This is a genomic window from Labilibaculum sp. K2S (genome assembly GCF_030372765.1).
GTDB lineage: Bacteria > Bacteroidota > Bacteroidia > Bacteroidales > Marinifilaceae > Labilibaculum.
This window is the reverse complement of record NZ_JAUCMW010000019.1, coordinates 1-57,671: the sequence shown is the minus strand read 5'-3', so window position 1 is coordinate 57,671 and position 57,671 is coordinate 1. Positions and strand designations below refer to the sequence as shown.

The window sequence follows — 57,671 nt, the reverse complement described above, 5'->3', positions numbered from 1 at the left end:
ATACAATCGCGCACTAGCGGGGAATATTACAATCACTAATAAAAATATGTAAAGTTGTCTATTAATGGACCAAGCTCTTCTGAGTAATCACGGAATTGATATTCATCAATATTAAAAAAGTAGTACTGACTTTCATAATAGCTCCAACCTTTCAAACTCCTATTATAACTATATGTAATTATCAAATTCGATTCAGCATCAGCGGTCATTACAATCTTAATTGTATTTTTCTCAAAGGTGAGCTTTAGAAATGGACTCTGATCATTATACATCCTATGAACATCAACCAAGGCTGGATTATCTGGCACATAATCCAAACTATAATCCTTGAAATAAATAGGATATAAATTATCAAATGTTTTAACATGAGAATAAGTACTATCAATATTTTGAATATAAATACTAACGAAAATTGTATCCCCATCTTGCAACGGGTACCTATTCCAGTCACATATAAAATCCATTAATCCATCATCATTCAAGTCAACCTTATTATAAATCTCTGTTATATGGTAATTTCCTTGTTTAATACAAACTTCTTTAGGGAGTAATTTTTTAAAACTTCTCAACCACACTTTTTGATTACAATCGCAATTTTGTGCATTAACATGTAGAAAATGAGACAATAAAACAAACAGAATCACAATACTTTTATTCATTTCTTCTTGCATTTATATAATTTATCATTATTCATTAATTCATTGAATTTATCAGACCTTTCCTTTCTAGCTTTTTGGCCAGCGTTTACAATTTTAGTAACCTGATTTGCCGTTTTATCATCTAAACACTCTATAGGCTTAAAAGCATTTAAAAACCATGAAACAGCAGAGTATATTATTGATTCACCATCAGTTTTTAATAAATCTGGATTATTTTCCCAGTCAAAATTCTTTCCAAATTTACTATTACACTTTTCAGAGACCTTTCTATAATTCGATCTCCCTGTAACCTGTATTGCTCCTCTACCTCTGTATCTCCAGCCATCTCCATCATTTACATTACCGTTAGCATCTTTATAGACTAAATTGAATAACTTTTCACCGCATTTTCGAGAATCAATAATACGATATTTAACATACATTCCTAATGTGTCTTTTTTAAACGTTTTAGGGAACGTAATAATATAGTCATTACGCGTTTTGGTATATGAATCAACTCCTGTATATCTTTTATTTTTATCTTTTATATCCTTACAACTACTCTCCTTATGATAAAGATGAGAACAACCTGTAGCTCCAATATACTCAAGATGATGATTCTCATCCCAGAAGTTTTGATCAAATAAAGTTTTGTAACTCTCATTACTTTGTTTCCCAAAAGTTGCATAAATCCCAACAGCAGTCCCATTCACTATTTCATGTAAACGATACCAATAATCTTCTTCAAAATCTGTAAAACTCTTTGATTCAACGGCTACTTGAGAGAAAAAATGAGCCTGTCTTTTACATGTACTAAAGTCTCCTTTTTTTAAAGCGACATTAAGATAATCAACATAAGATTGAGTAATTGTTTTATTTCCAGGAAATATTAAATTTAGCTTATCTAAATCTAACTTCAATTCTCTCCCACAAATCTCGCAAGGAAATTCTACTCCTGTTATATTATCACCTTTCAGATATTGCATCAATTCAACCACCTGCTCTTTTTTGACTTTAAACCATAAAGCCAGTTTGTCCGATTTTTCATACTCTTTTATTGTTGGTATTTTTCGATCATATCTGTTATAATACACTTTTATAAACTCTCCTTCTTCTCCTTCTGGTGTCTCAATTATCTCTTCATGCAATTCTTTAGGTTTAATTGTTAAACTATCCCTTTTTATCGGATCTTGGTCACTTAATTGCCTCCCACTACCTACTTCAACTTCAAAATAATCCAAAATAAAATCTTTAGATAGAGACATATTCTTTACCTTTCCCTTAGAAAAGGAGTATATATTCAAATTGGAATGTGTTTTTTTATTTACATTATCATCTCTAATTAAATCCAATAAATTCTTTATATTTTCAGCTGTCATATTCATATCCATACTCGCATTCCCCTCTTCATCCTGCCCATACAACTCCACATCCCTTAGGTTGTGAATGTCGTCCCATTGGTATTTGCGCAACTGTTGGCCGTCGGCGTAGTCCATTAGGTTTTGGGTAGAGTTTTCGGGAACGGAAGGAAAGTCCTGAAAAGGGTGACTTAGGCGGAATTCGCCGTGAGCTAGCTCGTGAGAAATGGTTCGGCACAATGCCTTGCTGTTGTTGTAATGAATATTGGTAAACACAAAACCCCAAGGCCTCTTTTTAGGCATAAAACCCGCTTTGCTGGCAGTTTGGGCTTTATCAACCAAAAATACGTAGGTTTTATGTTGGTCGTAATCACCAGAACGTTTCAAGGCCTTAATCACCTTGTTCATTTCCTTGGTGTAATTGCTCAGCATTTTCGATTCGCCATCGTCTAAGCCCTGGTTCATGTCGTTGCTGTACTCAACTTGTACACCGGCATGCTGGCTCACTGTCCATCGCACATTGGCGGGGCTGTAAGTATCGTTCAAGTAGGTTTCGAGCTGTGCCCGTGGTATGCTTGTAGCGTTTCCATTAACCGGCACCAGAACCAGATTCTTTTCTATTTGATCGTAACTGATTACGTTCAGTGCGCCTAAGAGTACTTTCTTCGTGTTTTTGGTGCTGTCGTTTTTTACATTGTAATAGGCAGTAATTTGCTGCACATCTTCGTGAAAGCTGCCCCGCAGGTTCAAGCTAAAAGCATCACCCTGTTTTTGCGGCGCAATTTCGGCTCCCATTGCATTCATAAAATGAACGGTATCGGCCTTCATGCCATTGCTTAGCTGCATTTCTACTTTCACCACATCGTTGCCATTGCTGCCAATGCTTTTCCATGCTTTTAGGTAGTACTGTTTGGTGGTATCGCCCAACTGCAGGCTTTGGTAGTAAGGCAGATAAGCTTTTTTTTCCTCTTCCGTTAAGCCTTCTTCGTGGCTGTCGAAACCATAGTTTTGATTGTCGTGAGCCAAAAAGAAAATGCCGTTGGCGGTAATCTGAAAATCGCCGCTGTTTACCTGATCGAGAATTTGTGCCACCTTATCGGCACCCTCTTTTACTAATTGAGCTCCTTCCTGATTCCCTACAGCCAACTGATCGCGCCCTTTTTCGATGGTTCTTTTGGCTTTTTCCAATTCATTATTCAGGCTGTTATTGCCCATGTCTGTTTGCAGATTGCTGATTTCATCCACAATACTTTCGGCATCTGCAATGGCATCATCAACACTGTCCCAAATATCGTTGTTGAAAAAATCGTCGGCCTGGTCGCGTATGTCACTGCCCAGAGCGTAAATATCCGAGCCAACTACGCGTATTTCTCCGGCGGTTAGCTGGTAGCTTTCATTTACCTTAATATTATCGAAAACGGTTCGCAGTTCAATATTGCCCAACATGCCAATGCGCACCACACCGCTTCCGGTAAATGTACCTCTGCTGCCACTTGCCTGTTTCACGGTTACCTTAAAACCACCGGCATTAATTACATCTCCCGCAGTAAGCTGATTCAATGCCGGACTGCCGTCTATTTCAGGAATAGATGCACTTTGTCCGCATTCTACCTCGGCCTGTTCTTTCGAAAGGCTAAACTGACTGATTGGGGTAAACTCACTTTCGAGGGTTTCGCATTGCGCCTGTACTTTGTACTGGTAGGTAGCTCCCGGTTTTAGCTGCTTCAGCTCAAAATCGGGCTGATTCGACTGCTGGGAGTACCACTTGTCGCCTGCAACATCGCGAATTTGCACGGTAAACGAGCTGTGATTGCTTTGGGGTACAATACTCAGCTGCGCCGATCCGCCCAGGGCCGGATCTACATCAACAAGTAAAGGCGGCTTGCATTCTTCGCCAAACACGAAGCTTACCACGGGCGAATACCCTTCGTTTTTAAACATCTCTTTTTGCTGGTTGCTAAAGGCTCGTACCCGGCAGGCATATTGGCGTCCCGGCACCAGCATGGGGTATTGTGCATCGTAAACAAAAGATGTGTTGCGAAAGACGGTTTTCAGCAATGGTTCTTTGGAGCGAATTGCCTCTTCGGCCGACTGATTTACCGGCCAGATTTCCACCATTGTAAATTCGTACTCTACATCCGACAAGGCATTTTGTGAATTCATGTGCCTTGGCAGCCAATTGAAAAAGATAGAGGCCGGATCGGTAGCCTTCAGCAGTTTGTTATTGGCTGGAGCAGTAATTACCGGTGGTTCGTTTAAGAGCATCCACGCCATGCTGGTGGCTGTGTTCGATACTTTTTCCTGTCGGCGGGCTTCAAATATTTCTACCGTAAACTTGTAAACGCCTTCGGGCAATCGTCCGGTTTTCAGGAACTGCTTTTTGGTGATTCCCGAAAAATTCATGTGTTCGGGCACCAAATACTCTTCCAAACGATCGCCGTACAACAGCTCGGGTGTACCTGCCTGAAGCAGAACTGGATTTTTGGGAATAAAATCGTCTTTGGTAATCAGTTTAATTCCCTGTCCTTCGATGCTGATGCGTAATCGTACCGAAAGATCGGCGTGATTTAAATCTTTTAACGTAAGATTGACCAGTAACTTTTGATTGCCCCCTTGATAATAATCGGCCAAATGTACCGAATAGGGCGGAATAAGCTGAACATTGCACTGTACCGGATACTGCTGCGCATTACTTGTACCTGCCGTTAACAGCAGTGCAAATACTAATAAGAGAATGGAAACAATGTTCCGTGGTATTTGTTTATTCATCGTTCAATCAATAATTTCTGATCATTTTTTTTTATTCCTTTTTCCTTCTCCGCTCCACCTCATTTTCTCTACCCCTAAAGAGTGTCCAAAAAGTATCGTTCTATTGTCATTCTGATCCCGATGAATCGGGACGAAGAATCTTTCACTTTGAAAAACAGATGTTTCGACTTCGCTCAACATGACAATCCGATACAAAATATTCCTTTTTGGACTCTCCTTCTTCCCAAACCGCACCAATAAGCCCCTTTAGGGGTTTGGGGTAACAGCCATTACTTGCCACACGATGCAATCGTGCGGGAGCGGGATCCTCATTTTTAATTCATAATTAATAGCTCATAACTCCTAACAGTCTTACTTTCTTTACAAGTTTAAAAACACCACAAAACTCCTGTTCTTCAATCAGAGCAATCTATTCTACTAATTTTTCCTTTTCTGCTTCTGTCTCATTTCCGGTAAGCGAGTGCGACAAACGTGCATTCGCAACACTTTTCGAAATGTGATTGTTTAGCTGATCAATTAAAATATTGATGGCAGGATTTTCGCTTGCTGTTTGCTGCAATTCAATCATGCTAAACAGCGAACGGCACGCTTTCACCAATGGCTTTCGGGCATTAATTACTGAATGCGAACTGCTGTTGGATTGTACCACCTGTTCCTGTCCCAAAGCTTTGTATGCCTGCTGATCTGCCTCCATTTCGGCAAACCATTCATCGGCCTTAATGCTTGCAATGTGTGTTTTGTATGGCTCGGCTTTTAAATCCATAATTAAATTATCGAGCGCTGCCGATTCTTCGGCATTGGCCATACGATACAAATCGCCGCCATAGCGATGAATAACACGATTAATTTCTTGTGCAGCCATTTGTACGGCCTCCTGTTTGCGGTACATGCAAACCGAAACATATCCTTTAAAACCTAAAAAACGATCATCTCTTTCGTGATCGGCAGCATTTAATTTTGCCGTATAAGGATCTACTTTATCGTGCTGCAACACCGATTCGTAAATCTGAAACCGGGCTTTCACCATGTCTAAAAAGACTTTTAAGCCCAAATCCTCTGCCGGCGATTCCTCTATAATGCCAATACTATCCTTTATAAAGGTGAACAAGGCATTATGAGAAAATAAGTAATAAGAAACTTTATTCATATACTTCTATTTTAGCATTGTTACTATTGACTTACCGCTTCTGCCTTAAAGGAAACAGAACAATTCAGCCTGCCGTTTTTAAAAGCAATTGCAATAAGCATTATCCTACTGGAAGCAAATACATTCGAGCTTCTCTATTTTAGTTTTTCAGCAGTACCGAATCACTTCTTTTTTTGAAAAATGACCTCTTTCGGCAATCGAAACGATTTTTCAACTGGAAAATCATTTTACACGACGATCGAATCAAAAAATCAACTTAAAAAACGATTCAACACATTGGCTTCGGCTAATTTTCAGCTGAAAAATCAGCCTGACTACCAATGAAAATAATTTTTCACCTGAAAAATTACTTTGCAAGGCATTCAACTTGAAATTTTATGCCGGAAAATGGCCTTACCCATCAATCAAGATGATTTTTTAAGCCATAAAACGAGTCTGCACAATAAACAGGCAGGTTTTCCAAAATCGATCCACTCAAAACATTGTATTTACCTGCATTTCCGGTTTTCCAATTCCGAACAAGAGTATCTTGTGTGTGTGTTTTCAAACTTGTCAAAGAACTTTTACAGGCATTTTAACCTGTTGCTTATTTTTTACTATCTACTTCTTCTCAACCCCTAAATGGACTTCGCCGATTTCCTCTGTCCCTAAATGGACTTCGCCGATTTCCACTGTCCCTAAATGGACTTCGCCGATTTCCACTTCGTTCCAATTCCCTACCCCTAAATCCCCTAAAGGGGACTTTTTCCAATCTTGCACCTCGCTCCCGCACGATTGCATCGTGTGGATTCTACACTCCACTACCCCTCATCTTTTTTACCCCTAAAGAGTGTCCAAAAAGTATCGTTCTATTGTCATTCTGAGCTTGTCGAAGAATCTTTCACTTTGAAAAACAGATGTTTCGACTTCGCTCAACATAACAATCCGATACAAAATATTCCTTTTTGGACTCTCCTTCTTCCAAACTTGAACCCTTAAGCCCCTAGGGGTTTGGGGTTACAGCCATTACTTCCCACACGATACAATCGTGCGGAAGCGGGGTATATTCAAACAAATTCATAACTCATAATTCATATCTTCTTTAGTCCATTAAATAAGGCACCACCAATTTATTCGAATAGGTTACCTTATTAATCCCAGGCAACACATAACGAATAATCACGTCGTACTTTCCACCTGTTTGAAATGGGAAGTGACTGTTCAATAGATTACTCAAGTTCTCTTTTTGTGGTGTTAGCGATACCTTAGCTATCTTACTTCTAAATTCTTTAAAATCGCCGTAGGCTACGGCAGCAATATTGTAATTCAGGTTAAAATACTGTGTTCGCACCTGAGGATCTTCTCCTGTATAATTGGTTTCGGTAATTAAAGGGTTGGTAATGTCCTGAGAGATTCCCACGGCAAAAACCGGAGGCGTTCCCAAAACACTGGCTTTTCTCCACTCTAAGCTGTATTTTCCGGCCAAAGGATATTCGCCATACATCAATGGATTCAAGCCATTTTTAAACCAACGGTTGTTTTGTTGTGCCTCAAATTGTATCAATGGATCGTAATCATCACCTCCGTTCAGTTCATTCTTACCAAACACCTCGGGCGAATTAAACATTACGTTTGCCTGATAAACACCTGTATACACAGGCCATTCCCAACTTTGTCCGAATTGTATTTTCTTGTATTTCTCTTTAAAAGTATCGTAGTTACTGCTTCTAAAATAATTCTCGTACACCTGTTTCTCCTCTACAGTAGTAATACTTGAGCCTTCTTTGGCTTTTTTATTATTTACAGTCGCATCCTCATTTCCGCTTTTCTTTACTACAACATTAGCATCCATTTTACCGGCGCTAAATTTTGGAATGTTTACCAGTTCCTGTTTGTAAACAGAGTTGGTAGTTAATCCCTTTGGTATTTCAAAATTTACAGTTCGGTCGGTATAAGAAATATCGCCCAGCAGTGCGCTTCCATCTTTTCGGGTCATTCTCATTTTCTGATCCCATTTATCGTCCGGCTCAAATAAATAAGGTTGTCCCTTTCTGAGTTTAATGTATCCCAAAGCATATTCATCTTTAAAGAAATTGAATTGGTTCGATACCGGGTAAGAGTAGGCAATATTACGAGCGGGAATATAATCAGGAGCCACTCCGGTTGTAAAGCTACCCTTCTCTTCCTGAGTCTGACCTTTCATTTTTTTCCACACACCACCAATTTTCTCTTCAAAACTCACCTTTACCTTGTAATCAATTTTCGATTCAGGAGGCAATATGTCCAACGAATTAAAAATAGCCACATCCTTATTTTCATTCCATTCTATTTCCCCTTCTATTGATTTTCCATCAGCCGTTAAACTCATTTCATCCAGTTTAACACGGAAAGTTTTTTCAATCTCATCCAAATCGACCATTTCGAACGGCTTTTCAATCTCCAGATTAAAAACAGTTTGAAAAGCGGTAAAAACATCAACTTCAGCTCTTCCGTTTTGAGGCGTAACATCCGAAATCACTTCCAGTTCGTCCAATACACTTCCTCCCACCAATTCGCATTTATTGCCAATTTCCACTTCGAATTTACAACGGCCTTTTACCAAACCACCCAAAACACTATAGCGACCACCAACAATTCCTTTCATCCATAATGGATTTGGCAATTGCGCCTGAAGTAATGCTGCGGCACCTATGTGCAGAATGTGTATTCTTTTTCGTTTGTGAAATACTTTCACCTGAATACCAATCTCTCCATCGAGATAAGCGTAAGCCTGTCCGTTGGCATACCAGCCATCAATGCCCGGCGATTTACCACTCCCCTTGCACCGCACTTCGTTACCATAATTCTTTAACATGATATCGAAACCTGCACCGGCATTAAAATAGCCGTAGAAAATAAGGAAATTCAGATTTCCGGTACTGATGCTGACATTGGAGCCAAAAGCAAAGCCTTTTCCTGTTCCCAAAGCATTAAAATCTCTCATGTAATCCAAGTCATCTGCACCCAGAATATCTGCAACTTCATCCGGAGGAGGCGGACTGCCCAGTATTTTTGTTCCCACCATAAAGTAGCTGCCTGTTTTTAGTATGCGCATGAGTTTGATACCTACACGGTCTTCGGGTGTTCCCATGTAGAAATACCAATCTTTAGGATCGACATGCAATTCGGCCCAACCTGCTCTTCCATTCGATCCTACTCCCTGAATAACTCCTCCCGGCACATTCATGAACAAATCAAATGTTCCGTGCAAACTTTTATTGGGAAAATCGTAGCTGACTTTTGCTTTTGCAGCCACCACAGATTTTCCGGCAATTTCACTTTCAGAGCCAAACATTTGCGTTTGAACATCCGATTGTCCCTTTAATCCCGGAATATTAACTACATCTACCAAATTGTTTAATCCTTTGTCCAGGCTTTTAGACAACTTCATACAACTTGCCTGCATAGCATCAGCACCCGGAATATTTAAGGGAGATAAAAATTTCCCATTTCCTTCAAACGAAATGTAATTCAATCCTCCATTGCTATTGAACGACATCTCGAAAATTGTTTCAACTGTTACTGCGGCTTTATCTGGTGAAGCCAGATCGGCTCTCGCTTTTAAACCAAGGCCGGCTTTCTTGTTTGGCACATAAACAATTCCACTGGGAGTTGCCCCAATACTGCCTGCACCTAAAGCTGTTCCGCTATGCGACATCCTATTGTAAACACCACCTCCAAAAGAGTAAATACTTAAACCTGGAAATACAGGAACACCACTCGGCAAAGTAAACATACCATCGGCATACCAATATCGATATCCTTCAACACTGCCAAAAAGCGCTGAAGCCTGCAAAGCAATTCCGGGCGTAAATTTGGCATCAACCATTCCTTTAAAACCAGATCCGTACAGAGGATCATTCTTGTACCATTGTGCAAAACCTTTTAATTGATAACTGCCCTGATTTACTTCAATACCCAGCTTGCCTATATCCAATCCGGCATACTTAAATTTAATTCGTTCAGGATCTTTTTCGGCCAAAATAATAGCTTCTGCAATCCCACTAAAACTACTGCTAACATTAACGGTCATGTCCAAACCCAAACCGTATTCATTCGTTTTTCGTTTCGTTAATGTAATTCTGTTGAGTTGAATCGGTAAGAAACCTAACTTTTTAGGTGCATTCTCTCGTCCTAAACTAAAACGATCTGCATCCAGAAAGGGTTCCCGGGTAGTCACCATTAATCCTTCAAAAGAAATGTCTCCAACATGTAAGAGATTTGTTTTTGGCACCATTGAACCATGCAATACCGCTTTTGGATGAAAGCGGTGATCTTCAACATCAACCTCTAAATACGAAGAGGGAGCTAATTTCACTTCTGATTTAAACAGCGGAAAATCCATATCTTCCTTTACTGTTGCCTTCACATAATATTTATCATCAGGTTGAATTAAACCATAATAGCCCAAATGATCTGTATCACCTGCAATTGGTATTAAAATATCACCATTGAACCATGCCTTTTGTAACTTATTGTACTTTAAACCCACTCCCAATGTATCCAAAGAATATGCCCAGCCACTCATATCTCCTTCTTCCAAAGGAATTAAATTAGTCCCGCCAAATTCCCCTGTAAAGCCCATTTCATCGATAACAGCACTCTGTAAAAAAAGAGTGATATTATTCTCTTGATTTTTCTTTCGGTATTGACTTGGAATCTCAACATTTAAATCTTTTAAATAGAATCCCTGCCAAAGCGGACTATTCAATTCAGGCATTGAGGTAGATTGATAGCCTTTTGGGAAGACCATCCCTGAAGAATTTCGGGTATCACTAAAATCGAAAACAGCATTGCTAACCTTAAACTTAAAATCGGTAAGACCTTTCACCTGAAAAGGATCCAAGCTCACATCAACAATAAAATCAGAAAATGTAGTAATACTGGTTTCGAAAGCTGCAGAAACCTTAGTCGTATTAATGGTATCGGCAGGCAATAGTACATCGCGGCTAAACTCTACCATTCCCTGCAAACCCATTCCCCTGTATCCGTTGCAATCCCAATCAACAAAGGTTTTTTTATTCTCACCAACGAATACCAAGTTCATATTTTTATTCAAAGCAAATGACTGATTTCCAATCAGCATCAATCGGGCATCGCCGGTAAATCCGCCACGGTTAAAGCCAATCCGGCTTCCGGCAAATCCAAGTTGTCTTTTTGCAAGAGGTACATCAATTAATGCTGAAGCACAAAGTTCGCCTCCTTTAGGAGTTAGAAAGACGGAATCGATGCATATCGTAACTCCTCCCACTCCCATTGACTGATCTTTACCCAATGGCAAATCGAATGATTTTGATGAATTGATTAAGTCCTGGAGCTTACGTGATTCGGTTCTGATTTTTTTTGCGGTAGCAATCAATTTCTCCATTCGCTTAACATCCTTCGGATTAAGCAAAGATGCAGCCATCGAGGCTCCTTGCGATTGAACGGAATCCTCTTGAAAGAGTTTTATTTCATCAATATCATTTTCAACAGCAAAATGATTTGCAGAAAATCCAACTTTAAATACAGAAACAAGCAAAATCAGCAACATCAAATTTCGCAGCGATTGCCTCATCGTTGCCCTGTAAATTCCATCCCGAACTAATTTATTACCTATTGAATCGAACTTCATTTTCTGCTATTTGTTTAAAAACTGTAATTGTAACCCATACTAAGTGTGAACTCTGCATATTTTTTCTCTTCGTGCCTATTCATATAATTCATGCTAAGAGTAAAACTATGTTTCTTTACTGCATAAGAATTATTGCACCGAATCACATAAATCCGATTTGCAAAATCGCCGTTCTGATAAGATCTGTTCCAGGATCCGCTCACCGAACTTCTCAAATTCTTTTTAAACCTTTTGGACAAACTCAGTGTTGGCCCAAGAGTTAAAGCATCACCCGATTCCATATCGTTGTAATTCCCATTTATTGAAGAGGACAAAGAAACTCCACTGTTTTTCCAACTAATACTATGCGTTATTCCGGTGCTGTAGAATTTATTTCCAGGCTTTTTATTCTGCCCTTCCTGTTTTTCCGAAGCCATTTGCACATTCAGATTAACATTTAAATTTTGTCTGGCATCTGCATTTTTCACATCACCCAAAACCTGCGACAGAGTAAGAGACATATTCTGAGAAACCTGGGTAAAATCGAGGGTATCATAAACCTGTTGCTGATTCACTTCGTTTATATCTTCGAAATCGGATCGGATATTCGTGAAAGAACTATAGTTTGAGTAGGATAAATTCAGGTTCGTTTTGGCTCCCGTTTGTATTCCAACATTTACCGCTCCCACCACATTATTCATTCTTGATTTTTTTTCGTTTTTCAGATCATTCCTTTGCAAACCGGCATTTGCAGAAATATTTAAGTGTCCCTTTAAAAACTGTTTGGCAGTTGTCACTGATATATTCTCCATATCATTGGTAAAATAATAGGCTCCCAATGTTTGGTACTCCGGATCAACCCTTTCGTACAACATCGACACAGAAAAATCCTGACTTTGATAGGATACATCAGTTTTGATAGCGGTATAAACAGAACTGGATGAGTTGGCGTTCATAATGCCATTGGTAAGTACGAATACACCGGTATTCTTTTCGCCCCTGTTTTCAAGTCTTTTATCCTGCGTCAGCATACTATTGGTATATTCAACACCAACAAATATTTTACTGAACAGATTTTTACGAACATTCACTCCCAATACCAGGTTTTCCATGGGTGTGATTTCGGTGTTGTCTGGAATAAGCTTTACTGAATTCTCATCATCCTTAGCCCCAAATGCAATAACACTCAAATCATCCCCCTTGTCTTTGTAATTTAGCTTTAAACCGTAGCCCATCCTTTTGTAGGAGAACAATGTTTCCTTTTCCGTACCTACTGGTTCTTCCGCTTTCCGAAGCCTTCCAAACATAAGGCTGGCGCTTAGTTTTATTGGTGGAGTCAGCTCAAGCCCTACTCCTAAAAAACTATGTCCGCTTAAACTATAAGGCGAGAAACTCATGGCTGAATAACCCGCATGCAGCTTCACCCACTTGTAAGTTGGAGATATTCCTATCTGGTTAAAACTAACTCCATGCGATAATTCTACATCCTGATTTGAATAGGTGAAATTTAAAGGAATTGACCACTGTTCAAACAGTGACAAATTCAAACTGCCCGTAGCATAAAACGTATGTGCGTCTCTGTTGCGCTTAACCCCTATTGCCGAATAATTAACATTATTGGCTGAGATACTACCCGAAACACCAATCTTTTTTGCATTGATTACTTGCTCAACATCCTGAGCACAAACAACAAGAAATGAACTTAACTGAATAAACAGGAAACACAAGATCCGGGCAAATATCCGGGTTCTCTGATCTCTATTTCTCCTCAAACTTATTATATCGTGAACCCCTTTATTCATTTCTTACCGATAAATAATAAATTTGATTCGTCTGTTCTTTAATCTTTCCTGACCATATGCATTGGCAACAACAGGATTGGAGTTTCCTTCCCCAAAATAATCCACTCTGTTTCCTGCAATTCCCTGTTGCTCGAAATAATCGGAAATAATTTCAGCCCTATGAACAGATACTTCCAGATTCTTCGCATCATTTACCATCATATCGGTAAAGACATGTATATGAACAATTGAATTTTTATGTTTTTGCATCCGTTCAATCAAAGAGTCAATAAACTTCTTCAAACTCTTATCTATAATTTTGTGCTGATCAACGGTTGAATAATCCCAGTACTCATCGTCCCAAACAAACTCCTCCTTCTTTTTACGTACAAGTCCACTTGCATTTTTTATCTTATCAGAGAAGCCGGATTTCTTTTCCCGACTAAAATTCTTATTCAACGAAAGCATCACTTCATTGCTTGTCATGTAATTAGAATTTATTTTTGAAGATGTAATTGTACGGCCAACTCTTATTGAATAAAAGGATTGCGAAAACTCTAAAGCAAGTGCGTAGACTTTGTCCACAACATACCGGGGAATTAAAGCAACACTTCCTTCCTTAAAAAAACCTCCGTTGGAATTCTTCCAATAATATCTCATATCCAAACCAAGATTTAACCACTCATTCTCATCCTGAAATCTCAAATCACCATCTGCTAACAGACTTAATTCATTCCCTAATAAAAAATTGTACCCAAACTGAAGACCATATTGATAAGAAAGCTTCTCTTTTTGATCGTTCCCGGAAGTGTAAACAGGTCTATTTAAATTCGCTATAGAAGCACTAAGAAAATAGTTAACAGCGTTGTTCCGATCTATTTTTTCAAGTCGAATTCCGGAGTTCCATGAAGAATATCCGTCTGATATATCCTGAAAATTTTCATTAATGGCTAAACTTGAACTAAAACCTTCTCCTAAAACATACTGACTGCCCGTTGTAAAACCATCATTATCAAAAAAACGCTGAAGCACATTCCAGGAAATACCCAAACCTAAATTTAATTGATCCGACACTTTCAACTTATAGGCCAAAGAAACGGCAAAACTCTCTTCCTTCAGCAAATCATTAGACGATAAATCATCAGACATAAACGACACCCCTACAGCGCCCAAATGGCCTCGTTTCTTATCATTTAAAACCGGCAAAACACCAGTAACCAAAGAGGTTGTGAAACCAGAACCTGATTTGATTTTCTGAATGCGATTGTAGAAACTTACTTTTGCATACGGTAACCCGACAATAGCTGAAGGATTGTATTGCAATGGAGATTCTGTATAGTTAACCAAGGGTATTTTTTGAGCCTTGAGGTGAAATGACACGACAATAAAAACCAATAAAATTATTTTCCCTCTCATTCTGGATTACTATTTTATCTAATACTCTAGCTCAGGAAATTAACCGTAACAGGTTGAAATACCCTAAAACTATTAAATTTTATATGTTACATTATTCGGCCAACAATAATAAACACTAATATGTTAATACACAATATTTTTTGTTAATATTTCTTAAATAACACTCAATTTTATCAGCCTTAAAATAAATATCCTAATTAACAAGCAAATTAGATTTTTAATATTCTTTTATGTTGACACAAGTGAAAAAATACATCTTCAAAAGCTTCGTAAATTAATACATTTAACAACCACCACACAACAAAATAAATCAACCAATACCCCTTACAAATAAGGACATACATACAAAACAGAATTATTTTATGCAATTTACAAACCTTTTTAAAACGAATCTTTTAAATAGTAAAATCACATTAAAACAAAATACAACTATGATTAATTTAAATGCATTCTAACATATGGAAGAGGATAATATCATGAAGTTATTCTCCAATTTTATTTTATTTGTCTATATTCGAACATAATTTTCAAAATAAAATCATGAAATCAATTTTTAAGTTAATTACATGTAGTATTGTTGTATTATTTTTCTCAAACGCCTCATTTACACAGGAGTTAAACAGAAAAGGGATACAATCCTTCTTTAAGGATGTAATATCAAATCCTGATTCATATCATAATACGCCAAGTGATTTTAGCACAAATAAGCTTGAAATCTTAAATGATTTAGAAGTATACAGAATTGATTCAATTGACGCAGTTCGAAAATACGCTTATCTTATTGCCCATAAACTAACTAAAAATGACACAAACACTCTCCTTAAACAGGATGTGGTTAATTTCCTGTTAAAAGGATTTAATGACTCAAACTCCGGCACCTGCGGTATTGTAAGCGATTTACTGAAAGATTACGCTAAAAAAAGCTATAACGATAAGGCCCGAAACAAAATTCTGGAATTACTTTACCTGACGCCCCCTTACTATCAAGAACTAATCAGGTTAGCTGGATATGTTAATCCTGACTCTACTCTAAAAAGTATTACAGAACTGCTGTCATCTGGAATTATCAAAAGCAATGAACCATACTGGGCAGCCAAACTGGCACTGGCAAGAATTGGAGATCTTGCGGCAATGGAATTCTGCATGAAACAAATTAAGATGATGGAGGTAAATGATGATTTAGTTTATGATTACGTTCCTGATCTTATCTATACACATCAGAGAGAAGCTTTTGATTTTTTAATCCGGTTATTAAACAGCAATGAAAAAAACTGTGAATCTTCCAATGCAGAATCGACAGAGATGATCGTATGCGGATACAGAATCATGGAATATCTGGCTCCTGTAATAAAAGACTTTCCTCTTAAAATAAGTGATAGCGGAGATATAGACACGAATGATTATACCGAAGCTCTTCAAATATGCCGCGATTGGTTTTTACAACATCCTGACTACAAAATTACAAACGAAGAATACTAGTTCTTCCCATTCCTGAATAGTAAAAAATGAAAAAAATATTTTTAATCCCCATAGTTTGCCTCTGTTTTAATTTGTGTCTGGCTCAATTTCAGGAGAAAGTTTTCACCAACATTCCAAATTTGAGTAATAGCAAATGTGTTTGGGGTGACATCAATCACGATGGGCGCCAAGATTTAGTATTAATGGGTGAACAACCTGATAAGTATGTAACCAGCATATATATCAATAACAATGATCACTTTTCTCAAATGATTGTTCCCGAATTAATACCTCTTAGTAATGGTTCTCTCTCCTTATTGGATTTTAACAATGATAACTACCTTGATTTATTTTATACCGGAATTGACAAGAATGGTAATAAACACACTCTCCTGTTTAAAAATATCAACGGAAACTCATATGTAAAAATGACAACTTCATTCGAAGATGTCAACCTTAGCAGCCATACCTGGTTAGATTTTAACAATGATGGGTTTCTTGATCTGATTTTGTCAGGTTTGAATGATAAAAATCAAATCATTACAAAAACATATATAAACAACAAAAATGAAAGTTTTTATCCACAGGAATACAACCTGGCAAGTATTTATTCAGGAAATACAACATCAATTGATTACGACAAAGATGGATGGACAGATCTTCTAATCGCAGGAAAATCGGAAGGCGCCAGCAGGATATGTTATTTATATCGAAATGAAAAAGGCATTGGTTTCCATAAAGTAATTGAACTGGATGGTGTAACAGAGGGCGATTCAAAATGGGGCGACATCAATAATGACGGATTCCCTGACCTTGTAATTGCTGGATATGATGGTGAAAACTATCAATCAAGAGTATACACAAATAATAAAGGAACTTTACAGTTTTCTCAAAACTTATCTGTTCCACTTGGTGGCTGCGATTTAGAATGGCTGGACTATGATGGTGATGAAGATTTAGATTTGATCAGCATGGGAGGTATTAACAATACAAGCCCTAAAACCGTGCTGTATGTCAACAACAACGGTCTACTTTCTAATTCTAATATCGTGTTTCCAAATGTGTTTGCAGGTTGCCTGTCCATTACAGACTTTAATAGTGATGGTAAAGCCGATATATTCATTTCCGGCACGCAAATCCCCGAAGGCCCTAAATCTCTTTTCTATACTAACAATTTCAGTTTCTCATACGAAAACCCTGCCCCTCCAACCTTATTGAATTCAGTAACAAGTTATCCTAATGTATCTTTAAATTGGAACAAAGGCAGTGATGATACATCTGCCCCAAGCAGTCTTCAATACAGATTAAAACTTGGAACCACAGCCGACAAATCTGAATTCTACCCTTTTTATAGTAATCTAACTACAGGCGAAAATTTATTGACTTCACAAAATGAACTGTCAGGCACAACTATCGAGTTGACGAATCTCTCTGAAGGCAAATATTATTGGGCTTTACAGAGTGTTGACATTGCCGGCAATATTTCTGAATTATCTGATTCACATACATTTTTCATTAATGCCCCAATAAGTTTAGGGGAAGATCTAAATGTTTGCCCCGGAGAACAAATTCAACTATCAATTCCTGATGGCAATTACACCGCAAACTGGTATTCAAAAAGTAAAGGTGAAATTGCAAGCAATACAAACAAAATTTCTCTATCACTTACTACCGATGATACCGTTTGGGTGAAATTGAACAAAAATTACGGAGGTATTGTGTACGATACAATTAATATTTTTTATCATGAAAACCCGATAATTGAATTAAATAATGAAACATACTCATGTTACGGTGAAAGCATAAGCTTACATCCCATAACAAATGGCACTATCCGGACATGGAAAACATTCCAAAACAAAATACTTAGTAATAATCTGAACTACAATATCCTTACTACCGAAAAAGATTCCTTGATTTTTGAAGTACAATCAGAATACGGCTGTATTGCAAAAGACACAAGTTTTATATTTGTACACGAACTTCCTGTAATTGATTTAAAAGACAATTATTTTACTTGTAAAAACCAACAAATCACAATTCAAACAAGTGACTACTATAAAACAGAATGGTTGAATAAAAATAAAAATTTACTATTTGAAAACACCAATAAATTCATTTATAAAGTCGACAATGAATATGAGTTTTATTTAAAAGTGGAAAATAAAGAAGGATGTTCATCAGAACAGAAATTTGCACTCCATCCTTACTCCCTTCCATCAGCTTACGCGGGAAAAGACACCCTAATTTGCGAAGGTTCTGAAATTGCACTTGGATCGGATGCAATGGCTGAAGGTGGAACATCACCATACAAATACACTTGGACTTCATCCAACAACACTTTCGTCTCTGAAGAATTACACCCAAAGTTTAAGGTGCTTCAGTCTACTGAATTTGTATTAAAAATTACTGACTTAAATAGCTGCGAGGATCGAGATACAACTAAATACAACATAAATCCTATTAGCAGCATAGATGCCGGATTAGACAAATCGATCTGTGCTGGAGAATCATTAGAACTTGGCGGCAATCCTACAGCTCAAAATAGTCTTAGGGATTATAAATATTTATGGATTCCTTCAACAGGACTTAACAATCCTAACATTGCCAACCCAACAGCAACGCCTTTAACAAGTACAGAATATCAATTAGTTGTTTCCACACACAATTGCGAAAACTTAACAGATAAGATAAAAGTCAACGTGCATCAAACACCAATCATCACTGTAAAGTCCGACACTATTGTGGGCGCTAAGCAAGAATTCAAGCTTTGGGCAAAAGGTGCAAACACTTACGAATGGACTCCGGAATTACCATTAAATGACCCTTCAAGCAATTCTCCAATAGCCAGCATTCCAGAAAATACAATATTCTCAGTAATTGGCTATTCTGAATTTGGCTGTCAGTCAGACCAGAAAAATATTAGCGTTCATGTAAACAACGAGATCTTCATTCCTACTTTATTCTCTCCAAATAAAGATGGTAACAATGACAGATTCCTTGTGTACGGCACAGGGCTATCAAAATTAACAATTAGAATATACAATAACTGGGGAAAAGTTGTTTATAGCAGCAATGACAATTCTGAAATTCAGAAAACAGGTTGGGACGGAAAAAATGTACCTGAAGGCAATTACATATGGGAATTAGAAGGAAGCTATTCTGATGGACGATACTGGAAAAAAACCGGTACAATCTACTTAATGAGGTAAAACTCAAGTAATAAAAATCTCCCTTTCCCCAAGAATTCATTCTAAACCAAAAGACTGTAAATCCATTGATTTACAGTCTTTTTTGTTTTACATCTATTCGTTCTACTATAAATAAATCAATAGGAAAGAGAACTCTTTTATTTAGAGCTAGTCACTTCTTTCTAATTGATAAAAAAATAGCAGAATGAAAAATTACATTCTATATTATCTGCTAAAAGCATCCATCGCTTTTGTTGGATAGCCAGCCTCATCAAAAGCTCCCTTTTGATATTCTTTCCATCCATTGTAACATTGTGGTTCCCAATAAAAAACCCCTAAACAACTATCAATAGCTTTGGTTCTTGTAATCAGATCTGAAAGAAAGTTATATGCTGCATCCTCTCCGTCCCAGTTCATGCCTGTCTCGCAAATCATAATCTCGCAAGCATAGCGACTGACCATGTCATTGATATTGCTGATTAAATCGTCGTTCATGTTTTGCCAGGTGTCCGACTCAGGATACAAGGACATTCCAATCACATCCCATTTTCCGCCATTATTTTTCAAACCGTCAAACAACCATCTGAATTTTGAATTCTTATTTCCCTCCTGCAGATGTACAACAACTTTTGCCTCCGGGAAAACAGCTTTTACAGCATCGTATCCATAATTGGTAAGACTTGCATACTGTGCCATATTTTCATCTGCTTTTCCATCGCTCCAAAGCATGCCATTACCAGTTTCGTTGCCTACCTGAACCCATTCCGGACTAATCCCCCAGTTGTTAAGTGCAGTTAATACTTCAGTGGTATGATCTTTTACGGCAAGGCACAAATCGTCGAAAGACAGATTTTCCCAACTTGCAGGCTTGCTTTGTTTGGAAGGGTCGGCCCATGAGTCGCTGTAATGGAAATCAACCAAAATACGCATTCCTAAATCGTTGGCCCGTTTGGCCTTAATCAGCATATCGGTTTTATTGCACCATCCATCGGTTGGATTCACCCAAACCCGTAAACGAATGGAATTCATCCCCAAACTTTTTAACAAACTCATGCATTCCGTTTTGTTTCCTTCTGCATTGTAAAATAAGATACCAGCACTCTCCATCTCGGTTAACCAACTCACATCGGCACCTTTGGCAAAACCACTCATATCCTCTACAACTGGTTTCTCCGGCAAAGGCTTGTTGTCATCATTATTATCACATGAGACAAAAAGAAAAATAAAACTGAACAGCAATATTGTAATTTTTTGAATTTTCATTGTTGGAATATCTGTTTAGTTAAAAAACAGAGGTATTCTAACTTTGTCTGAATTGTAAAAAACAAACAGAATACCTCATTTTCATTATTACTGCACTTCAAAAGAACAGGTATTGTGAATAAAATCTACAGTTATATTATATGTTCCGTTTGCCAGACTTTGAACCTCTGTCATGTTAGCCCCCAAATAACTCATAGAGTCAAAAGAACCTCCATAATAACGGTTCCACGACTGATCCAAATGAATGGCCATTCCATAAGGTGAATCTGCACTAATGATTGCTGTACCTGTATATACTCCGGCAGTTGCTTTCGTTAATACCACTGAGGTAAAGTCCCAAACATCATTTAGCCCGGTGATATAAACCTCATCGCCTAAAAATACATAGGTTTGATTTTTGATGTTGGCAATCAAGTCGTAAGTTCCTGTTGCTATAGAAGCATCATCTGTAATGCCATCGGCTCCCAAACTTAGGTTTCCGCTTTCACCACCATAAAAATAATCCCATCCACCATTTAAATATAATTTAGCTCCATATTCGGAGGTGGCATTAATCATTACACTACCTGAGTAGACTCCATCAACCTCTTCAGGTGTCATCTGTACCAGACTCCAATCATCATTAAAGCCTGCATAACTTAAGCTGGTTACTTCGGTATGATTGTAAGTCAGGTTTTTCAAATCGGTCTGAATTAAATACAAGCCCGGATCCGGCGCAGTGATATTATTGGCACCTTTAAATACCAATGTTCCTTCGGTATCACCCATTTTATATACATCATCCCAATTGTCTTTTTCAAGAGACATATTATATCCCCATAGCGAATTGACATTTATAACTCCTGCAAAGGTTGAGTCCTCTTCGCTCAATAAACGCAGGTAGTTATCGAATGTCCAGGATCCTGAAATTCCATCATCAACACCGGGAAGATACAAATAGCTGCTAAGAGGTGCCATCTCATCGGTTTTACCGGAAGTAATCTCATAATGCAAGTTGGCCGGGTCAGCCAAATAAAAGGTTAAAGTGTAATCGCCGGCAGCTCCAAAAGTAATATCGCCGGCAGATGTGGCCAACATATCAAAGGTCAGTCCTCCATTGGCATCTGCAGCAAAACCAATCTCTTTGCTGATAGTGGCATCATCACTCGTACCTGTTGAGAAATTATAGAGTTTAGCATCAGAACAGCTGATTTTCACCACTGCATTATCTGTTGCGGTGCTTACTGACACATACCATTTCACTTCTGATTTTACAAAAGTCATTTCAGCAGTTACATCACCGCTTACAGTCAGGTTAGGAATATAGGTTGCTGTCCATTCCTTTGATGATGTGCTTGCTGTTGTATAATAACATCCACCAAAACCCGGATACCAGAAATTCCACATAGTACTTTCATCCGATGACATCAAAAATTCTTTACCATCAGCACCTTCATTGCCCCAAATACTTCCGTCTCCTTCTTTTAAAAACCAATTGCTCCATGCAGTAGTTCCAATAAAACCAGAATATTCTCCATTACTTTCAGGAGCATACAATACAAAACCAGTCTCCATCTTATCTGCATCAAGCACAAAACCTTTTGACATATCAATAGTGTAGCTGGTGATATTGACAGCAATCACATTGCTGTAATAAGGATCTGTATTATCGCCATAAGCCAAATTGACTCTGAAATACATAGGAGTACTGACATCCGGAGTATAAGCAAAATTCTTTGCCATGGTATTCAATTCACCTCCAGTAAAAGAGTAGATATTGCTCTCTGGCTTTATGGTTTCATAAGTTTTAAAATCCTGAGTTGCAGAAACCTCAATTGCAACAGATGGGATATTATCAGGTATACTTACTACCGCACTACTAATACTAAGCTCACTTTCGTTCCAGCTTAAAGCCAACATAGGTGCATCCTTGGTTTCCTGAGATAGAACAATATCAGATTCACTTGTTAGAAGCGTTGATGAATTCAGCCCGGAAACGAAAATCTCATCCCCATCTTTTTCGCAGGCAGTAAATAATACTGAGCAACATACCGCCAGAAATATGATTAATTTCTTCATAACTTATTCTGTTTTTTAATAATCACCGTTAGATAAATTTGGGTTGGCAGAAAGCTCGGCACTTGGAATTGGATAGATATTGTACTTATTATCCACAGCCTTTCCATCTTTAACGCCACCTTTCCATTGCCAGATGTATTTACTGCTGGTAAAACATCCAAAACGCACCAAATCAGTTCTGCGAACACACTCCCAATAAAGCTCTCTGGCTCGTTCATCAAGGAAAAATTTGTAAGGAATACCGTCGGTAGTTGCAATCAATTCACTTTCGCTCACTATAGCTGCATTTCTGTGACTTCTTACATCATTTACATAGCTTAATGCAGTCGTTATATTCGTCCCTGAACGAACCGCTGACTCGGCATACATCAAATATGCGTCAGCCAAACGAAACATTGGGAAATCGGTGTTTACTCCATCGCTGGTAGTATTGGTCGCCGGCTCTCCTGCATCGGTTAAATTGCTCCATTTTTGAACAAAGTAACCTCCGGTTCTATCGTCTATGCCATTATCCATGTACTGATTTTGTCCTTCGGTATAAAACATGGCTCTGTTGTCATTCTCCAGATCAAAAAGTGCAGGAACTTCGCCCCTGATGCGGAACATACTCCAGGCAAGCATACAACCTACCTCTGAAGCCGCTGCACCATAGTCCGTATCCACTTCCCCGCAAACCAAATAAGTAGTGGCTCCCCATGACAATACACTTGTTCCATCAACAACCAAGGGGAAAATTATTTCATTACCTCTCCCCACACGCAAATGATTATCAGCATTAAACAATTTGCCATAATCAGATTCCAAAGCATAACCTTCATCAATCACCTTTTGGCTGTAAATCATACAAGAATCGTTTTTTACTCCGGCATCATATACTTCGGCATTCAGGTACAATCTTGATAACAACATCCAGGCGGCTGCCCGGGGAGCATGTCCATATTCACACGCATCTACATCAAGCATGCCTTCGCTGCAATCTTTTAATTCGGTAACCAAAAAATTAAATAACTTAGCTGCCTTTATCTCTTCAGGCAATTTAGAACTGCCAATTACCGATTCATCGGCAAAAGGAACATCATGAAACAAATCCATTGCATGAGAGTAAGCCATAGCCCGAAGAAATCTTGCTTCTTCGCGGTATGATTTAATTTCCGCCTGCTCCTCTTCGGTGAAAGCCGAAATTTTACTATCTGTAGCATTCTTCAGGAACTCATTGCAAAGTGATATTGAATAATAACATCTGTAATACATATCGGCCACCCAAGGATCATTGGCATCCCAGCTTAAAAAGCTTACATCACCAATATTATCCCCTTCTATCCAGGTTGAGCCCAGTTCATCTGTTCCAGCCTCCTGTACATTAAAATAACAACGCATATAATCGTAGCCATTATTACTGCTAAGATCTGCATCACCCCCTCCTTTTTCCTGACCGGCCGTAACAAATGAAGAATAACATTTAGCCAGTGCCGAAATATAATTAGCCGGATCCGAATAAACCGTTTTTGAGGTTTCTTCAACATTCGGATATTGATTTAATTCATCCGTGCAAGCGGTATGAAGTAAAACAACGGTTACCAAGAATATATTGATTAACTTTTTCATATGATTATAATTTGTTTTTTTTTTGCCATATGGAACTTACCCTGCTGGGATAATTATCCCCCTGTATGTCAAAAGCGCTTTGGCATGGACGTTTCATAATTTTAGTCTCAATTTTTCAGTGTGTTTAAAATTGTTTACTACTTTCACCTTAGGGCTTACTTTAAAAATCGATGCCTAAGCTTAGAGAAAAGATTCTCGGACGAGGATAGAAAGACTGATCTATTCCACCTGAAATCTCCGGATCGACACCTGAATATTTGGTGATGGTGAATACATTTTGAACCATTGCGGTCATGTTCAGATTAAACAAATCCTTTATCCTGCCAAAATTATATCCTAAGGAAATATTATCCATCTTAATAAAAGACGCATTTTCCACATAGTAATCGGATAAATACTGACGACTTTGGAAACCTGTATCTAAATAGCTTTTATGAAGATTATTTAACTGAGACGAATTATACGACATGGTTCCATATGCCCCTGCATTCATTGACAATCCGTTGTATACATAATTATTAATACTAGAACGAAGACTTGTGCTCAGATTCCATTTTTTATAGCGCAGAGATGTACTAAAACCTAAAATATAATCAGGCGATGGTGAGTGATAACGGTATAAATCACTCGAATTAATAGTTCCATCATTGTTTAAATCGGCATAGGCACCTTCAATTGGCTTTCCTGTTTCGTCGTACAACTGATGGTATACGTAAAACATATTTGGCGCATAACCTTCGGTTAACACCTGAAAATAGTAGCTGTCGATAGTTGATCCTACCGAAGTGTTCGAAATCTGTGATCCGGGTATTATGGACAAATTTTTAATAGTTTGCTTTTGCCAGCTGGCATTAAAACTAAAATCCCAGATCCAATCTTTGTTATCTACAGGAGTAACATTAATCGATAGCTCAACACCTTTACTATCCACATTGCCCACATTAGTCAATATTCTTTTATCGAAATTAGTCCCTGCAGGCGAAGGAACTGTGGCTAACAAATCTTCTGTTTTACGTGTATAATATTCCACAGATCCTGATAAACGATTGTTAAAGAATCCAAAATCAACTCCATAGTTATAAGCTTTTGTCAACTCCCATTTTAAATCGGACACATAGGCTTCAGGACGATAAGTATTAACAGTAGAATTTCCAAAAATATACTGAGCGCCATTCTGACTAATGGTATAAACAGGCAGATAGCTGTAGTTACCAATTCCTTCCTGTTGTCCGGTGATACCAAAGCTGGTTCTCAATTTTAAATTGCTCAAAAAATCGATTCCATCCAGAAAAGATTCTTCGGATAATCGCCAGGCCAATGCAACAGATGGGAAAGTTCCCCAACGGTTATCACTGCTAAAGCGGGAAGTTCCGTCCTGACGAACAGTAGCCGTTAACATGTATTTGTCCTGTAAAGAATAGTTTACTCTTCCGTAGTAAGAAATTAAAGCATGACGCTGATCATCGGCAGCCACCGAACTTTGCGATACCCCAAGGGTATTCGTTTCCTCATAAGCATTCGTGGTACTCTTCCAAGTCTGATAATCGTACCCCAATGTTACATCAACCCTACTTTGTATGCTTTCAAATTCTTTTTTATAGTTCAGGTAGGTCGTTATTAATTTGTTCTCCTTTTTTTGAGGTCCATACGTATAATCACGTCCGTCTGTCACAAAATATTGTGCTGCATCAGCAGGAACATATATTTCTCCTTCGCCTTTTGCATAATCGTAACCTAAAGTTGCATGCAACCTAAGATCAGGAAGAAAATGAACTTTATAATCCATATCCAGATTTCCAATTACACGGCTCACCTCACTGGTTGATGAATACTGCTTTAATACGCCTAATGGATTTAATACTGCTCCCGTTACCGGTTTTCCGTTTTCGTCAATGGCCTCATTATAGCCTCCAAATCCAGAATTTCCTGAGTAAACAGGAATGGTAGGATTGTAGGTAGAAGCGCCCCATATGGCATCTGTATTGGCAAAACTATTTTTATTATATGATCCTTTTAAACCAACATTCACTTTTAAGTGATCCTCAAAAAAAGATGGTGAAACTGAAAGGTTTCCTGTGGTTCTTTGTGCATTATCCGTTTTTAAAATACCATCCTGATCGTAGTAACCTGCCGAAAAACGATAAGGAACATTTGCCAAAGCACCTGACAAACTCACATTGCTATCGGTTCCATATGCAAGCTGAAATATCTGGTCATTCCAATCCGTCTCATGAGATCCCAACAGTGCCTTTTGCGCATCGCTGCCCTCACCCTGAACGACATCACGAAATTCATTTGTTGATAACATATCAGCCAGTTTGGATTTAATTTGCAATGAATTGGTTGAGTTAAAATTAACTCTGATCTTATCTTTAGAACCTTTTTTAGTTGTGATAATGATTACCCCATTTGATGCCCTGGAACCATAAATGGCTGTTGATGATGCATCTTTCAATACGGTCATACTCTCGATATCATTAGGGTTAATCAGACTTAAAAAGTTATTGCTATTCCCGCTGATACCGCCTGCTTCAAGAGGAACACCGTCCAAAACAATTAAAGGATCGTTGCTGGCATTCAAAGAAGCTCCGCCACGAATACGAATAGAACTACCCGATGTTGGAGAACCACTACCTGAGAGAATCTGCACGCCGGAAACCTTTCCGTTGATTAACTGAGCAGGAGAACTTACAATGCCTTGATTAAAATCCTTAGACGAAACATTCGACACAGCCCCGGTCAAATCGCCTTTCTTTTGCTGACCGTAACCAATAACAACCACTTCATCCATATTCACTACATCAGATTGCAGCTTTATATTGTAATTAGCCCCGGGGCTGACCATTACTTCCTGACTTAAGTAGCCAATAAATGAAAATACCAACACCTCCGATTGGTTAGCCTCAATGGTAAAAGTACCATCGAACATGGTAACACTTCCCCTTTGAGTGCCTTTCACTATCACTGTCGTTCCAGGAACAGGCTCATTCGTTTTGGCGTCTACAACCAAACCATTGATTTGAGTTTGTTGAGCGAAAGCACCCAGTCCACAACATAAAAACAGAATGATTGAAACAAAACGTAGTTTAAAACTATTCTCCATGTCTTATTTTTATTAAAAAATTAACGAACTATTTGTTATGAAAACCTTTGCATAAACAAGGAAATTACCAATCCTCATCATGCTGTTTTCTGTATAAAATCATTTTACTCTGGTGGCCCACTTAAATGGTATTCACAATTACTTGTTATCCATTTGCAAGTTTACCATTGGGTCAGCTTTAGGGATATGCTGTTCTGCATATCTTAAATTCGTGTTTTTTCATAGATTTTGATTTTAAGAATTACTATTTTATTATTTGAAATACCGCAGAAGGTTTGCATGCTATGCCTTCTGCGATATCTAATAAATTACTATTCTACATGTATTTCTAAAGTACCTTCCTGTAAACCATCCGAAACAGCTTTTAATTTAATATCTCCGGCCAGCTCTCCAGCCTTCAGCAAAACAGTTGCTATTCCGGCTTCGGCATTCATAGGATTAGAACCAATAATCTCTGCTCCTCCATCAACAAAAAATTGAACACTGTTTTCTGCCAAAGGAAGTATGTTGCCTTCTTTATCGACTACCGCTGCATATGCAAACACAAGGTCATTACACCCACTTGCTAATTTTTTACCACTCTCATCAATCCATAATTTCAAAACCGCAGCTTCGCCCGGGGTTTTCTGAACAGCTTCTGATACCACTTTGCCATCCACATATCCCTTTGCAACAAGTTCGCCTGGAGTAAATGAGGTTAACTGAAATGAAAACGGAGGATGCGCTAAATGAGTACTGTTTTTATCCTGATCAGGCTTTTGTTTTCCTGCACTTTTGCCATTCACCCATAACTCCACTTCTTCGCAATTGCTGTAAACCTTCACGTTTAAAAAGGATGGATCATTGTAATAATTGGCAATAGCGACCATTGGTTCGGCAAATTGTTTCAATTTTGATTCTCCGATATTTGCCTGACTTTTGTAAAAATAATAGGCGAATTTAGGCAGACGGAAAATATCCATGATTCCAGAAGATTCAAGATCCGGTGCATAGCCACGGTTGTAATCGAACATCAGCCAGTTGGCATCACCTATCGCTTTTCCCTGAAGATTACTGTTGTGAGCCTCCTGATAATTCAAGGCTTGCTGCGCCAATCGTTTTTGTCCAAAACCTCTTAACTGTCTGGAATTACGCTCCTCATCAGACAAATCCTGAAAGGCTTTTTGATTGAAACCGGCATTTTGGGCATAGTATTCCCAATCGCCATATTCAGCAATAAAAAACGGTTTGTCTTTTTCATACTTATTCCAATAATAGGGAGGCTTAGCATGTTGACGGGCGGGATTAAAAACATCGTAAGCAAAATCTTTCCACCCACAGGTATACACATCAGTTTCAGGATATTCTTCATGAACGGCCTCATGTGATTTCTCCATAAAATCCTGACTCATTGCTGATTCATTCAAGGAAGATTCCCACATGATTACGGAAGGGTGATTCCGATCAACCCGAACCATTTTACGTACGTCCTGAACTGCATTTTTCTGAAACTCCTCATCCCCAAAAAACTGCCAGCCAGGAATTGCATCCATCACTAATATTCCTAATTCGTCGCAGGCATTTAAGAAAGCCTGACTTTGAGGATAATGCGACAAGCGGACAATATTGAAACCTGCCCTTTTAATTTTCCAGGCATCTCTGTAATTGGCATTGTCTGAAATAGCATATCCCACATATGGATATTCCTGATGACGATTGGTTCCCCTCAAGTACAAAGGATTTCCATTTATTGCAAACCCCTCTTGTGCAGTGATGCTAAATGTTCTGATTCCTATTTTTACATCCTTGGTCTCCAACTCCTTTCCCTTCAATAATACTTTAATTCTGAGAGTATAAAGAGACGGAGAATCAGGCGACCAAAGTTTTGGTTGCTTCACTTCTATATCCGTGTTTACTTTTGCTGTAGAATTGGCTTTTAGCACTTGTTTTTGAGAGGAACTCACTATTACAGCTTCACTCTCATCAATTAATTCCAACTGAACTTCCACTTCCTTCTCGGTGGTTAAATCGTTTTTCATATCCACCTGAACATGAACCTTAGCCGAGTCTTCACCAACATTACTATAAGTTACAAATACACCTCCTGCAGCAATGTGATTCACCTCCATCTCGTTCGATATGTGCAAAGGATCTTTTACATCCAACCAAACATTGCGGTAAATGCCGCTATAGGTATTGAAGTCAAGTACTTTTAACGATTTCCCTGGCGGAACGACAGGATTATCTTCATTATTCAGTTTTACAAGGAGGCAATTATCAGCTCCAAATTCAACATCTTTTGTAATATCCACATAAAAAGGAAGGTAACCTCCAAGATTGGTATAAAGTAGCTTACCATTCAGAAATACCTCTGCAACCTGCATAGCTCCTTCAAAATACAATCCCAAATGCCTCTCTGATAAATCTTTGGAAAGCGAAAAATATTTGCGGTAAAAACAGGTTCCCTGCCACTGATCACCTTTAATTACCAGAGGTTCTATATTGGCAGTATGAGGCAAAGAAACTTTCTCCCATGAAAAATCCTTGTCTTTACGATTCATCAATTCATCAACTGATTTGTTTACATCTTTAACAAACTCCCATCCCTTATTAAAAGAATTTCTTCCTTTCACATACTCTACCTTGTTTGTATTACCACACGACAAAAGCCCCGCACAAAGAACCAATACAAAAAATATTTTCAACTTAAATTTCATCATTACCTTCAAATCTTATCCAATACTGTTATTTATTTCTTTTTGTTATCATACAACATATAATCAATTCCTTTTGTAAGATTTCCCAACGAATCGAAAAACGTCGCATTATCCCATGCGGAACCTTTTCCCCAAAGATCTTTCATATCAGAAGAAACCCACGCCGGTTCCCAATACATAACTCCTTTTGCTCCGGCATCCATCATATTTTTAGTCAAATCGATCAGAAACGAACGTTGCCCTTCTACACTAATCGGATATCCTTCCACAACACTTTCTACTCCAAAAATATTGGTGTAGGTATCATTATCTTTAAGAGTATATGGATAAGCTGTTTCAAGAATCATCACATCCTTACCAATATCAGTACGTAGCTTTTTAACCACATTAGGCAATTCCGAAAAGGAAACCTCAGTGTGCCAATGTGGATAGTACGAAAATCCAGCCACATCAAAATCGGTAACACCTGCTTTATTCATAATTCCTTTGTACCAAAAATCCAGGTTCTTTGGATCAGCTACATGAAGGGCAATAATGGTTGACTTTCCTGTTTTGGCATCAATATCTCTTACTGCCCGTATTCCTGCATTTAATACTTTTCCCAGACTAGTCCAATTATCATCACAAATGGATAGTTTTGGAAAATCCTTATTCGTGTCGGTATGCATTAATCCGCAATTGGTTTCATTGCCTATCTGTACCATTTCCGGCAACAAATTATCTTTACTTAACTCGTTTAAAACATGATAGGTATATTGGTAAACAGAATCGGCAAGCACATTAATATCCGTAATATTCTCCCAGGCCTTAGGTACAGTCTGATGTGCTGGATCTGCCCATGTATCGGAATAATGGAAATCAAGATTGACAGCCATGCCTTGTGCTTTTGATCTGCGAATGGATTTTTTCACATCATCAAAACCACTATACAAAGAGCTGTTCTCTCCGTAAACCTGGTAAATCCAATCCGGGTTATTCCAAATTCTGAGTCTCACCATATTGGCTCCATGATCACTAAATATTGAATAAACATCTTTTACTTTTCCCTCTTCCTTATATGTACCACCAAAATCTTCAACTTGATTTACATAGGAAAGATCTACTCCCATAACAAACTCATGAATTGATTTTAAAGAAGAATCAGAGTCTTTACTTTTGGCAGCGCAAGATTGATTTAATAGTAAAATTAAAAAGAGTGCAAAGCTTTGCTTTATTACATTCATGGTCATATTCGATATTTTTTTAACATTTGAAATTGCCTTCACAAATAGCTGCAATAAAAGTAAGCAAGTATTAAATCCACCACTTTGTTAAGACATACCAATTGTTGTTCAAATCTTACTTTTTTGTATAAAACACCTAAAAATATTACGGCCAATTATTTAATAAAGACTTTACGATTAGTTCATTTCTTACCAAAACTTGCAGGTATCATACACGATAGCCACACTTGGTAAAATTTCAATATATTTACGATTAACTTCTATCTCAATAGATCATGAGATATTAGATTGATTTACAGTATGCTTATTTTCAAAAATTTACATTGAGATATTCAATAAACCACCACAAAAATCAAGTATTTACAAAAGCTTAACAAACTATTGTATGTAATTGATAACAGAAATTAAATTTGCGGTAAGCATTCAGTTTATTTTTGATCAATACAAATGGTAAATTATATTCCAAATAAAAAAGAGCCTAAAACACGGATACAATCCATGCTATTAAAACTAATAGCTGTATTTCTTTATGTGCTGCAATTTATGCCTGTTTATGCAATAGAAGCCCCTTCTTTGTATTTTAATAATTTAAGACAGGAAGACGGACTCCCATCAAATATCACAAGTTCGGTAGTTCAGGATCAAAAAGGATTTATTTGGATCGGGACAGCAAACGGAGTGTGCAGGTACGATGGCTTTTCTACTATTGTATTTAAAAATGAAGGTTCTTTAAATTCCTTACCTACCAACAATATTAGTTCTTTACTTATGGACGGAGATACGCTATGGGTTGGAACCTGGAAAGGTTTGTGTAAAATAAATACCAAAACCCTGGAAATAAAAAGAGTGAATCTGGGACCAGAGGTCACCATTCGCTGTCTTTATAAATCGATGGATAACAAAATTTGGATTGGGACTTCAAATGGACTTTTAGCTTACAGTAAAGAACTAAATAAGTTCGATTTTTTTACTAGTACCAACAGCGAATTAAGTCATTCTACAATACGATGTTTTTATGAAACAAAAGACGGTTCCTTATGGATTGGAACCTATAATCAACTGAACCGATTCAAAGATGGGAAATTTAAAGCCTTTAATTTAAAAGGGGATTATAAACCCTACTTAAAAAATAATCTGATCCTGGATATTTGTCCCTTCTCGGAAACGAACGATTCGATCCTTTATATTGGAACAGAAACCGGACTCGCCATTTTTAACACAAAGAGTTTTAAACACCAATTGTATAACAGCTCGAATACAACCATCAGTAATGAAGTTGTTAAATGTATCCATACGGATGAAGATAAGTTATGGCTAGGAACAGATTTTGGTTTGTCAATATTCGACATGAATCTGAAATGTATTAATACCTACTTCCACAATCCCATCATCAATCATAGTATTACCAACAATGTTGTGTGGGATATTTTTCGCGACAGCAACAATACATTATGGTTTTTAACATCCAATGGCATAAGCCTCATCAATAAAGAAAATCCTTTTTTCAAACTTCATGAAGAGTTCTATTCTGTAAACAATCAAAAAGCTGGAAATCAGATCCGGGATATACTTGTAACAAAAGATGAAACCATGTATATGGCAACCATTCACGGAGTAATTGTCCATAATCCCAACAGCAATAAAAAGACTTATTTTACTGCCAACAGCAAGGACGACCATAAATTATTACTCGATAATGCCTATGCTCTGGCAGAAGGTCCTTATGGTCGTATTTGGATTGGTACAGCAGGAGGAATTAATGTATGGGATCCAAAGCTGCAAGTAATGAAATCCATTAGTGCGAACAAAAGTAATGGCTTAACCTCAAATTACATCAGCTCTTTTGCCATCACGAAAGATGGTTCGGTATGGGTAAATGCCTGGGAAGGTGGTATTTTTAAACTCACCGGAAATATCAAAACTCTTGAAGCGATCCATTTTACCAAGCTTGAAGATTCTGCTCCTGATTTTATTTATGCCTGCAGTGATAATATTTACTATAGCAAGGCGAATAAGTTGTGGACAATAAATAATAACACTTTAACAACTGAACAAGTTGGTGAAGTTAATAGCTATCTTGAAAATCGGTCCATCTCCTGCATGAACACATCAGAAAATGAATCGCTTTGGATAGCAACAGACAATCAATTGATCAACTACTCCCCAAAATTGGATAGTGTAGTTACCTATCCATTGAGCAATCCTGTGATCAGCGATCTCATAAGTATCGAAATAGATCAGAAAAATAATATCTGGATGGCCGGATTGACTTCAGTAATCAAATACGACAGCAACAATGGATCTGTACTTTCTATGCCTCTAAATCCGCATTACCCATTAAAGAACTTCTATTCTCAATGCAGTGCAATCTCAAAGTCAGGCCACGTGTATTTTGGTGGAGATAACGGTTACGTTGAAGCAAACACGAATATGAAAAATTTTCAACCGATTGATCCAAAATCTGTTATTTCCGGTATAAAAGTGGATAACGATCTGATTTCCTCGCGAAACCATTCAAAATTATTAGAAAAAGACATTGCTTACACCCATAAAATAAGCCTGAAATATTCGAACAATTCACTAACGTTTTTCTTCTCTACTTTAAACTATTGGCTGCCCACAAAAAGTCATTTCAGATACCGGTTAAACAATTTCGATACAGACTGGCACAGCACTCAAAATGTTAATTTTGCAGCCTATTCAAACCTAAAGCCGGGAAATTACAATTTAGAAGTAGAGGCCATCAATTATGCCGGAATTCAGAGCAAAACAACAACCAACTTAGCTGTTGTGATTCTACCGCCTTTATGGTTGAGCAATCCTTTTATAGCATTGTACCTGTTGCTGTGTATGGCAGCAGTTTATTCTATTTTTAAACTATACGCCAAAAGACAAAAATTAAACAATCAGTTGCGCATCGCCAATCTGGAAAAAAATCATTCGGAAGAGATCCTGAATACAAAACAACAATTTTTCACAAACATATCTCATGAATTCCGAACTCCGTTAAGTTTGATAACACCACCCATTCAACAGGTTCTAAAATCGGGTGCTCTGCGTGGAAAAAATCTTGAGATGCTGAAATTGGCTGAGAAAAACTCAAAACGTTTACTGACTCTCATCAACCAGATTTTAGATTTCAGAAAGTTGGAAAGTCAAACCATTCCACTACTTAAAAAACATGTAGAATTAACAAGTTTCTGCGAGGAAATATTTGATTCGTTTAAAGATATGGCCTCGCGAAACGAAGTAAATTACACATTAACCTGTGATATTGCACCAATCAATGTAATTCTTGATAAAGAAAAAATTGAAGCCATTCTATACAATTTGCTAATCAATGCGTTTAAACATACTCCACCCGAAGGACGCATCGAAATGTCGGTTACCATTGTAAACGATGAGAATCGGAACAAAATAAGAATATCGGTATCAGATACAGGATCGGGCATATCTGCTGACGATATGGAGAAAATTTTTGATAATTTTTACCAGTCTGCCAACAATCCAGCCGATCAACAGGGAACAGGAATTGGCTTGTCCATGGCAAAACAATATGCCGCCTTACATCAGGGAAACATATCAGTGAAAAGTGAAAACGGATTAGGAAGCACGTTTACATTTACGCTTCCGGTTGAAGAGGGAGAGCAGATCACAATAGAGCAAACACAGCAGGTTACCGCAAGTACCGAGGCTGTAATTCCGAAACTATTGCCCAAAAGCAAAGGCTTAAAGCAGATATTAATTGTTGATGATAATCCTGACATTCTTGATTACATTGAAATGAACCTGGAAACAGAATACATCATTCATAAAGCAAGCAATGGTAGTAAAGGCTACGATTTGGCTGTAGAAATTAAGCCGGAAATCATTATTTCGGATATTATGATGCCGGTAATGGATGGAATTGAAATGTGCAAAAAAATAAAACAAAATACCGCTACAAAACAGATTCCCCTAATCCTGCTAACAGCAAAAACTCTCGACGTACAAAAAACCGAAGGTGTTGAAGTGGGTGCCAATATGTACATTACCAAACCATTCGATATCAATTACCTGAAAGCCTGCATCAACAATCTTTTAAGCCGGAAAGAACAACTGCATGATTTTATCAAAAAAGAATTGTTGATTCATCCACGTGAAGAAAATAATCCGAACAGAAATCAAGATGAACAATTTTTGAAAAAGGTAATGGAATTTATCTCTGAGAACATTAGTAATCCTGATTTATCCGTTGAAATGATCAGCTCAAAAATGAACCTTAGTTCCACGCATTTATACCGAAAACTAAAAGCCATAACCAACCAATCAACAAAAGACATATTAAAAAACTACAGGCTTCAAAAAGCAGCTCAAATGATCAAAAACAACGAGGGGAACATTACCGAAATCATGTATAGTGTTGGATTTATCAGCCTCTCCAGTTTTTCAAAAAGCTTTAAAAGCATTTTTGGTGTTTCACCTAGCGAATATGGAAAATTGGAATAAACCGAACAATTGACTTTCTTTTCAGCCCACGTTAAAAATAACAGCCTGAACCCGGAGATCAAATGTCAAAACAGCAACATTATTAATCATTCTTGGCTTCCCAAAAATCAAACACTCATTATTATAAAAATTCGATTCTGCCAAAGTGAGATTTCAGGTGAAAATCTGGTTTTTCAGCCTTAACCGGATTCCACGTGATAAAATGTGGTTGGCAAAGATCATCACCACATTTATAGAAATTAGCTGTTGCTTTTTTTCCAATCAAACCGTCAATATCATCAAATGAAAAAACATTCAGAGGAAATTGTAATGATAATTGCCAGTTTATAAGTGGCAATCCGTTTTTTATTGCTCTTTGCATTTTTGTATGCTCCTGAATTTGATTAATAATTGTGGATTTTAGCAATTGTCTGTTATTCCGGTCGCTCCCCCATGCTGCATGACATGTCCCCAAGCAATTGAACTCAAAATTATAATAGTTTTGTTCTCCCTCAAAAGCGATAAAAAATTCAACACAACTATCCTTACACACTTGAGCGTTGTGATTGGAATATCTGGCCAAAGTTTCAGTTTCCCAAATATCATATTGCAATAAAATAGTCTTATTATTGTGAGCTATTTTAAAACACACCATTGGCGCCGGATCTACTTTTCCCCATGAAAATCGATCAATCGGATTGTCTTCCAGTGATTTCATAACTTCAAAAAGATCTACTTCTCCATTCATTGAAGCAGATATGTTCGGGATTTTCAATTCCATTCCCAGTAATTTTAAAAAATACAAACGGATCTACTGATAATATGAAGTAAGCCTACAGGCAAACTCATCGTCACTTATATTTTAAAGTTAACTATGAAGCCTACTCTTGATTTGCCTCCTACCCTACCCATACTAATATTTCCTGATTTCAATTACAAGAAAAAAATCAAGATGTTCTGGTTGAATCCCGAATTACTAATTCTGTTTTTATAACAATAGTTTCCGACGCAATGACATGATCTTTTTCTTCTATTTGGCGGATAAGTAATTTTGCAGCCGTTTGCCCCATCTCAAATGCCTGATCATCAATTGTAGTCAAAGTTGGTTCAATAATTTTAGAGATTGGATAATTACTGAACCCGACAACTGCAATGTCATTGGGGACATGGAATCCTGCTTTGGCAAATACCTGAATCGAACTGATTGCCGTATAGTCATTAGCGCAGAAAATCCCGTCTGGTCGTATCTTCCCGGACAGCAACTTTTTTGCACATTCTACACCTTCGTCGTAACTAAGTTCTGTTGTATATTCTATTAAAGAATCATTAATTTCTAAATTGTACTTTGCTAAAGCAGCTTTATAGCCTTCCTTCCGTGCTTTAAAAATGTTCATAGACTGACATCCGGCAATATGAGCTATTTTCGTGCATCCCCTCAAAATTAAATGTTCTGTCGCTTTAAAAGCGGCCTCAAAATCATCAATAATAACTTTACTTGCTTCAAAATCATCTGAAACCCTGTCATAAAAAACCAACGGAACACTAAGTTCTCTAAATCGGGTAAAATGTTTACAGTCTTTAGTTTCAAGTCCTAAACAAATAATAATACCATCAACCATATTAGTTTGCAGGATGTTTGTAATTGAAACCTCCCGTTCAAGTGAATCCCTAGACTGATAGATTGTAACTGTATATCCTGATTTGTACGCAACCTCTTCAATACCACTAATCGCGAGGGAGTGAAAATGTATATCGATCCGAGGAACAATAACTCCAATTGAAGTCGTTTTATTCCTTCTGAGATTTGAAGCAACCGAATTTGGAAAATAACCAAGTTCTTTTGCAAGTTTCTTTACTTCACGCGTAGTTTTCTTACCAATACTTGGGTGATCGTGCAAGGCTCTAGAGATTGTAGAGACGGAAAAATTCATCCTTTTAGCAAGGTCTTTTATTGTAATTCTTGAAGTAGCCATATATACTTTTAAACAAACGTTTGTCTTATATCTAAAGGTTTACAACTATTTCATCATTCTTTACAAACAACTGTAAATAAACCAATTGATAATTTCAATAGTCTAAAATTAACTTATTAATTAGAATTATCAAAAAATAAATGACACAAATATTAAATATTTACACAAACGTTTGTTTGTTTTGAGATTTGTTTTATATTTGCTGTAAATGTAGTTGAATCAAAACATTAATTGGAAATAGAAATGCCAGTTGTTTTTTGAGGATGGATGGTTCTTTCTTACTACTAAGGCGTCTCAATCTGACAAAATTCGCCTAAGTGTTTCTCTCACATTTTGATTTGCTTGATTCTATCAATGCAGATCATTAAAAACATTTTAAAATAATACCTGGACAGTGATGTATGGTGCAATCTCTAGTCCAGGCAGTATCCAGTTTATTAATTTAACTAATTTCAAATCTATGAAAAAAAATTATTTATTGAATGTTTTTAAGCTGAAAAAGTTTTTTTCGGCAAAAAAAATGATTCTCTTATTGTTGGTACTGGTTATAAACAGTGCCTTTGCTGGTTCCCAACAAGCTTTGGTCACCGGTAAAATAACAGACCTGAATTCGGGCGCCCCATTGCCTGGGGTTAATATCATAATTAAAGGTACAACAAAAGGTGTATCCTCTAATTTTGACGGCACATATTCTATTGATGTTTCATCTCCTAAGGATGTTTTAGTTTTTTCTTTTCTGGGATATACAGCTCAGGAAATATCCGTTGGAAATAATAAGAATATCAACATTAAACTAGCGGAATCAACTCAGCAACTGGATGAAATGGTAGTGATTGGATATGGAGCCATGAAAAAAAGAAATTTAACCGGCTCAATTACTTCGATTAGCAGCAAAAGTCTTGAAAACACTCCAATAAAAGATGTTATGTCTGCATTACAAGGAAGAGCATCAGGAGTTCAGGTTGTGTCTAATTCCGGTGCTCCCGGAGATGGTATCACAGTTACAGTGCGTGGACAATCATCTTTGAATTCGGGAAATGATCCTTTGTATGTTATTGATGGAGTTGCTGTTGAAACAACGTCTCTCTCATTATTAAACGGATGGGACACTCATGGACTTAATCCATTAGCAGATATTAACCCAAATGATATTGAATCCATCGAAGTATTGAAAGATGGCGCGTCCACTTCTATCTATGGATCAAGAGCTGCCAATGGGGTTATTTTGATTACAACAAAACGTGGACATGAAGGAAAAGCTAATATAAAGGTAAATGTATTTACTGGATTGAGTAAAATCACCCGCAAATTGAGTGTTTTAAATGCATCTCAATGGAGGGAAATTATTATGGACACGTACAAAAACCTAGACGATTACAATAACAAAACAACGTATGCTGATGCACATTGGACTGCAATAGACTCATTAAACCCAATGAATAGTGGCGATGTAGACTGGCAAGATGTTATGTACCGTACCGCCAAACAAAAACAAATAGAACTTTCGGTTACAGGAGGAACGAAAAATGCCAAATATGCACTGAGCACTTCAGCTTTGGATCAAGATGGTATCTTTTTGGCTTCCAATTTTAAACGAATTACGTCCAGATTAAATGCTGATTTTACGGTATCAGACAAACTAAAAATAGGTTATAACCTTTCTTACGCTCACGCTGTAAACAATCGAATTAATGCTGGTGGAACAGGCAACAACAGCCTTGTTCAATCAATTTTAGTGAGACCTCCTGTTTATTCTCTTACCTATCCTAATGGCGATCCTATCAACTATTTCAATGGAAAAAGGAATCCTGTTGGACTTGCTAAAGAAGCAACACACCTGAATACAACCAATCGAGTTATAGGTAACCAATATTTGGAATACGAGATTATTAAGAACCTTAAGTTTAAAACAACCCTCAGTCTTGACTTTATTTCAATGAAAGAAGATCAGTTTTATCCTACAACCGTTGATTATCGTGCAGGATACAACAGTGGAGCTGTTAGGGCAACCAGCAATCAGACTTGGGCAAATGAGAATTACCTAACTTACGTTAAATCATTTAACAACGAACATAATTTCTCAGCTTTGGTTGGATATAGCCAGCAGGAATGGAAATTGGAAACTACAGGTTTAGATGGAATGTATTTTGCCAGCGATAATATTAGGACCTTAAATGGAGCAGGTACAATTTCAAACCAGGCTGTCAATACAACAGTAGAACATAGTTTAGCATCATATTTCGGGCGGTTAAGCTATGACTACAAAAGCAAATATCTGTTTCAGGCGAATTTAAGGGCTGATGGATCTTCCCGATTTGGGAAAAATAACCGTTTTGGATATTTCCCCTCAGCATCAGCCGCATGGCGTTTTTCCGATGAGTCTTTTATAAAAAACCTTTCATTTCTTAATGATGGTAAATTACGATTTAGTGCGGGACAAACTGGTAACGAAGCAATCGGTAATTATACATCTCAGGGAGAATTTGCCTTAAGTACAAATTACCTGGATAATTCGGGTGCTTCGCCGACAGTAATGCCAAACTCTGGTTTAACTTGGGAAACAACAACCCAATACGATGCCGGTATTGATCTTACTCTACTAAAAAACAGAATTATCTTTACTGGAGATGCATACCTTAAAAAAACATCCGATTTGCTGTTTGCAGTACCAATTCCTGAAACTACCGGTTTTGGTTATATCACACAAAACATTGGAGAAGTTCAAAACAAAGGACTTGAACTTTCATTAACAACCTACAACTTCACAGGAAAGTTTAAATGGAATTCCAGTTTTAATATCAGTTTCAACCGAAATAAAATTTTGAGTTTACCGGAAGAAGTTCTTACCAACGGATATATTCAGAATGGAACCTATCACATTCTTAAAGAAGGCGAATCTATCGGTACATTTTATGGCTGGAATTATTTGGGAGTCTACTCAAGGGATGAAGACAATGTAAACCACGTGAGAATGGGTTCTTCCAACGGAAAAGAGTTTAGAGGCGGAGATCCTATTTGGGACGATTTGAATGGAGATAACATCATTGATGACAATGACAAACAAATTATAGGCAATGCCCAGCCTAAGTTCACAGGTGGTTTTAATAACGATTTTTCATATAAAAATTTCTCTTTAAATGTTTTCTTCCAGTTTACTTATGGAAACGACATTTACAGCAACCTTAACATGATGAGAAATTGGGTATTCGCATACAATAATGTATCTACCGATGCCTTAAACAGATGGAAAGAACAAGGAGATGTTACTGATTACCCAAGACCAATTCGTCTTGACCCTTTGAAAAACGAATATCAACGAGTATCGAATCGTTGGATCGAAGACGGTTCTTTCCTAAGACTCAAAAATATAACCTTGGCATACAATGTTCCTGAGCAAATCTTAAATAAACTTAAAATAAGCGGATTAAAGTTTTACGTGACAGGTCAGAACCTGGTTACCTGGACTCATTATACAGGTTATGATCCGGAAGTTAGCTCTTACAGTGGCCTACGACTAGGTGTTGATGATGGTTCATACCCACAAAGTCGAACTTATATTTTTGGATTAAATGTTCAATTCTAATTTGTATAAAATGAAAATAAAATATTTCAAATCAACCATTATAGTTGCTCTTTTATTTTTCGCAATATCCTGTGATAATGATATTCTGGATAAAGCTCCGGTGAGCAGCTTCTCAGGCGAAGGTTTTTACCTTACAACAAGCGATGCCCAAGCTGGAATTTATGGAATTTATAATTCAACCCAAGGGGTATTTAGAACTAATTTTGCCTACTGGGGAGAAGGTCGGGCAGACAATGTTAAAACGGAGCAATCCGGTGAAGGATTAACATTGATTCAAAATAATTTAAATGAATCAGCAAGCTCAGCTAACTGGTCCTCTCTTTACACAATGATTAGTCGTGCAAATTATGCTGTTAAATACATTCCTAATGTATATGGAGAAGGCGATCCGGCAGGGAATCAACTAATTGGCCAGGCAAGAGCTTTAAGAGCACTAGCCTATTTCTACCTTGTTAAAGTTTGGGGGGATGTTCCTCTAATTACTGAACCCTATACATCAATCGAACAAGATATTTTTGTTACAAAAACCAATAAGGAAGCTGTACTTGACCAAATTGAGGAAGATCTTGTTTATGCTGTAAATAATTGTACTGAAAAGTATAACAATAATAATGATAGGATCATGATTAACAAGGGTTCTGCAAATGCTTTACTTACAAAAGTATACATGTGGCGTCATAAGTATACTGAAGCATTGGCAACTTCGGCTGTTGTTTTAAAAAATCCTCTGTATTCACTTGTGTCGACCATGGATGAATGGGGAAAGATTTTCACTGATGGATATTCAAAAGAAAGCATTTTTGAAGTGGGCTATAATGATGACCAAACAAACTCATTAAGGGTGCTTTATGCCATCGGATCTTATGCAATATTTACACCTTCTGAGAAATTTAAAGCATCCTATGAAACAGGTGATTTGCGCATTTCCTATGTGTATGATACCACGATTGCTGAACCTAAAGCAATTTGGAAATTCTTAGGCAAAGGAGTAAGCGATGAGGATGCTTCAAAATCACATCAGAATATTGTTCTAATCCGATTAGCTGATATCATGTTGCTCAGGGCCGAAGCTCTGAATCAATTAGGTGGAGCTGCTAATAAAGCTGAAGCCTTAAGTTTATTGAACACGATCAGAACAAGAGCGGGTTTACCTGCTTTTGAAACAGAAGAAACTGCTAGTACTCAATACGGAAACCTTGAATCAGCAATTCTACATGAAAGATCTATTGAACTTTGTTTTGAAGGTCAACGTTGGTTTGATCTCGTGAGAACCGGCAGAGCTATCTCTACGATGAATCCATTAAATGGTTTAAGTGAGGAATCTAACTTAGTTTGGCCCATTAGCACGACCGTTTTAAATAAAAATCCAAATATGGAGCAAAACGATTATTACAAATAGATCTTTATCTGACAAATAATATTTAAGAAGATTTTAAATAATAGATACAATGAAAAAAATTAAAATATTTTTCCAGGGGTTGCATCTTATTAAAATAATGATGTTAGCTAGTTTCTTTGTGCTAGCCTTAACCCAATGCGAAATTCAGCCAGACTTCACATATGAATACAACAATCCAGGGGGTAAATTGGAAATAGATGCATGGCAATTTATTCAGGAAACTGATGATTTATCTCTGATGGAAGATGCGATCACGCTTGCAGGATTGTCTGATTTGTATTCAGGCTCAGACCAAAAAACCTTTATCGTGCCCCGCAATAGTGCCTGGGAAAGTTATTTGAGCACCAACAGTTATGCCAGCATTGCTGATATCCCTGTTGCTATTCTCCAAAACACACTCAAATATCATATTGTGAAAGCAAGAGTTATCTTTTCAGATCCTGATCTTTTACTGAAAAACAACCCAATAGCTTATGATACAGAGAACGATCAAGTCATGTACCTGTCTCACAATAGTAACTTCATTGGAATTATTAATGAAGGAACAAGCAAGAGTTGGACAATCGTAACTTCAAATTTGGAGCCAACGAATGGTGTCATTCATGTTACAAAAGATGTGGTTTACCTGTTAGAATAGAATAACATTACGATTTTGTTTTATTAGACAATGAAACGTCCATGACAGGCAATTGTGACACACAGGAGCATAATTCTTGGTTCATAGTAAGTTCCATATGTCAACTAAAAGTAAATTATAATCATATGAAATCTCTACTCAATCAGTTATGATCAGAAAATGTTTCTGTTTATCCATCAATTAATTATCCAAGTAGGATTTGAGATAGATAAACAGAAACAATTAGAGAATTCATACATACTTAAATAATTCACAAACATGCCTCTATAGGTTACCGTGAGTGAATTATTATGGCAATATACTCCAACGGGCATGCTCGGTTAAGAGTGCATTACCACAAACTAAAAAGTGCTTTAAACCGCAAGTCTCAAACCTTATAATTCAGTTTTTGTTCTTTGAAATCTTATGGCCTTATATCGGGATAATTATGATTTTTTGAAGTGAAAATTAGCAGAACAGTTTCAATAAATCCAGGTCATATAGATTTCAAAGGGCAATTATTGGAATTTAGAAGAAAGGGTTCCTTCGGATACGAGGATGCGATATTAATTTATTAATTAAGAATACAAATAATAGATGAAAATTAAATATTCCCAGAAAATGGATGTGAATGTTTTTCCTACACGAGAGATAATGGGACGAAAGGCTGGTGCTGATGTGGAAAAACAAATAATTCAATTGCTAAAGGAAAAAGAAACAATAAGAATGGTATTTGCTGCCGCCCCGTCTCAAAATGAATTGTTGAATTTCCTTGTCGGTTCACAAAAGATTAATTGGAATCGAATTACTGCTTTTCATATGGATGAATACATTGGATTAGATGAAAAAGAACCACATTCTTTTTCTTCTTATTTAAATGAACATTTGTTTGAAAAGGTTAATTTTAAGAACGTTAACTTAATTAATGGAAAATCCTCTGTTGCTGAGGAAATTGCACGATATTCTTCTCTGATAACAGAAGCACCAATTGATATTGTATGTTTGGGCATTGGTGAAAACGGACACATTGCTTTCAATGATCCGCCTGTGGCTGATTTTGAAGATAAGGAAATTGTAAAACTTGTTGAATTGGATGAAGATTGTCGTATTCAGCAGGTAAATGAAGGGTGTTTTAACACATTTGATGATGTGCCCAGAGAGGCATTTACAGTAACAATTCCGGTGCTGATGAAAGCCGATTTTCTTTTCTGTATTGTACCTGGAATCAGTAAACAAAAGGCTGTGTATAATACATTGAACGGCGCTATAAGTACGAAATGTCCTGCATCAATACTTCAAAAACATCCAAATTGTAAGTTTTATTTTGACGAAAACGCATATGCTTATTCGCCACCTAAATCAACAAAATAGTATGGGCTCAGACAGACGGATATTTTTGAAAAAATTGGTAGCTGGAAGTGCTGGTATTCTAGTGACTACTACTGCTTTTAGTGAAATTTTTCTTAATTCACCCTTACGTAGCAACAAGTATTCTATCGGGAACAACAAGATTATTTTTCCGTTTTTCAAATACCTGAAAGCGTATAATTTAGGAAATTACCTTCCCAAAGATCAGGGAGGAAAGTTCATTCAAATGGAACTATTCAATTCGGAAGACGATCACATAATTGTTGAATCCATAAGAAATGGATTGCTGCAAAAAATATATGGTGATCCAATTGGATGGGGAGAACTGGAAAAAACAGAGCTGGAAAAAAGCGTTTGGCTGAACCGCTTTTATTATTTGCCATCCTTTGCCCGTCTCTATTACCTTTCAGGCGATAAAAGTTATCTGAATGATATGATGACGCTGATTCGTCTTTGGATACACGATAATCCCAGAGTAACAGATTCGCCAATATCAAAATACAACTGGTATGATATGCAGGTAGCCTGGCGTTCCATTCACCTTTCGTGGTGTTTCTTCTTATGCAGTCATGGATTGACTGAAGATGACAAAACGCTCATTTTCGAAAGTTTGAAAGAACATTCGGAAGTACTTGTAAATGGGTTTGGCCGGCAAAAACTAAATGAATTCAATCATCAGGCTCATGGCGCATTGGCCATGGTTTATTTAGGCATTCTTTTTCCTACGCTTCCTAAAGCTGAGGAACTCAGAGATGATGGTCTACGAATACTGGAACATCACATTAATAATTCTTTTTACAAGGATGGAGGAAATGTAGAGCAAATGTTTGGGTACTACCCTTTTGAAACATCTATTTTTAGGGACACCTATTTGCTTTGTCGTGAAAATGAGATAAAACTTCCTAAAAATATTAAACCTCTTTTGCAAAAGATGGCAAATTATCTTTTAGAAGTTGCACAACCTGATGGTACTATGCCCCCAATAAACGATTCATATCCTATGCCGGTGAATCCAACTTTGGATACAGTTCATGAGATATTAGATTCAAGCAAATTGGAAATGAAAGTTCCAGGATCACACTATCTGCCTGATAGCCATATTGGTGTTATGCGCACAAACAGTTCCGAATTTAAACCTTGGTATTTGTTAGCCAATCCAGCCATGACTATCGGTGCACACGCTCATGCCGGACGATTGGGTTTTAATTTATGGTATGGAAAACAACCGGTTGTTATCGACAGCGGTTGTTGTAACTACGATGACCCTCTGCTGGTAAAATGGTATCGGACGTCACAGGCTCATAATACGGTTATTATTGATGGAAAAAGTGACGAGGCTACTTCCGGCGATCGCCAATGGGCAGGAAAACGGCAATCGGATAACCGAATTACTGATTGGATAGAAAAACCAGATTATAGTTTGGTTCGAATGATTTCTCCGAATACAGAAAAGGCAAATGCTTCCGTGAACTGGATTCGAAATCTGGCTTTAATCAAAAACAACTATCTACTTATTTATGACTACTTCGACACAACGAACAAGCATGATTACGAAATCCTGCTTCATTTGCCTTTGGAAGAATTTGAGGTGAATAATTTGGAAAAAACGTTGCTGCTGAAAGTTGACTCCCCTGTCGCTTTCATTCCGGCAGATCCCTCAATTTGCAACGAATTGAAAATGGGTAAAGGATTTGTCAACATAAATGGGAAAAACAAGTTGGCTCCAGTTGCTTCTTACCATATCACAGGAAAGGAAACTCACTCAGTTCTTATGGCAGCCCCGGTTGGTAATTCTGCTTCCGAAATGAAAATTTCACAGGAAATCTTCACTGATGGTATCGTCGTAGTCGTAGAACATTTATCAGGTAAAAAGGATACCATTTTATTCCGTAAACCGGGATCAGAATCTTTTAGGTATCACAATTATAAAACGACGAATTGGATGGCAGTTTATTAAAATGAATGCAACTTGAAAACATCTTAAAATATCATTTCGAATAAATAAATCGCTCATGAAATCATTAAAGAATAAATCACATACAATTATCAATTTATCAGCATTGGTAACGATTATCATTTTGTTTTTTGGAAGCATAATCTCTACAACAAATGCCCAGTCTCTTAAAAATGAAGAGAAAACAGCAGCTTTTAAACCTTTTCCGGTAAGAGGATTTCATATCGATCTTCGGATTCAGGTAATGACTATGCCGGCATTGAAGAATTTTGCCAAAGAATTATCTGATTTTGGGATCAATACACTCATTATGGAATGGGAAGCTTCTTATCCCTACGAAAAACATCAGACTATTTCAAACAAATATGCATACTCCCGATCTGAAGTAAAAGAGTTTGTAAGCTATTGCGACAGTTTAGGCATTGATGTCATCCCGCTTCAACAGTGTTTTGGTCATGTGGAATACATTTTACGCCACAGCAGGTACAGTGAGCTTCGCGAATCAAAGAAAGATCCCTCTCAGGTTTGTCCATTAAAAATAGAGGCAGACAAAGAATTGTTTACCGATCTTTTTGCAGATATGGCTTCTTTACACAATTCAAAATACATCCATATCGGAGGTGACGAAACCCGTTTACTGGGACATTGCAGCATTTGCAAAGAAAAAGTTGCAAAAGATGGCACCTCTGCACTTTTCGCTGATTATCTAAGTGCAATTTGCAATATTGTTGTTAAAATGGGAAAAGTTCCGGTATTATGGTCTGACATTGTGCTGAAATACCCGCAAGTAGTGAATCAGCTTCCCAAAGAAACAGTTTATGTTGATTGGAACTACGGTTGGAAAATTAACCACTTTGGAGATATCGGCAAGTTACTCGAAAAGGGTTTGAATTTTTGGGGAGCTCCGGCCATCCGAAGTCATCCGGACAATTGGTACACCACTGACTGGCAAAAGCATTTTAACAACCAGCGCGAATTTATTCCATATGCCCGTCAGGCCGGATACAAAGGGACAGTGATGACATCGTGGTCAACTTCAGGCGTTTATGGCTTTACATGGGATACCAATTACGAAATGATCGATATGACTGCCATTCGCAATGTTTATCCATTGTCCGGCTTCCGGATTTTAATTGCGGCATACGCACAATCCTTAAGGCAGGCAGAATCTCTCGATCCAGAAGCTTTTGTTGTGAAATATGCACAGGATCGCTTTAGTTTAACATCTTCGGATGGAAAAAAACTTTGGAAAATCATGAAAGCATCTCCACAAACAGTCGATCTGAACAGTAATTCTGGTTTGGATGAATTGGAAACCATCAGGCAAAGTGTGAATGAAGCTAAAAAACTGATGGCTTTGCTGAAACCAAAAGCCCATAAACAAGAGTTTGAACATTTAAGACTTATGCTTGATCTGCGGGTTTATTACCTTGACTTTAAAAAGGTGGAATCGATTTATGAATCCGACCAATACACACTGGAAAAGGCGAAAAAAATACTTCCTGAATTAAAAAAGATGCTTGTTGAATCAGAAAAATTAAACAACCGATTTACAGAGCTGAACAAAGGCTTCCTGCATCCTGATGAAATAAAGGAACAAAACTTCATCCGAAACCAAAAGTTGAAAAACATCTACACCATCGTTAGAAACTGTACTGAAAAAAATAATTAAGCATTTGAGTATGAAAAAATACATTTTGTTGCCTTTTATTGGTTTGATATTTTGGATGAATGGAACAGCTCAGTGTAAACCGGAACATTTCCCCAAAAAGATAGAATATCCAAAACAAATTCCGAATCACGAGCATTTTTGGATTTTTATTATGGCAGGGCAATCGAACATGGCCGGACGAGGTACTGTCGAGCCACAAGATACATTACCCAATCCTCGGATACTGACTGTTGACCTGAACAATGACTGGGTAGTTGCCAAAGAGCCATTACACAATTATCAACCCAAACTTACGGGTTTGGATTGTGGAATTTCATTTGCCCGTGAATTAATAAAAAGTGTAGGTGATTCCATAACCATTGGACTGGTTCCTTGTGCCGTTGGAGGCAGCCCTATTGAATCATGGATGAGTGATTCTGTATTTAACGGCGTTCAACTATTCAGCAATTTCAAAGAGAAAACCGGTATGGCCATGAAGTATGGAAAAATCAAAGGAATTCTTTGGCATCAGGGAGAAAGCGATGCTTTCCCCGAAAAGATACCAGTTTACAAGCACAAACTTAAAGCGGTAATGACAGAAATGCGGAAATTTATAGGAATTGATTCATTGCCAATTATTATGGGAGAGCTGGGCTCATATACCCGTCCTGAAAACCGACAGGAAAACTGGAATGCGGTTAATGTTATTATTAGGTCAGTATCACAAGATCTTTCCAATTGCTATGTGGTTCCAACCAACGATTTAACCCCCAAACCCGACTATATTCATTTCGATTCCCAATCGCAGCGGATTTTAGGAAAAAGGTATGCTGAAAAATTTATTTCTATCAATCTAATTAACCAAAAGAGGAAATGAAAAAGTTACATGTAAAAGAAGATAAAGCCTTAAGATCTCACATAAAAACAGAAAGGATAGCATTATGCAATTAATTGACTGGATTGTTCTGTCCATGTATTTTTTAGTATTGGTTGCTATTGGCCTTAACGCCTTCAGAAAAGTAAAGAATTCGGCTGATTTCTTCACTGCTGGTGGGAAACTTCCTTGGTGGCTGTCTGGTGTCTCCCATCACGTTTCCGGATATAGTGGAGCCGTATTTGTTGCCTATGCCGGAATTGCCTATACCAATGGGTTTTCTTTATACATTTGGTGGGCCTGTGGAGTTGGTTTAGCAACTTTACTGGCAGCCTTATGGATTGCCCCACGTTGGGCGAAACTAAGGATCAAAACTGGAATTCAATCTCCTACAGAATATTTATTGGCAAGATACAATCTAACTACTCAGCAAATTATCGCCTGGAGTGGAGCCATCATCAAGGTATTTGATGTAGGCGGAAAGCTGGCTGCAATTGCAGTCCTGCTGAATATTTTTACAGGCAGCTCACTAACATTGGGTATTTTGATGGCAGGTGGTGTTTCTCTTTTGTACATCACGATTGGTGGATTATGGGCTGATGTATGGAATGATTTTGCCCAGTTTGTAATTCAGTTATTTGCCGGCATAACCATGTTTGTGATGATTTTAATGAAATTGGGAGATGGAGTTTCAGGCATATTCACTCTTTGGGATAGATTACCGGAAACGAATTCCCATCTCTTTAACGATCCCTACACCCCGGCATTTGCGCTTGGTATGCTGTTCATCAATTTTTTTAGTTACAGTGGGGGAACCTGGAACTTAGCAACACGGTTTATTTCATCTTCATCCGGCTCTGAAGCTCGAAAAGCAGGAATTTTATCCTCCATCCTTTATTTCATATGGCCACTCTTTCTTTTATTTCCAATGTTTGCAGCCCCTATCTTTTTTAAGGATTTGGCTGATCCGACATTGTCTTACGGTATGATGGCAATCAAATTTCTGCCAGCTGGATTGTTAGGATTGGTATTGGCTTCGATGTTTGCAAACACGCTGTCAATGACCGCTTCCGATTCCAACACAGTATCGGCAGTAATTACCCGCGATATTTTACCTGTCGTTTTTCATCGAATCAGGAAATTTACACCGAAGCAGACCTTGGTCTTGGCGCGGCTAACCACTTTTTCATTTACCGTACTCACCATCATTGTAGCCATTAATTCACGACATTTTGGCGGTGTATTTGGACTGATCGTCTCGTGGTTTGCTTCTTTGCTGGGACCAATTGCTATTCCTATGATTCTGGGGTTATTACCTATGTTTAAACGGTGTGGAAGCAAAGCTGCCTTAGTATCTATTTTCGGTGGATTATTGGCTTTTGCTATCACTAAAATTATCCCTGATTTTAGTCTTGCCACCGAGGTAGCGGCTCCAATGCTCACTTCGCTGATACTGTACATCCTTACAGGATACCTGATTAAAAACCAAGAGTCGGTTGAAGTAAATACTTTGTTGGCCTCTCTTAATGAGAAAGCAAATTGAAATGAATATTTAAAATAGTAATGTCTTGTCTTTTGAATTTAATGAATATTTAAAACGATAACAATGCATGTAGAAGGATTGGATTATCAAAGCGGAAAACCAATACGACTTGGAATAAAAGACGGTAAAATAGCGGATGTTGTTTATCTTCCTAAAGCAAAAAAGTATCTTCCTGTTATTGCACCCGGATTGGTCGATTTACAGGTGAATGGTTATGGTGGTGTTGATTTCAATACCACCCAATTAATGGCATCTGATGTAAACCGCGTAGTACAAATGCTCGCTAAACAAGGAGTCACCACTTTCTTTCCAACACTGATTACGAATACTGATGATTCTATTAGGAAGGCTCTTGCAACTATTGTTTTGGCCTGCAAGACTTATCCAGAAGCAGCAAGTGCCATTGGTGGAATTCACTTAGAAGGTCCATTCATTTCGAAAGAAGATGGTGCTCGTGGTGCACACGATCCTCAACTGGTGCAAAAGCCTGATTGGGAATTGTTTCAACAATGGCAAACTATTGCTGAAGAAAAAATCAAGATTATCACTCTTTCACCGGAATGGACCGGAAGCGATGAGTTTATTGCACGTTGTACTAAAAGCGGAGTTATCGTTTCCATCGGACACACCGCTGCCACACCGGAACAAATTGACAGAGCCGTAAAAGCAGGCGGACGATTGTCAACGCACTTGGGTAACGGCACTCATTTGATGTTACCCCGACATCCCAACTACATTTGGGAACAGTTGGCACAGGATAAACTTTGGACCTCGGTTATTGCAGATGGCTTTCACTTGCCAGACTCATTTTTGAAAATCATTTTTAAAGTAAAATCAGAAACTGCAATCTTAATCAGTGACTGTACCTATTTTGCAGGTTTAAATCCAGGAACTTATAATAGTCATATTGGCGGAGAAGTGATGTTAAGCCCGGAAGGACGCCTAAGTTTGGCTAATCAACCGAACTTACTGGCAGGCTCTGCCCAGTCGCTGCTATGGTGTGTCAATCAAGTGGTCAGGAAGAATTTACTATCACTGAAAGATGCATGGAACAAAGCATCGCTCAAACCTCTGGAAGTATTGACGGGAAAATCCCAATCGGTTTTTAAGGCAGGCGAACCGGCCAATTTGGTTCTGTTTGAACAAAAGCAAACTGAAATAAATATCTTACAAACCATTCTGTCCGGGGAAATTGTATACCTGCATTCTGATGATTACAAGAATGATTTTGCTTCATTTTCTTCATGGGGAAGCTAGTATTAAATCATAAAACAAATTGAAAACAACTATTCGGAATGAACAAGACAAAATCGCCTCATGGCTATTCATAGGAAACAAACTGACAGATCAATCTGAGAACGAGATGCCATCTACATCATTGATATTCAACAATACACGTTTTAAACATTGATTGTTATGAAACAAACAAATAATGCTCCAAAACAACAACGATTACGTTCCCTTGATGCACTGCGTGGATTCGACATGTTTTGGATTATAGGTGGACAACGGATTATCCTAGCCTTGGCAGCACTTACCGGATGGCCTCTTTTTAAATGGCTCCACTCTCAGATGAATCATGTAAAATGGGAAGGCTTTGCCTTTTACGACTTAATTTTCCCGCTTTTTCTTTTTCTAGCAGGTGTTTCAATGCCCTTTTCTTTTGGAAAAAGATTATCGAATGGTGACTCTAAAGCAAGCATTTACAATCATGCATTTACACGCATGATAACATTGATCATTTTGGGAATGTTGTACAACCGCATTCTCAATTTCGATGAGGAACACCTTCGTTTTGCCAGTGTTCTTGGACGAATTGGCATTGCCTGGTTTCTGGCTGCTATCATTTTTCTGAATACTTCATTGCACTGGCAGATTGTATGGTTTTGGGGATTATTGATTAGCTATTATTTATTGATGCAATTCGTTCCTGTTCCCGGTTTTGGTGCCGGTGTCCTAACTCTCGAAGGCAATTTATCCGGTTATATTGATCGCTTGTTATTACCTGGTACACTGCATCTAAAAGTAATGGAACCCGAAGGTATTCTAAGTACTATTCCATCCATTGGAACAGCTATGCTGGGTGTCTTTGCAGGGACTTTTCTTCATTCTCAAAAAGTGAATTTTAGTAAAATACAGAAAGGATTGATAATAATCTTTGCGGGACTCGTATCACTTGCTGTTGGTAAACTCTGGGGGCTCTTCTTCCCCATCATCAAAAACCTGTGGACAAGCTCCTTTACTCTCTATGCCGGAGGATGGAGCCTACTTTTATTAGGTATTTTTTATCTCATTATAGATGTGTGGGGATTCAAAAAATGGGCCTTTTTCTTTGTTGTAATCGGCCTGAATCCCATTACCATTTACATAGTACAATACAAAATAATTAATTTCAATACTATGCGTGATTTTTTCTTTGGAGGATTCATGCGTATTGCTCCGGAATCAGTGGTTCCCCTTATTGGATCCATTGGTTATACAGCCGGAGTATGGATGTTCTTGTATATCCTCTATCGAAAAAAAATATTTCTGAAAGTATAAGAAAAAAAATCGGTCAGCATTTATTAAAAAACACTAAAACGAAATTCTCATGCAACTATCCAAATTTATTATCTCATTAATTTTAATCTCTGGGGTTGGAATATCAGCGCAGGCCGACATTCATATTATCCCTCGCCCTGAGAAAGTTGAGATCAAGAAAGGGACTTATAAACTCACAGCCAAAACGGTCGTAATTTCCAATGAACCGACCCAAAAAGAAGCAAACTATTTATCCGAAATATTGGAAAAAGCTTATGGAATAAAACCTGAAGTTCGGGCTAAAGGCGAAGGCATTAAATTGGTAATTGACCCTCTGTTGAAAAATGAATTAGGTGAAGAAGGCTATCGCTTACTGGTTCAATCCAAGAGCATTACCATCGAAGGAGGAACCAATACCGGTGTTTTTTATGGCATACAATCTTTGCGGCAATTGTTACCACCCGAGTTTGAGTTTAATCCTGATAAAAAGAAAACAGCTGTTATACCGCTTGTACTTATTACCGATAAACCCCGGTTTCCCTGGCGGGCTTTCATGCTTGATGAATCGCGTCATTTTAAAGGAATGAAAGCAGTAAAGAACCTGCTTGATCAGATGGCTTTATTAAAAATGAATATATTTCACTGGCATTTAACGGATGATCAGGGCTGGCGCATTGAAATCAAAAAATACCCGCTTCTCACTTCCATTGGCAGTTTTCGAAAAGATACACAAGCAGCCCGACGAAGTGAGAAACGGGAAGGCATTCCTCATGATGGTTTCTATACACAGGAGCAAATCAAGGAAATTATTGCTTATGCTTCGGAAAGGCATATTCAAATCGTTCCCGAGATTGAGATGCCAGGTCATGCAATGGCTGCCATAGCTGCTTATCCATGGCTGGGAGTACTTGGCACAACAACCGAAGTACCTGTAACTTTTGGCAAAATGGATGATTCATTCAATGTTGCTGATCCTAAAGTATACCACTTTTTGGAGGAAATTCTTACCGAAGTATTGGCGCTTTTCCCAAGTAAGGTGGTACATATCGGAGGAGATGAGGTAACGTTCGAGACTTGGAAGAACTCTGCGATGATGCAAGCCTTGATAAAGAAAGAAGGGTTAAGTTCCCCTGCCGATCTTCAGATATATTTCACAAACCGTATTTCCCAGTTTGTGGATAGTTCTGGCCACCGTATGATGGGCTGGAATGAGATTCTTGGCGACAATGTGCACGAATGGCAAGATGATGCAAACGTGCAGGTTAAACAAACACTAGCGAAATCAGCTATTATTCAGTTCTGGAAGGGAAATCTTGAATTGATAAACAAAGCGGTTTCGAATGGATATAAAGTGGTAAATTCCTACCATGCCCAAACCTATCTCGATTATAATTACAAAACAATTCCCTTGACTAAAGCCTATTCATTCGATCCAATCCCCGAAGGTCTGGATCCAAAATATGATTCCAAAATTCTAGGACTGGGATGTCAGATGTGGAGTGAGTGGATTCCAACCGTCCAGAAAATGAATTTACAGATATTTCCAAGACTGGCTGCATATGCCGAAGTTGGCTGGACACGCAAAGCAAAAAAGGATTACTCTAAGTTTTTAGGTTCATTGTCCAAATTGGAAAAAAGATGGGATTTGCTTGGAATAAACTACCATAAGGATTAATTAAACGGCATTTATGCAATGATCTTGATTGGGAAAAAGATTGATCGCAAATGATGAAGCACTATTGAAAAAAGAACAAGAGTTCCCTTCGTGGAAATTATGCCAATGCCAGCAACTTCAGAAGATATTAATTTTGTGATTCTAATCTAGGAAGAGAGTTTCATTCATTTGAAACTCTCTTTTTTTTGAGCATATTTTAAAATATTGAAAAAGGGACAAGAAGGATCCATTTGGGATTCTTAACGTGCTCATAACGAAAACAAAAAAGAGAGGCATAATCCCTCTCTCTCCTGATTATACAACAAAACCTCATTATTTAGAGATAACCTTTATTTCCACTCTTCTATTTTTCGCTCTGTTTTCTTCGGATGTATTTTCAAAAAGAGGTTCATTTAAACCCCTGCTTTCTATTTCCATTTGAAAAGGGCGAACACCCAACTCAATTAATTTAGACTTTACATATTCTGCTCTTTTGAAACCAACTATCATATTTGTTTCATAATCTGCGATATTACATGTGTGTCCAATTATTTGCAACTGTATTTCCTGATTTGCTCTCAAGAGATTACTCAAGATCTGAAAATTACTATCCTCCTCTTTTATAAGTTCTATTGAATTAAAACTAAACTCCAGACTCATAGAATCTGATATTTGTCTTGCCTTTTCAATTGGTGTTTCTTCTTTATTAACTGAGGTTTTAATTTCTGATTTTGCTGGTTCAATATCTAATTCTTCTTTTACCGAACCTGTTGGCAGCAACGAACCGGAATATTCTGCTGTTTGTACATCGTTTATTGATCCTTCTTTTGCTGGTTCAATACCTAATTCTTTTTTTACCGAACCTGCTGGCAGCAATGAACCGGAATATTCTGCTGTTTGTACATCGTTTATTGATCCTGTTTTCTTGCTAATTCTGCGCCTTACCTTATTTATTCGGAAACGGACTCCAACTTTAAGTCCAAATGCCAACAGATTAACCTTAGAAACCTGATCTGATGCTAAGATTCCATTGTAGACCCCGTCTGGCTGATAAACTATTTTTTTCTCAGGACTTATTAAATTATTAAGACCATAATTACAATAACATCCTGCATACACATCTATTTTCTCAGATACATGATAAAACCCATCCAATTCTGCAATCGCAGAATAAGATGGATTTAAAGATATGTCGCCTTTGTATTTAGTTGTAATCGAACCTAAACCATGTTGTGGCAAATCGTATAACTCTACATTCCACTGACTGTAATAGGCAGTGGTTACCATTTCACCTCCTGTTGTTTCATAAGTGGCCTGTGTAGGAATAGATATTTGAGCCCCTAACCCAGCTAAAATCCCAAACTTTTTTCCTAACATCTTTTGATACTGTAAGGATAACGGAATGTCAACAAAAAAGACATCTTGTTTTTCCTGCCAGTTATCAAACCTGTTACGAAACTCATACGAATCGCCATCAGAATCAATTTCATTGGTACTCGACTGATAATTTAAGATTGCCTCAGTTCGACACTTCTGAATTCCAATACCTGTCTGCACTCCCCAATGTGAATTTAAAAAATAGCTGTAAGACAGATGGAAGCCATATCCAAACTGTCTTTTTGCTTTCCCATTTTGAAGAGAATATTGCATGCTATGCAGTCCACCACTCATATCAAGTGATAAAAACTGATCTGTTTTCTGGGCTTGAACTGATCCAAAAACAAAGAGGGAAAATCCAATTAGAACCTGTATTTTATATTTTTTCATTGATTGATTTCTTGAGTTTTCACGAATACTGTTGATTGTAATTTTTTTCTCATGATAAAATACACCTGCTATTTTTGAATAAGAATTTTAAATGAATACTTAGATCCCGTCTCAGTAGTGACATGTCCAACATAAACTCCTTTTTTCAATTGAAGCAGTAATACATTTTCTTTTATCACATCTTCAGTATAGAATACTTTTGCTCCAAACGAATTGAATATTGACAATTGACTTCCCAGTACTTCATCTTCTTCAAAACCATTCATACGAACAGTACATTTACCATTACTGCTTACCGGATTAGGATATACACTAATTGATTTATTTAATGGAATATTGAATTCCTTTGAGCAGGTTGTCAAATGCTGTCCGTCAATAGTTATTAGATCCAAAGAATACGAACCAACCAGACCATCAGGATCATTATAGAATTGATTAACAGCACCCGGAATCGCAACTCCATCTTTATACCATTGATAAGCTGCAAATCGTTCACTGCTGTTGTCGCACAGTACCACATCATCATACTTCGAAATAATATATTCTGCTGATACATTTACGATAAACTGAAATTTATAAGTCACAGACTCTACCCCAAAGTTATTTCTCAATTGTAGATTCCCTTCATACAAACCATCCGGAACCCCAACAGGAACTGCAAATCGAAACACTCCTGAATCCGATAAAATATCAGTATAATCTATATCATGAAATCCCGCAGCACTCGCTGATTCTTCGAATGTGATCTTATATTGACTTGGATTTCCAATTAAATCGGTATATGCGAGTTCAACATCAGTATCATCACAAAGACTCAATGGATTATCAACATCATTTACTAGATCTAAAGTGATTTCACTTGATTCGGAATCATCAATTACGCCATCACCGTTGGTATCTCCGGCTATTTCCGGATCAGTAATCACACCATCTCCATCGGTATCTCCGGCAAGTTCAGAATCATCAATTGTTCCATTGCCGTCAG

The 57,671-nt window shown here is 37.6% G+C and carries 30 protein-coding genes; 14 read left to right on the top strand and 16 right to left on the bottom strand.

Annotated features, from left to right (window positions below; all coding sequences use genetic code 11):
* Positions 1-35: 35 nt before the first annotated feature.
* The 6 genes from QUH73_RS16940 to QUH73_RS16915 form a co-directional block, all read right to left on the bottom strand.
* Positions 36-659: a hypothetical protein gene (locus tag QUH73_RS16940; RefSeq protein ID WP_289531625.1), complete on the bottom strand. Its 624-nt coding sequence runs from the start codon at positions 657-659 to the stop codon at positions 36-38.
* On the bottom strand, positions 656-4,765 hold the full coding sequence (locus QUH73_RS16935) for a hypothetical protein (RefSeq protein WP_289531624.1): 4,110 nt from the start codon (positions 4,763-4,765) through the stop codon (positions 656-658). Before QUH73_RS16935 ends, QUH73_RS16940 begins: the two co-directional genes overlap by 4 nt.
* Positions 4,766-5,174: 409 nt before the next feature.
* Entirely contained in the window at positions 5,175-5,912 is a 738-nt protein-coding gene (locus QUH73_RS16930) for a DUF6261 family protein (RefSeq protein ID WP_289531623.1), read from the bottom strand.
* A gap of 1,081 nt (positions 5,913-6,993) precedes the next feature.
* On the bottom strand, positions 6,994-11,544 hold the full coding sequence (locus QUH73_RS16925) for a hypothetical protein (RefSeq protein ID WP_289531622.1): 4,551 nt from the start codon (positions 11,542-11,544) through the stop codon (positions 6,994-6,996).
* A gap of 14 nt (positions 11,545-11,558) precedes the next feature.
* On the bottom strand, positions 11,559-13,325 hold the full coding sequence (locus QUH73_RS16920; RefSeq protein ID WP_289531621.1) for a hypothetical protein: 1,767 nt from the start codon (positions 13,323-13,325) through the stop codon (positions 11,559-11,561).
* Positions 13,326-13,328: 3 nt separating this feature from the next.
* Positions 13,329-14,720, bottom strand: a complete 1,392-nt coding sequence (locus QUH73_RS16915; RefSeq protein WP_289531620.1) for a PorP/SprF family type IX secretion system membrane protein — start codon at positions 14,718-14,720, stop codon at positions 13,329-13,331.
* A gap of 540 nt (positions 14,721-15,260) precedes the next feature.
* On the opposite strand from QUH73_RS16915, the gene QUH73_RS16910 reads away from it, so the two are divergent.
* Together QUH73_RS16910 and QUH73_RS16905 are read left to right on the top strand one after the other, a co-directional pair.
* Positions 15,261-16,199 (top strand): hypothetical protein, encoded by a 939-nt coding sequence (locus QUH73_RS16910; protein ID WP_289531619.1) that lies wholly within the window; start codon positions 15,261-15,263, stop codon positions 16,197-16,199.
* 26 nt (positions 16,200-16,225) lie between these two features.
* Positions 16,226-19,390 (top strand): FG-GAP-like repeat-containing protein, encoded by a 3,165-nt coding sequence (locus tag QUH73_RS16905; protein WP_289531618.1) that lies wholly within the window; start codon positions 16,226-16,228, stop codon positions 19,388-19,390.
* Positions 19,391-19,594: 204 nt separating this feature from the next.
* On the opposite strand, the gene QUH73_RS16900 is transcribed toward QUH73_RS16905, so the two are convergent.
* From QUH73_RS16900 to QUH73_RS16875, 6 genes are all read right to left on the bottom strand, one after another.
* A complete protein-coding gene (locus QUH73_RS16900) occupies positions 19,595-20,632 on the bottom strand; it encodes a glycoside hydrolase family 53 protein (RefSeq protein WP_289531617.1) in 1,038 nt (345 codons plus the stop codon).
* Between the two features lie 87 nt (positions 20,633-20,719).
* Complete coding sequence (locus tag QUH73_RS16895) at positions 20,720-22,690, bottom strand: DUF5114 domain-containing protein (protein WP_289531616.1); 1,971 nt, start codon at positions 22,688-22,690, stop codon at positions 20,720-20,722.
* Positions 22,691-22,705: 15 nt separating this feature from the next.
* Positions 22,706-24,295: a RagB/SusD family nutrient uptake outer membrane protein gene (locus tag QUH73_RS16890; protein WP_289531615.1), complete on the bottom strand. Its 1,590-nt coding sequence runs from the start codon at positions 24,293-24,295 to the stop codon at positions 22,706-22,708.
* Between the two features lie 160 nt (positions 24,296-24,455).
* Complete coding sequence (locus QUH73_RS16885; RefSeq protein WP_289531614.1) at positions 24,456-27,398, bottom strand: SusC/RagA family TonB-linked outer membrane protein; 2,943 nt, start codon at positions 27,396-27,398, stop codon at positions 24,456-24,458.
* 311 nt (positions 27,399-27,709) lie between these two features.
* Positions 27,710-30,097, bottom strand: a complete 2,388-nt coding sequence (locus tag QUH73_RS16880; RefSeq protein ID WP_289531613.1) for a glycoside hydrolase family 2 protein — start codon at positions 30,095-30,097, stop codon at positions 27,710-27,712.
* Between the two features lie 29 nt (positions 30,098-30,126).
* Positions 30,127-31,323 carry a glycoside hydrolase family 53 protein gene (locus tag QUH73_RS16875; protein WP_289531612.1) on the bottom strand — a complete coding sequence of 399 codons (1,197 nt, stop codon included), beginning with the start codon at positions 31,321-31,323 and terminating at the stop codon, positions 30,127-30,129.
* Between the two features lie 492 nt (positions 31,324-31,815).
* Between QUH73_RS16875 and QUH73_RS16870 the strand changes: the two genes are divergently transcribed.
* Positions 31,816-35,805 carry a two-component regulator propeller domain-containing protein gene (locus QUH73_RS16870; protein WP_289531611.1) on the top strand — a complete coding sequence of 1,330 codons (3,990 nt, stop codon included), beginning with the start codon at positions 31,816-31,818 and terminating at the stop codon, positions 35,803-35,805.
* 121 nt (positions 35,806-35,926) lie between these two features.
* On the opposite strand, the gene QUH73_RS16865 is transcribed toward QUH73_RS16870, so the two are convergent.
* Positions 35,927-36,565, bottom strand: coding sequence for a carbohydrate-binding family 9-like protein (locus QUH73_RS16865; RefSeq protein WP_289531610.1), 639 nt, complete (start codon positions 36,563-36,565; stop codon positions 35,927-35,929).
* A gap of 166 nt (positions 36,566-36,731) precedes the next feature.
* Positions 36,732-37,757 carry a LacI family DNA-binding transcriptional regulator gene (locus QUH73_RS16860; protein WP_289531609.1) on the bottom strand — a complete coding sequence of 342 codons (1,026 nt, stop codon included), beginning with the start codon at positions 37,755-37,757 and terminating at the stop codon, positions 36,732-36,734.
* 460 nt (positions 37,758-38,217) lie between these two features.
* Here QUH73_RS16860 and QUH73_RS16855 point away from each other — a divergent pair, with 460 nt between their 5' ends.
* The 11 genes from QUH73_RS16855 to QUH73_RS16805 all read left to right on the top strand — a co-directional run bounded on the left by QUH73_RS16855 (position 38,218) and on the right by QUH73_RS16805 (position 54,940).
* Entirely contained in the window at positions 38,218-41,340 is a 3,123-nt protein-coding gene (locus QUH73_RS16855; protein WP_289531608.1) for a SusC/RagA family TonB-linked outer membrane protein, read from the top strand.
* Positions 41,341-41,350: 10 nt separating this feature from the next.
* On the top strand, positions 41,351-42,739 hold the full coding sequence (locus QUH73_RS16850; RefSeq protein WP_289531607.1) for a RagB/SusD family nutrient uptake outer membrane protein: 1,389 nt from the start codon (positions 41,351-41,353) through the stop codon (positions 42,737-42,739).
* 49 nt (positions 42,740-42,788) lie between these two features.
* Positions 42,789-43,376: a fasciclin domain-containing protein gene (locus tag QUH73_RS16845; RefSeq protein ID WP_289531606.1), complete on the top strand. Its 588-nt coding sequence runs from the start codon at positions 42,789-42,791 to the stop codon at positions 43,374-43,376.
* A 576-nt stretch (positions 43,377-43,952) separates the two neighbouring features.
* On the top strand, positions 43,953-44,726 hold the full coding sequence (locus tag QUH73_RS16840; protein WP_156196663.1) for a glucosamine-6-phosphate deaminase: 774 nt from the start codon (positions 43,953-43,955) through the stop codon (positions 44,724-44,726).
* Position 44,727: 1 nt separating this feature from the next.
* A complete protein-coding gene (locus QUH73_RS16835) occupies positions 44,728-46,680 on the top strand; it encodes a heparinase II/III family protein (protein ID WP_289531605.1) in 1,953 nt (650 codons plus the stop codon).
* Positions 46,681-46,735: 55 nt separating this feature from the next.
* A complete protein-coding gene (locus QUH73_RS16830) occupies positions 46,736-48,349 on the top strand; it encodes a family 20 glycosylhydrolase (protein WP_289531604.1) in 1,614 nt (537 codons plus the stop codon).
* Between the two features lie 10 nt (positions 48,350-48,359).
* Positions 48,360-49,205 carry a sialate O-acetylesterase gene (locus tag QUH73_RS16825; protein WP_289531603.1) on the top strand — a complete coding sequence of 282 codons (846 nt, stop codon included), beginning with the start codon at positions 48,360-48,362 and terminating at the stop codon, positions 49,203-49,205.
* A 64-nt stretch (positions 49,206-49,269) separates the two neighbouring features.
* Complete coding sequence (locus QUH73_RS16820) at positions 49,270-50,745, top strand: sodium:solute symporter family protein (RefSeq protein WP_289531602.1); 1,476 nt, start codon at positions 49,270-49,272, stop codon at positions 50,743-50,745.
* Positions 50,746-50,808: 63 nt separating this feature from the next.
* A complete protein-coding gene (locus QUH73_RS16815; protein ID WP_289531601.1) occupies positions 50,809-52,002 on the top strand; it encodes an N-acetylglucosamine-6-phosphate deacetylase in 1,194 nt (397 codons plus the stop codon).
* 159 nt (positions 52,003-52,161) lie between these two features.
* Complete coding sequence (locus QUH73_RS16810; protein WP_289531600.1) at positions 52,162-53,286, top strand: acyltransferase family protein; 1,125 nt, start codon at positions 52,162-52,164, stop codon at positions 53,284-53,286.
* Positions 53,287-53,335: 49 nt separating this feature from the next.
* On the top strand, positions 53,336-54,940 hold the full coding sequence (locus QUH73_RS16805; RefSeq protein WP_289531599.1) for a beta-N-acetylhexosaminidase: 1,605 nt from the start codon (positions 53,336-53,338) through the stop codon (positions 54,938-54,940).
* Between the two features lie 312 nt (positions 54,941-55,252).
* Here the strand turns inward: QUH73_RS16805 and QUH73_RS16800 are convergent, their stop codons facing one another.
* Both QUH73_RS16800 and QUH73_RS16795 read right to left on the bottom strand, forming a co-directional pair.
* Positions 55,253-56,686 (bottom strand): OmpA family protein, encoded by a 1,434-nt coding sequence (locus tag QUH73_RS16800; protein WP_289531598.1) that lies wholly within the window; start codon positions 56,684-56,686, stop codon positions 55,253-55,255.
* A 68-nt stretch (positions 56,687-56,754) separates the two neighbouring features.
* Positions 56,755-57,671, bottom strand: a 917-nt coding sequence (locus QUH73_RS16795; protein WP_289531597.1) for a T9SS type A sorting domain-containing protein, incomplete at its 5' end; no start/stop codon positions are given.

What these genes read in the sequence shown, in the direction of transcription:
- QUH73_RS16900 (WP_289531617.1), bottom strand. Translation starts at nt 20,632, where the DNA reads ATGAAAATTCAAAAAATTACAATATTGCTGTTCAGTTTTATTTTTCTT.
- QUH73_RS16840 (WP_156196663.1), top strand. Translation starts at nt 43,953, where the DNA reads ATGAAAATTAAATATTCCCAGAAAATGGATGTGAATGTTTTTCCTACA.
- QUH73_RS16820 (WP_289531602.1), top strand. Translation starts at nt 49,270, where the DNA reads ATGCAATTAATTGACTGGATTGTTCTGTCCATGTATTTTTTAGTATTG.
- QUH73_RS16855 (WP_289531608.1), top strand. Translation starts at nt 38,218, where the DNA reads ATGAAAAAAAATTATTTATTGAATGTTTTTAAGCTGAAAAAGTTTTTT.
- QUH73_RS16940 (WP_289531625.1), bottom strand. Translation starts at nt 659, where the DNA reads ATGAATAAAAGTATTGTGATTCTGTTTGTTTTATTGTCTCATTTTCTA.
- QUH73_RS16805 (WP_289531599.1), top strand. Translation starts at nt 53,336, where the DNA reads ATGCAACTATCCAAATTTATTATCTCATTAATTTTAATCTCTGGGGTT.
- QUH73_RS16925 (WP_289531622.1), bottom strand. Translation starts at nt 11,544, where the DNA reads ATGAAGTTCGATTCAATAGGTAATAAATTAGTTCGGGATGGAATTTAC.
- QUH73_RS16890 (WP_289531615.1), bottom strand. Translation starts at nt 24,295, where the DNA reads ATGAAAAAGTTAATCAATATATTCTTGGTAACCGTTGTTTTACTTCAT.
- QUH73_RS16860 (WP_289531609.1), bottom strand. Translation starts at nt 37,757, where the DNA reads ATGGCTACTTCAAGAATTACAATAAAAGACCTTGCTAAAAGGATGAAT.
- QUH73_RS16870 (WP_289531611.1), top strand. Translation starts at nt 31,816, where the DNA reads ATGCTATTAAAACTAATAGCTGTATTTCTTTATGTGCTGCAATTTATG.
- QUH73_RS16810 (WP_289531600.1), top strand. Translation starts at nt 52,162, where the DNA reads ATGAAACAAACAAATAATGCTCCAAAACAACAACGATTACGTTCCCTT.
- QUH73_RS16920 (WP_289531621.1), bottom strand. Translation starts at nt 13,325, where the DNA reads ATGAATAAAGGGGTTCACGATATAATAAGTTTGAGGAGAAATAGAGAT.
- QUH73_RS16865 (WP_289531610.1), bottom strand. Translation starts at nt 36,565, where the DNA reads ATGGAATTGAAAATCCCGAACATATCTGCTTCAATGAATGGAGAAGTA.
- QUH73_RS16880 (WP_289531613.1), bottom strand. Translation starts at nt 30,097, where the DNA reads ATGATGAAATTTAAGTTGAAAATATTTTTTGTATTGGTTCTTTGTGCG.
- QUH73_RS16905 (WP_289531618.1), top strand. Translation starts at nt 16,226, where the DNA reads ATGAAAAAAATATTTTTAATCCCCATAGTTTGCCTCTGTTTTAATTTG.
- QUH73_RS16815 (WP_289531601.1), top strand. Translation starts at nt 50,809, where the DNA reads ATGCATGTAGAAGGATTGGATTATCAAAGCGGAAAACCAATACGACTT.
- QUH73_RS16910 (WP_289531619.1), top strand. Translation starts at nt 15,261, where the DNA reads ATGAAATCAATTTTTAAGTTAATTACATGTAGTATTGTTGTATTATTT.
- QUH73_RS16845 (WP_289531606.1), top strand. Translation starts at nt 42,789, where the DNA reads ATGAAAAAAATTAAAATATTTTTCCAGGGGTTGCATCTTATTAAAATA.
- QUH73_RS16800 (WP_289531598.1), bottom strand. Translation starts at nt 56,686, where the DNA reads ATGAAAAAATATAAAATACAGGTTCTAATTGGATTTTCCCTCTTTGTT.
- QUH73_RS16895 (WP_289531616.1), bottom strand. Translation starts at nt 22,690, where the DNA reads ATGAAGAAATTAATCATATTTCTGGCGGTATGTTGCTCAGTATTATTT.
- QUH73_RS16825 (WP_289531603.1), top strand. Translation starts at nt 48,360, where the DNA reads ATGAAAAAATACATTTTGTTGCCTTTTATTGGTTTGATATTTTGGATG.
- QUH73_RS16935 (WP_289531624.1), bottom strand. Translation starts at nt 4,765, where the DNA reads ATGAATAAACAAATACCACGGAACATTGTTTCCATTCTCTTATTAGTA.
- QUH73_RS16830 (WP_289531604.1), top strand. Translation starts at nt 46,736, where the DNA reads ATGAAATCATTAAAGAATAAATCACATACAATTATCAATTTATCAGCA.
- QUH73_RS16915 (WP_289531620.1), bottom strand. Translation starts at nt 14,720, where the DNA reads ATGAGAGGGAAAATAATTTTATTGGTTTTTATTGTCGTGTCATTTCAC.
- QUH73_RS16930 (WP_289531623.1), bottom strand. Translation starts at nt 5,912, where the DNA reads ATGAATAAAGTTTCTTATTACTTATTTTCTCATAATGCCTTGTTCACC.
- QUH73_RS16885 (WP_289531614.1), bottom strand. Translation starts at nt 27,398, where the DNA reads ATGGAGAATAGTTTTAAACTACGTTTTGTTTCAATCATTCTGTTTTTA.
- QUH73_RS16835 (WP_289531605.1), top strand. Translation starts at nt 44,728, where the DNA reads ATGGGCTCAGACAGACGGATATTTTTGAAAAAATTGGTAGCTGGAAGT.
- QUH73_RS16875 (WP_289531612.1), bottom strand. Translation starts at nt 31,323, where the DNA reads ATGACCATGAATGTAATAAAGCAAAGCTTTGCACTCTTTTTAATTTTA.
- QUH73_RS16850 (WP_289531607.1), top strand. Translation starts at nt 41,351, where the DNA reads ATGAAAATAAAATATTTCAAATCAACCATTATAGTTGCTCTTTTATTT.